The organism is Sulfitobacter sediminivivens, assembly GCF_042611115.2.
Taxonomy (GTDB): Bacteria; Pseudomonadota; Alphaproteobacteria; order Rhodobacterales; family Rhodobacteraceae; genus Sulfitobacter; species Sulfitobacter sediminivivens.
Genome location: NZ_JBHGAR020000003.1, coordinates 225,563 through 281,436 on the forward strand (window position 1 = coordinate 225,563; position 55,874 = coordinate 281,436).

Annotated in this window: 55 protein-coding genes and 1 tRNA gene (2 of these 56 running past the window's edge); 28 read left to right on the top strand and 28 right to left on the bottom strand. The window is 57.4% G+C overall.

The features are described 5' to 3' along the window. The 4 genes in view from trpC to ACEWL3_RS05505 are tightly spaced (at most 9 nt apart) and all read right to left on the bottom strand, a layout consistent with a single transcriptional unit that may run on beyond the window. Nucleotides 1-324 carry the 5' end (the start) of an indole-3-glycerol phosphate synthase TrpC gene (gene trpC, locus ACEWL3_RS05490; RefSeq protein ID WP_386180062.1) on the bottom strand. The gene continues 489 nt to the left of window position 1, outside the view, so 324 of the gene's 813 nt are visible here — the first part of the coding sequence; it begins with the start codon at nucleotides 322-324; its stop codon lies beyond the left edge, outside the window. A gap of 9 nt (nucleotides 325-333) precedes the next feature. Next, complete coding sequence (locus tag ACEWL3_RS05495; protein ID WP_386180065.1) at nucleotides 334-990, bottom strand: uracil-DNA glycosylase; 657 nt, start codon at nucleotides 988-990, stop codon at nucleotides 334-336. After that, nucleotides 987-2,003, bottom strand: coding sequence for an anthranilate phosphoribosyltransferase (trpD, locus tag ACEWL3_RS05500; protein WP_386180068.1), 1,017 nt, complete (start codon nucleotides 2,001-2,003; stop codon nucleotides 987-989). Before trpD ends, ACEWL3_RS05495 begins: the two co-directional genes overlap by 4 nt. Next, entirely contained in the window at nucleotides 2,000-2,581 is a 582-nt protein-coding gene (locus ACEWL3_RS05505) for an anthranilate synthase component II (protein ID WP_386180071.1), read from the bottom strand. Before ACEWL3_RS05505 ends, trpD begins: the two co-directional genes overlap by 4 nt. 177 nt (nucleotides 2,582-2,758) lie before the next feature. Here ACEWL3_RS05505 and ACEWL3_RS05510 point away from each other — a divergent pair, with 177 nt between their 5' ends. Together ACEWL3_RS05510 and ACEWL3_RS05515 are read left to right on the top strand one after the other, a co-directional pair. Continuing rightward, nucleotides 2,759-4,363: a divergent polysaccharide deacetylase family protein gene (locus ACEWL3_RS05510; RefSeq protein WP_386180073.1), complete on the top strand. Its 1,605-nt coding sequence runs from the start codon at nucleotides 2,759-2,761 to the stop codon at nucleotides 4,361-4,363. A gap of 137 nt (nucleotides 4,364-4,500) precedes the next feature. Next, the gene (locus ACEWL3_RS05515) at nucleotides 4,501-5,364 is read left to right on the top strand and encodes an endonuclease/exonuclease/phosphatase family protein (RefSeq protein ID WP_386180074.1); all 864 of its coding nucleotides are present in this window, start codon (nucleotides 4,501-4,503) and stop codon (nucleotides 5,362-5,364) included. Nucleotides 5,365-5,444: 80 nt separating this feature from the next. On the opposite strand, the gene ACEWL3_RS05520 is transcribed toward ACEWL3_RS05515, so the two are convergent. The 8 genes from ACEWL3_RS05520 to fabI form a co-directional block, all read right to left on the bottom strand. Further along, nucleotides 5,445-6,485 (bottom strand): succinylglutamate desuccinylase/aspartoacylase family protein, encoded by a 1,041-nt coding sequence (locus ACEWL3_RS05520; RefSeq protein WP_386180077.1) that lies wholly within the window; start codon nucleotides 6,483-6,485, stop codon nucleotides 5,445-5,447. 2 nt (nucleotides 6,486-6,487) lie between these two features. Beyond that, nucleotides 6,488-7,999 (bottom strand): anthranilate synthase component I, encoded by a 1,512-nt coding sequence (gene trpE, locus ACEWL3_RS05525; RefSeq protein ID WP_386180080.1) that lies wholly within the window; start codon nucleotides 7,997-7,999, stop codon nucleotides 6,488-6,490. A gap of 9 nt (nucleotides 8,000-8,008) precedes the next feature. Next, the gene (locus tag ACEWL3_RS05530; protein ID WP_386180083.1) at nucleotides 8,009-9,850 is read right to left on the bottom strand and encodes a peptidyl-prolyl cis-trans isomerase; all 1,842 of its coding nucleotides are present in this window, start codon (nucleotides 9,848-9,850) and stop codon (nucleotides 8,009-8,011) included. A 31-nt stretch (nucleotides 9,851-9,881) separates the two neighbouring features. After that, on the bottom strand, nucleotides 9,882-11,063 hold the full coding sequence (locus tag ACEWL3_RS05535) for an aminotransferase (protein WP_386180086.1): 1,182 nt from the start codon (nucleotides 11,061-11,063) through the stop codon (nucleotides 9,882-9,884). Nucleotides 11,064-11,145: 82 nt separating this feature from the next. Further along, the gene (gene gpt / locus ACEWL3_RS05540; protein WP_114878957.1) at nucleotides 11,146-11,652 is read right to left on the bottom strand and encodes a xanthine phosphoribosyltransferase; all 507 of its coding nucleotides are present in this window, start codon (nucleotides 11,650-11,652) and stop codon (nucleotides 11,146-11,148) included. Continuing rightward, nucleotides 11,649-12,260: a LysE family translocator gene (locus tag ACEWL3_RS05545; RefSeq protein ID WP_386180089.1), complete on the bottom strand. Its 612-nt coding sequence runs from the start codon at nucleotides 12,258-12,260 to the stop codon at nucleotides 11,649-11,651. The genes gpt and ACEWL3_RS05545 overlap by 4 nt, the downstream gene beginning before the upstream one ends. 40 nt (nucleotides 12,261-12,300) lie before the next feature. Then, nucleotides 12,301-12,912: a LysE family translocator gene (locus tag ACEWL3_RS05550; protein ID WP_386180092.1), complete on the bottom strand. Its 612-nt coding sequence runs from the start codon at nucleotides 12,910-12,912 to the stop codon at nucleotides 12,301-12,303. Further along, nucleotides 12,909-13,715, bottom strand: a complete 807-nt coding sequence (gene fabI, locus ACEWL3_RS05555; protein WP_386180095.1) for an enoyl-ACP reductase FabI — start codon at nucleotides 13,713-13,715, stop codon at nucleotides 12,909-12,911. The genes ACEWL3_RS05550 and fabI overlap by 4 nt, the downstream gene beginning before the upstream one ends. Before the next feature lie 277 nt (nucleotides 13,716-13,992). On the opposite strand from fabI, the gene pdxH reads away from it, so the two are divergent. The 7 genes from pdxH (at nucleotide 13,993) to cls (ending at nucleotide 22,718) form a co-directional block, all read left to right on the top strand. Continuing rightward, nucleotides 13,993-14,628 (top strand): pyridoxamine 5'-phosphate oxidase, encoded by a 636-nt coding sequence (gene pdxH, locus ACEWL3_RS05560; protein WP_386180098.1) that lies wholly within the window; start codon nucleotides 13,993-13,995, stop codon nucleotides 14,626-14,628. A gap of 147 nt (nucleotides 14,629-14,775) precedes the next feature. Beyond that, nucleotides 14,776-15,285 (top strand): cold-shock protein, encoded by a 510-nt coding sequence (locus ACEWL3_RS05565; RefSeq protein WP_205389918.1) that lies wholly within the window; start codon nucleotides 14,776-14,778, stop codon nucleotides 15,283-15,285. Beyond that, nucleotides 15,264-15,758, top strand: coding sequence for a DUF192 domain-containing protein (locus ACEWL3_RS05570; RefSeq protein WP_386180101.1), 495 nt, complete (start codon nucleotides 15,264-15,266; stop codon nucleotides 15,756-15,758). Before ACEWL3_RS05565 ends, ACEWL3_RS05570 begins: the two co-directional genes overlap by 22 nt. A gap of 104 nt (nucleotides 15,759-15,862) precedes the next feature. Further along, nucleotides 15,863-15,939, top strand: a tRNA-Pro gene (locus tag ACEWL3_RS05575). Between the two features lie 644 nt (nucleotides 15,940-16,583). Continuing rightward, the gene (locus tag ACEWL3_RS05580) at nucleotides 16,584-20,237 is read left to right on the top strand and encodes a vitamin B12-dependent ribonucleotide reductase (RefSeq protein WP_386180104.1); all 3,654 of its coding nucleotides are present in this window, start codon (nucleotides 16,584-16,586) and stop codon (nucleotides 20,235-20,237) included. Nucleotides 20,238-20,595: 358 nt separating this feature from the next. After that, nucleotides 20,596-21,291 (top strand): endonuclease/exonuclease/phosphatase family protein, encoded by a 696-nt coding sequence (locus tag ACEWL3_RS05585; RefSeq protein ID WP_386180107.1) that lies wholly within the window; start codon nucleotides 20,596-20,598, stop codon nucleotides 21,289-21,291. Next, entirely contained in the window at nucleotides 21,288-22,718 is a 1,431-nt protein-coding gene (gene cls, locus ACEWL3_RS05590) for a cardiolipin synthase (protein WP_386180110.1), read from the top strand. Before ACEWL3_RS05585 ends, cls begins: the two co-directional genes overlap by 4 nt. A 20-nt stretch (nucleotides 22,719-22,738) precedes the next feature. Here cls and ACEWL3_RS05595 read toward each other — a convergent pair whose 3' ends face one another. Continuing rightward, nucleotides 22,739-23,971, bottom strand: coding sequence for a urate hydroxylase PuuD (locus tag ACEWL3_RS05595; protein ID WP_386180113.1), 1,233 nt, complete (start codon nucleotides 23,969-23,971; stop codon nucleotides 22,739-22,741). 99 nt (nucleotides 23,972-24,070) lie between these two features. Here ACEWL3_RS05595 and ACEWL3_RS05600 point away from each other — a divergent pair, with 99 nt between their 5' ends. After that, nucleotides 24,071-24,991 (top strand): LysR family transcriptional regulator, encoded by a 921-nt coding sequence (locus tag ACEWL3_RS05600; RefSeq protein WP_386180115.1) that lies wholly within the window; start codon nucleotides 24,071-24,073, stop codon nucleotides 24,989-24,991. Here the strand turns inward: ACEWL3_RS05600 and uraH are convergent. Beyond that, nucleotides 24,988-25,341: a hydroxyisourate hydrolase gene (gene uraH / locus ACEWL3_RS05605; RefSeq protein ID WP_386180491.1), complete on the bottom strand. Its 354-nt coding sequence runs from the start codon at nucleotides 25,339-25,341 to the stop codon at nucleotides 24,988-24,990. The genes ACEWL3_RS05600 and uraH overlap by 4 nt on opposite strands. Before the next feature lie 148 nt (nucleotides 25,342-25,489). Between uraH and puuE the strand changes: the two genes are divergently transcribed. Genes puuE through ACEWL3_RS05620 form a run of 3 tightly spaced genes read left to right on the top strand, consistent with a single transcriptional unit; the run spans nucleotide 25,490 to nucleotide 28,876 of the window. Next, nucleotides 25,490-26,902 (top strand): allantoinase PuuE, encoded by a 1,413-nt coding sequence (gene puuE / locus ACEWL3_RS05610; RefSeq protein WP_386180118.1) that lies wholly within the window; start codon nucleotides 25,490-25,492, stop codon nucleotides 26,900-26,902. Continuing rightward, nucleotides 26,899-27,384, top strand: coding sequence for an ureidoglycolate lyase (locus ACEWL3_RS05615; protein WP_386180120.1), 486 nt, complete (start codon nucleotides 26,899-26,901; stop codon nucleotides 27,382-27,384). Before puuE ends, ACEWL3_RS05615 begins: the two co-directional genes overlap by 4 nt. A gap of 55 nt (nucleotides 27,385-27,439) precedes the next feature. Further along, nucleotides 27,440-28,876 (top strand): nucleobase:cation symporter-2 family protein, encoded by a 1,437-nt coding sequence (locus tag ACEWL3_RS05620; RefSeq protein ID WP_386180123.1) that lies wholly within the window; start codon nucleotides 27,440-27,442, stop codon nucleotides 28,874-28,876. Nucleotides 28,877-29,004: 128 nt separating this feature from the next. Here the strand turns inward: ACEWL3_RS05620 and bhcD are convergent, their stop codons facing one another. From bhcD to bhcA, 4 genes are all read right to left on the bottom strand, one after another. Next, nucleotides 29,005-29,970: an iminosuccinate reductase BhcD gene (bhcD, locus tag ACEWL3_RS05625; RefSeq protein ID WP_386180126.1), complete on the bottom strand. Its 966-nt coding sequence runs from the start codon at nucleotides 29,968-29,970 to the stop codon at nucleotides 29,005-29,007. Nucleotides 29,971-30,068: 98 nt separating this feature from the next. After that, nucleotides 30,069-31,232 (bottom strand): 3-hydroxy-D-aspartate aldolase BhcC, encoded by a 1,164-nt coding sequence (gene bhcC / locus ACEWL3_RS05630; protein ID WP_386180129.1) that lies wholly within the window; start codon nucleotides 31,230-31,232, stop codon nucleotides 30,069-30,071. A gap of 13 nt (nucleotides 31,233-31,245) precedes the next feature. Continuing rightward, entirely contained in the window at nucleotides 31,246-32,196 is a 951-nt protein-coding gene (gene bhcB, locus ACEWL3_RS05635; protein ID WP_386180132.1) for a beta-hydroxyaspartate dehydratase BhcB, read from the bottom strand. Between the two features lie 16 nt (nucleotides 32,197-32,212). After that, nucleotides 32,213-33,403, bottom strand: a complete 1,191-nt coding sequence (gene bhcA / locus ACEWL3_RS05640; protein ID WP_386180135.1) for an L-aspartate--glyoxylate aminotransferase BhcA — start codon at nucleotides 33,401-33,403, stop codon at nucleotides 32,213-32,215. A gap of 168 nt (nucleotides 33,404-33,571) precedes the next feature. Here bhcA and bhcR point away from each other — a divergent pair, with 168 nt between their 5' ends. Next, on the top strand, nucleotides 33,572-34,411 hold the full coding sequence (gene bhcR, locus ACEWL3_RS05645; RefSeq protein WP_386180138.1) for an HTH-type transcriptional regulator BhcR: 840 nt from the start codon (nucleotides 33,572-33,574) through the stop codon (nucleotides 34,409-34,411). Here the strand turns inward: bhcR and ACEWL3_RS05650 are convergent. The 3 genes from ACEWL3_RS05650 to ACEWL3_RS05660 form a co-directional block, all read right to left on the bottom strand. Next, complete coding sequence (locus ACEWL3_RS05650) at nucleotides 34,401-35,246, bottom strand: bifunctional allantoicase/(S)-ureidoglycine aminohydrolase (RefSeq protein ID WP_386180141.1); 846 nt, start codon at nucleotides 35,244-35,246, stop codon at nucleotides 34,401-34,403. The two genes, bhcR and ACEWL3_RS05650, sit on opposite strands and share 11 nt — an antisense overlap. Before the next feature lie 142 nt (nucleotides 35,247-35,388). Next, complete coding sequence (locus tag ACEWL3_RS05655; RefSeq protein ID WP_386180144.1) at nucleotides 35,389-35,886, bottom strand: RNA polymerase sigma factor; 498 nt, start codon at nucleotides 35,884-35,886, stop codon at nucleotides 35,389-35,391. A gap of 55 nt (nucleotides 35,887-35,941) precedes the next feature. Next, a complete protein-coding gene (locus ACEWL3_RS05660) occupies nucleotides 35,942-36,112 on the bottom strand; it encodes a hypothetical protein (RefSeq protein WP_435000557.1) in 171 nt (56 codons plus the stop codon). Nucleotides 36,113-36,158: 46 nt separating this feature from the next. Between ACEWL3_RS05660 and ACEWL3_RS05665 the strand changes: the two genes are divergently transcribed. Beyond that, nucleotides 36,159-36,419: an EF-hand domain-containing protein gene (locus tag ACEWL3_RS05665; protein WP_386180147.1), complete on the top strand. Its 261-nt coding sequence runs from the start codon at nucleotides 36,159-36,161 to the stop codon at nucleotides 36,417-36,419. A 112-nt stretch (nucleotides 36,420-36,531) separates the two neighbouring features. Here the strand turns inward: ACEWL3_RS05665 and ACEWL3_RS05670 are convergent, their stop codons facing one another. Then, nucleotides 36,532-38,070: a trimethylamine methyltransferase family protein gene (locus ACEWL3_RS05670; protein ID WP_386180150.1), complete on the bottom strand. Its 1,539-nt coding sequence runs from the start codon at nucleotides 38,068-38,070 to the stop codon at nucleotides 36,532-36,534. Between the two features lie 409 nt (nucleotides 38,071-38,479). On the opposite strand from ACEWL3_RS05670, the gene ACEWL3_RS05675 reads away from it, so the two are divergent. Continuing rightward, the gene (locus ACEWL3_RS05675) at nucleotides 38,480-39,079 is read left to right on the top strand and encodes an outer membrane protein (RefSeq protein ID WP_386180153.1); all 600 of its coding nucleotides are present in this window, start codon (nucleotides 38,480-38,482) and stop codon (nucleotides 39,077-39,079) included. A 474-nt stretch (nucleotides 39,080-39,553) separates the two neighbouring features. Continuing rightward, on the top strand, nucleotides 39,554-40,651 hold the full coding sequence (locus ACEWL3_RS05680; RefSeq protein WP_386180156.1) for a hypothetical protein: 1,098 nt from the start codon (nucleotides 39,554-39,556) through the stop codon (nucleotides 40,649-40,651). Between the two features lie 188 nt (nucleotides 40,652-40,839). Here ACEWL3_RS05680 and ACEWL3_RS05685 read toward each other — a convergent pair whose 3' ends face one another. From ACEWL3_RS05685 to ACEWL3_RS05695, 3 genes are read right to left on the bottom strand one after another with little or no spacing between them, the layout of a single operon-like run. Next, nucleotides 40,840-41,109: a type II toxin-antitoxin system RelE/ParE family toxin gene (locus ACEWL3_RS05685; protein ID WP_386180494.1), complete on the bottom strand. Its 270-nt coding sequence runs from the start codon at nucleotides 41,107-41,109 to the stop codon at nucleotides 40,840-40,842. Between the two features lie 17 nt (nucleotides 41,110-41,126). Then, nucleotides 41,127-41,312 (bottom strand): CopG family ribbon-helix-helix protein, encoded by a 186-nt coding sequence (locus tag ACEWL3_RS05690; RefSeq protein ID WP_386180159.1) that lies wholly within the window; start codon nucleotides 41,310-41,312, stop codon nucleotides 41,127-41,129. Nucleotides 41,313-41,365: 53 nt separating this feature from the next. Further along, nucleotides 41,366-42,544 (bottom strand): pyridoxal phosphate-dependent aminotransferase, encoded by a 1,179-nt coding sequence (locus ACEWL3_RS05695; RefSeq protein ID WP_386180162.1) that lies wholly within the window; start codon nucleotides 42,542-42,544, stop codon nucleotides 41,366-41,368. Between the two features lie 254 nt (nucleotides 42,545-42,798). Between ACEWL3_RS05695 and cysS the strand changes: the two genes are divergently transcribed. From cysS to ACEWL3_RS05715, 4 genes are all read left to right on the top strand, one after another. Continuing rightward, nucleotides 42,799-44,307, top strand: a complete 1,509-nt coding sequence (gene cysS, locus ACEWL3_RS05700) for a cysteine--tRNA ligase (protein WP_386180165.1) — start codon at nucleotides 42,799-42,801, stop codon at nucleotides 44,305-44,307. Between the two features lie 171 nt (nucleotides 44,308-44,478). Then, a complete protein-coding gene (cimA, locus tag ACEWL3_RS05705; protein ID WP_386180168.1) occupies nucleotides 44,479-46,104 on the top strand; it encodes a citramalate synthase in 1,626 nt (541 codons plus the stop codon). Next, nucleotides 46,101-46,808 carry a class I SAM-dependent methyltransferase gene (locus ACEWL3_RS05710; RefSeq protein WP_386180170.1) on the top strand — a complete coding sequence of 236 codons (708 nt, stop codon included), beginning with the start codon at nucleotides 46,101-46,103 and terminating at the stop codon, nucleotides 46,806-46,808. Before cimA ends, ACEWL3_RS05710 begins: the two co-directional genes overlap by 4 nt. After that, nucleotides 46,805-47,581: a squalene/phytoene synthase family protein gene (locus tag ACEWL3_RS05715; protein ID WP_386180173.1), complete on the top strand. Its 777-nt coding sequence runs from the start codon at nucleotides 46,805-46,807 to the stop codon at nucleotides 47,579-47,581. The genes ACEWL3_RS05710 and ACEWL3_RS05715 overlap by 4 nt, the downstream gene beginning before the upstream one ends. A gap of 21 nt (nucleotides 47,582-47,602) precedes the next feature. Here ACEWL3_RS05715 and ACEWL3_RS05720 read toward each other — a convergent pair whose 3' ends face one another. Next, nucleotides 47,603-48,817, bottom strand: coding sequence for an MFS transporter (locus ACEWL3_RS05720; protein ID WP_386180176.1), 1,215 nt, complete (start codon nucleotides 48,815-48,817; stop codon nucleotides 47,603-47,605). Nucleotides 48,818-48,924: 107 nt separating this feature from the next. Between ACEWL3_RS05720 and ACEWL3_RS05725 the strand changes: the two genes are divergently transcribed. The 4 genes from ACEWL3_RS05725 to ACEWL3_RS05740 all read left to right on the top strand — a co-directional run bounded on the left by ACEWL3_RS05725 (nucleotide 48,925) and on the right by ACEWL3_RS05740 (nucleotide 51,842). Beyond that, complete coding sequence (locus ACEWL3_RS05725) at nucleotides 48,925-49,650, top strand: precorrin-6A/cobalt-precorrin-6A reductase (RefSeq protein ID WP_435000558.1); 726 nt, start codon at nucleotides 48,925-48,927, stop codon at nucleotides 49,648-49,650. Continuing rightward, complete coding sequence (locus ACEWL3_RS05730) at nucleotides 49,647-50,282, top strand: DNA-3-methyladenine glycosylase family protein (protein WP_386180181.1); 636 nt, start codon at nucleotides 49,647-49,649, stop codon at nucleotides 50,280-50,282. The genes ACEWL3_RS05725 and ACEWL3_RS05730 overlap by 4 nt, the downstream gene beginning before the upstream one ends. Beyond that, nucleotides 50,279-50,944 (top strand): alpha/beta hydrolase, encoded by a 666-nt coding sequence (locus tag ACEWL3_RS05735; RefSeq protein WP_386180184.1) that lies wholly within the window; start codon nucleotides 50,279-50,281, stop codon nucleotides 50,942-50,944. Before ACEWL3_RS05730 ends, ACEWL3_RS05735 begins: the two co-directional genes overlap by 4 nt. Before the next feature lie 313 nt (nucleotides 50,945-51,257). Further along, entirely contained in the window at nucleotides 51,258-51,842 is a 585-nt protein-coding gene (locus tag ACEWL3_RS05740) for an HNH endonuclease (protein ID WP_386180186.1), read from the top strand. 15 nt (nucleotides 51,843-51,857) lie between these two features. Here ACEWL3_RS05740 and xth read toward each other — a convergent pair whose 3' ends face one another. Further along, nucleotides 51,858-52,640: an exodeoxyribonuclease III gene (gene xth, locus ACEWL3_RS05745; protein WP_386180188.1), complete on the bottom strand. Its 783-nt coding sequence runs from the start codon at nucleotides 52,638-52,640 to the stop codon at nucleotides 51,858-51,860. Between the two features lie 389 nt (nucleotides 52,641-53,029). Between xth and ACEWL3_RS05750 the strand changes: the two genes are divergently transcribed. Next, nucleotides 53,030-53,212 carry a hypothetical protein gene (locus ACEWL3_RS05750; protein WP_435000560.1) on the top strand — a complete coding sequence of 61 codons (183 nt, stop codon included), beginning with the start codon at nucleotides 53,030-53,032 and terminating at the stop codon, nucleotides 53,210-53,212. 90 nt (nucleotides 53,213-53,302) lie between these two features. After that, nucleotides 53,303-54,364, top strand: a complete 1,062-nt coding sequence (locus ACEWL3_RS05755) for a DUF6902 family protein (protein ID WP_386180193.1) — start codon at nucleotides 53,303-53,305, stop codon at nucleotides 54,362-54,364. An 80-nt stretch (nucleotides 54,365-54,444) separates the two neighbouring features. On the opposite strand, the gene ACEWL3_RS05760 is transcribed toward ACEWL3_RS05755, so the two are convergent. Beyond that, nucleotides 54,445-54,768 carry a HesB/IscA family protein gene (locus ACEWL3_RS05760; RefSeq protein ID WP_386180196.1) on the bottom strand — a complete coding sequence of 108 codons (324 nt, stop codon included), beginning with the start codon at nucleotides 54,766-54,768 and terminating at the stop codon, nucleotides 54,445-54,447. Nucleotides 54,769-54,851: 83 nt separating this feature from the next. Here ACEWL3_RS05760 and ACEWL3_RS05765 point away from each other — a divergent pair, with 83 nt between their 5' ends. After that, nucleotides 54,852-55,874 carry the 5' portion of a deoxyguanosinetriphosphate triphosphohydrolase gene (locus ACEWL3_RS05765; RefSeq protein ID WP_386180199.1) on the top strand. 123 nt of this gene lie beyond the right edge of the window, so the window shows 1,023 of its 1,146 coding nt (coding positions 1-1,023); it begins with the start codon at nucleotides 54,852-54,854; the stop codon falls past the right edge of the window.

The window sequence follows — 55,874 nt, forward strand, 5'->3', positions numbered from 1 at the left end:
GGCAAGATAGTTTTTGGATCCTTGGAAACTGGGGGCGTCCGTCAGAACGGACAGACAGGTTGCGCCGCCCTCAGCATAGGCCGCGGCGAGGGTCGCAGGGTCAAAGTCGGCACGAATCAATCCTTTGGACGGGCTGGCCTTCTTGATCTCGGCAATCAGGCCATATCCTTCGCGGGATGCATCATGCAGGGCGTCGGCAAAGGGGCGCACCGGTGGGGCCGCATTTGCCTCTGCTATCACTGCCTCAAGCGGCTTGGCAGCCTTGTCGGCGGCGACTTCTTCCAGCTTATAGGCTTTGATCTTATCCAGAATGGTGTCGGTCATAACGCTCTCTTATGGGTTGCCCCAGTTTATGCAGGGACTGCCCTGCGCCTGCAACCATGCATTGGTGCGGCTGAATGGCTTTGAGCCGAAAAACCCACCGTATGCAGACAGTGGAGAGGGGTGTTTGGTCTCAATTTTGAGATTCTGGTGGGCGTCGACATCTTGCGCGACCTTTTGCGCTGGAGTTCCCCAAAGCAGATAAGCGCGTGGGCGATCGGCCAATCGGGCCAATACTTGCGACGTCAGTTCCTGCCAACCCAGCTTGGCGTGGCCTTTCGCTTTGCCCTGCGGCACCGTCAGGATTGTGTTCAGCAAGAGCACGCCTTGATCCGCCAAATCACCAAGGTCGGTGCGGGTGCGGGTCAGGGCCAGATCGCTCTGCATCTCTTTGAAAATGTTTCCTAAACTATCCAGCCGTCCGCCAAAGTCACGGGTGATGGAAAAGGCTAAACCATCTGCCTTGCCGGGCGTGTGATACGGGTCTTGGCCCAGAATAACGACCTTTACATCATCAGGTTGGGTCATTTCCAACGCTGCAAATACCTGATCTTGCGGCGGGAAAATAACCCGCTTATCCGCCGTTAACGCCGATTCAATACGGGGCAGGTTTTCGGTAAAAAAGGGCAGGTCGGCCCAGTCTCCAAGCCGCCTGAGGTCGAATTTCATTTGCTGTGGCTGACCGCTGCGACGCGGGTGATCTTGTCGCGCGCGGCACCGGAATCGATGCTGTGGCGCGCCATCTCAACCCCGGCTTTCAGGTCGGGTGCGGCATCGGCGACCACCAAAGCAGCCGCCGAGTTCAGCAACACAGCGTCGCGGTAGGCAGAGGGCGCACCGTCCAGCAGCGCATTGAAATCACGTGCATTCTCTTCGGGTGTGCCGCCCAAGATTGCCTCAAATGGATGCACAGGCAGGCCAGCATCTTCGGGGTGTATTTCAAAGTCGGACACAGTGCCGTCGTCCAATCCGCTGACCCAGCTTACGCCGGTGATCGTCAACTCATCGGTGCCATCGGAGCCGTGGACCAGCCACGCCTTTTCGGATCCCAGAGCGCCCAGCGTTTCGGCCATCGGGCGGATCAGATCGCGGCGATAGGCCCCGGTCAGTTGCCGTTTGACGCCCGCCGGGTTGGTCAATGGCCCCAGAATGTTAAAGATAGTACGCGTGCCCAATTCGGACCGCGTCGGCATCACATGGGCAATCGCAGGGTGGTGCATCGGGGCCATCATAAATCCGATGCCGGCCTCGGCCAATTCGCGCTCGACGATTTTTGGGCCAACCATGACGTTCAGGCCCATCTGCGTCAGCGCATCTGCGGCACCAGATTTGGAGGACAGGTTGCGGTTGCCGTGTTTGGCCACCACGACGCCCGCACCCGCCACAACAAATGCCGTCGCGGTTGAGATGTTCAAAGTGCCCTTACCGTCGCCGCCCGTGCCTACAATATCCATCGCGCCGTCGGGTGCGACGACTTTGTGGCATTTGGCACGCATGACGCTGGCGGCAGCAGCGTATTCATCCACCGTTTCACCACGCGTGCGCAGCGCCATGAGAAAGCCACCGATCTGGCTTGGGGTGGCTTCGCCCTCGAACAGAATCTCGAATGCCTCAGCGGCCTGTTGCCGGGTCAGCGGGCCATTTGCAGCCGCATCAATCAGGGGTTTCAATGCATCACTCATGCAGGGACTTTCATCTCGTTGAGGAAGTTTTGCAGCAGCGCAAACCCGTGCTCAGACCGGATTGATTCCGGGTGAAACTGAACGCCGTGCAGTGGTAGTTCGCGGTGTTGCAGGCCCATGATCGTGCCATCCTGCAGGGTCGCGTTGACCCTTAGGCACGCAGGCAAACTCTCGCGTTCCACCACCAGCGAATGATACCGCGTTGCCGCGAACGGGCTGGGCAGCCCTGCAAAAACACCTGTGCTATCGTGGTGCATCTGGCCCAATTTGCCATGTACGATGTCGCCTGCGCGCACGACCTTCCCGCCAAACGCCTGTCCAAGGCTCTGATGTCCCAGACATACCCCCAACAACGGCAGTCGCGCCTTGGCCGCTGCGAGGGTCAGTTCAAGGCAAATCCCCGCCTGATCAGGATCGCAGGGGCCTGGGGACAGTAATATTCCCGCAGGCTTCATCGCCATCGCATCGGCAACACTCAGCGTATCATTGCGGTGCACCGCGACATCGGTGCCCAACGCCCCTAAATAGTGCACGAGGTTGTAGGTAAAACTGTCGTAGTTATCTATGAGCAGCAACAATGGGAAAATCTTTGTCTTTGGGCCAGGCATTAGGACTAGAGAAACGCCGGCAAGGCAGCGTATATGTCGTGCCACACATGTTCAGGCTTGCGCGCGTACGTCAAGAGTGCAACCGAAAAGCCGGCAAAGGGCAGAAGGCCGCGTCACGCGCGGAAGAGACAGCAGGAGAATGCACAAATGGCACGCGGATTCTTGAGCGGCGTTCTTTGGGGCGGAATTGTGAGTGTTGGGGTAGGTGGGGTGGCATCCGTGCTGGCCCCCCTGCCAATGCCACCTGAGGTCAGCGATGCGTCACCGGCTGTGGCCATTGCACCGACACAGATTGCTGAACCCGTCAGCGGTGAACAGAGCAGCAATGCCGACCGGGCGCCAGTGACGGGTCAGGTCGGCGTGCAAACTTCGGCACCGGAACCAGATACTCTTGCCGGGATCAATGCTGATACCGTGACCCCCGCTGCGATCCCCCAAACAGGTGTCGCAGAAGATCTTCAAACGCCTGCTGTTGGGTCAGACTTGGGTGGCGCTGTGCCTCAAGGCGATGACCCTGTGCTGCCGAACCCGCAGGCCCTTGCCCCGATGGCACCGACAGCAGCGGATGTTCTGTCCATCAGCACGGAGCCTGCACAGCCGCCCGCGCCGCTGGCCGAGACCATAGAGGGGGCCTTTGATGCTCCTGCGCAACCATCCAACGATGATGCGATTGATCCTGCGCCAGTGCTGCCCGTGGCAGAAGAGGACATCAGCGATCCTGCTCCGGCAGAGGAAACCGCACAGGTTGCAACAGCCGTGGTTCCAGAACGGGATGCACCCGTTGATCCTGCGGTGGCGGAACCTGCGGTCACTGCCGTGGACCCGCCGCCCATCGTGATCTTGCCAATTCCCCAAGAGCCAGAAGCGCCACAAACCGAAGCGGCCAACGAGGCAGAGGGCGAAGCCGCCTCTGCGCGCCCGGCCATTGGAAAACCTGCAGTTTCGCTGACAGAGCGCAGTGGCGGCGTTATCGTCAATCGCCTGACCAATAATGATGCGGCAGCCGAAGGTACTGTGCCAGTTGACGCACCAACGGAGGGTGTTGTAGGGCAGGTGGGCGAAAATGCGCTGCCGATTGACGCATTCGCGCAGGCGTTTGATAACCCTGACAACAAACCCCTGATGGGTATCGTTCTGATTGACGATGGCAGTTCGCTTACGTCTGGAAGCGCCGGTATTGCTGCGCTGCGCAGTTTTCCCTATCCGCTGAGCTTTGCGGTGGACAGTAGTCTGGACGATGCGGCTGAACGTATGGCGCTCTACCGAAACGAAGGGTTTGAGGTTCTGGCGATGGTTGATCTGCCCGAAGGGGCGGCACCGGTGGATGCGGAAACCACCTTTGGTGTGACATTGTCCAAACTGCCGGAAGTTGTCGGGGTGCTCGAAGGCACCAAGGGTGGCTTGCAGGGATCACGTGGTGTGGCCGATCAGGTGACCGAGATTCTGGCGCAAACAGGTCATGGATTGATCACCCAGGACAAGGGACTGAATACCATGCCCAAGCTTGCCCGCAAAAAAGGCGTGCCAGCCGATCCGGTTTTTCGTGATTTTGACAGCAAGGACCAAACCGCGCAGGTGATCCGCCGGTTTCTGGATCAGGCCGCCTTTAGAGCAAATCAGGAGGGTGCCGTGATCATGCTGGGCCGTCTGCGCCCGGATACGATTTCGGCGCTGCTGCTTTGGGGCTTGCAGGACCGTGCGGGCAAGGTGTCATTGGCCCCGATATCGGCGGTGTTGCAGCGGTCGGAATGAGGGAGCGACTCCGGTATGGCAACCGTCTGGTCTGAGCGCACAGGGAGCAACCTGATTGGTGCCATATTTTCGACTACCGGTTGTGCTCTAACTGAGATACTTGGATGGTCGGCAGGATTTCATTGGAAATAGGTTTCATGGTGCGCAAAGCTTTCCTTGGCTTGATATCAATAGCGGCTTTGCTCGTTATTGTTGGCTACCTTGGCCAATTTCACCGTGGCGCGGATACCGTCGCCATCGGAAGGCCGGTATTTGGGATGATCTGCATTCTGGGCATTTTTGTCGCCCGTTCGCTCACGCTCAGATTTGCTTTCGGGACCATCGCGCTGCTGGCAATTTCAACGGTTGCAGTTTCTTTTCTGCCGCAGAAGTCAGGCGGAGATATCCGGGTTTATTCCAAGAACCTTTGGTTCGGTAACAAGGAATATTCTGCAGTGGTCGCGGACATTGAGGCTGCAAATGTCGACGTTGTCATGCTTCAGGAGGTCTCGGTTCACAACAACCCGTCACTTCAACAGTTGAAAGCGAAATTTCCACACCAGCATGTCTGCAGATTTTCGCGGTGGAGCGGCATTGCTCTGGCGTCTCGGCTTCCGTTTGACGGTGATCCTATATGCTCCGATTCGCGTGCAGTGCTGGCCGCACCAATTCTCCTAAAGGGCCAACGGGTCTGGGTTGCCTCTGCGCATATTCCCTGGCCTTGGCCGCATGACAGTTCTGAGAATGAAAAGGATGCGATATCACTGCTGTCAGAACTTGATGGCCCGGTTATCTTGGCGGGTGACTTTAACATTGTGCCATGGTCGGGCAGGGTTGGCAGGATTGCGGCATTGACGGGTACGCAATTGGCAGGTCCGGCGCGTGCGACGCTGCATCTGAGAAATATCCCGTTGCCGATCGATATGGTGCTTGCACCGGGTGGAGGGTCGTTGGAAATGCGTCCGCTGCTGGGATCAGATCATGCGGGCCTCGTTGCTGATCTGGTGCTTTGGCCGAAGTGATGGTTTTTCGCGGGGGGCTGGCGGCGCAACTGGTGGCATCGGGTGTCAACTTGATACCGACACGCAGGGCCTGACACCCTTCAGATAATCTCGTCTTCATCAAAAAGCGGATCGGTTTCCAGCTGTGTGGCCAGATCATCCACCGTGGCTTCGACCGCGCGCGGGCTGAGGCGGGCGAGGTGAAAAATTGCGTCGCCTTCGTTGACCACCGGCAATATCGCGCGGCCGATCAGGATGCCTGCAGCCGGGGCAAGCAGATTGGTTTCGACCTCGCCAAAGGGGTCTGAGACTGTTGCAAGTATGTCGCCTTCTTCAACCGTTTCGCCCTCGGCCCGGAACGTGCGCAGCAGACCCCCCGCCGGGGCGCGCAGCCAGCTTGAAGACGTGCAGACATGCGGTGCAACCTTGGCGCGGGCAATGCCTTTGGCAGGCAGCATGTCCTGACCGCGCATCACCCGCAGGATGCCTGCAAGTCCCGCGCGCACGGCCATTTCGTCAAAGCGCAGGCCTTCGCCAGCCTCATAGAGCAGAATTGGCGTGCCATTCTTGGCAGCCACCGCGCGCAATGATCCATCGCGCAACGGCGATGTCAGCACCACTGGCGCACCAAAATCAATTGCCATCTTCGCGGTGACCCTGTCAGAGGGCGAGACGCGCACTTGCGGCAGATTGGTGCGGTGGATCGCGGCGGAATGCAGGTCAATGCCAAAGTCGCAGCGCAGCACAACATCGTTAAGAAAGATATGCGCAAGCCGGGACCCAAGCGAGCCTGAGGGAGAGCCCGGAAAACAGCGGTTCAGGTCGCGGCGGTCAGGCAGATACCGCGAGCGGCTGAGAAAGCCAAAGGAGTTCACAACCGGAACGACAATCAATGTGCCCCGCAGCGATGTCAATTGCGGCGCGCGTAGCAGGCGGCGCACGATTTCAACACCGATCACTTCGTCCCCATGAACCGCAGCGCTGACAAACAATGTGGGGCCGGGCCGTTTGCCGTGGTGCACCTCAAGCGACAGACCGATGGGCGTGTGATCGGGCAGGATAGAGACAGGCAGTGTGATGGATTTGCGGGTGCCGCGTTCAACCCGGTGACCTGCGATCTCAAAGGGTTGCGGGGCGGGCACGATCAGTTGCGCCCCGACCCGTCAAAGCGCGCGGCATCGGCGGCGGCGCGGCGGATGGCGTTGGATTTATGCACGGTTTCCATATATTCAGCCTCTGCATCGCTGTCATAGACAACGCCGCCGCCCGCCTGAATGTACAATGTTTCGCCCTTGATCACTGCGGTGCGTAGCGCGATGCACATGTCCATATCACCACCGGCGCTGAAATATCCGACACCGCCGCCATAAATACCGCGCTTTTCGGGTTCCAGTTCGTCGATAATCTCCATCGCGCGGACCTTGGGTGCCCCTGATACCGTGCCCGCAGGCATGCCCGCAAAGAAGGCATCAAGCGCGTCGCAGCCTTCTTTCAGTTCGCCCACCACATTTGAAACGATGTGCATCACGTGGCTGTAGCGTTCAACGATGAATTCTTCGGTGGGCCGCACAGTGCCGATTTTGGCAACCCTGCCTACGTCGTTGCGGCCCAGATCAAGCAGCATCAGGTGCTCGGCCAGTTCTTTTTGGTCGGCCATCAGATCGGCCTCAAGGGCGCGGTCTTCTTCCGGGGTTGCCCCGCGCGGGCGGGTGCCGGCGATGGGGCGAATGGTGACCTCATTGCCAAAAACACGCACCAGAATTTCGGGCGAGGCCCCGACCACGTGGAAGCCGCCGAAGTTGAAATAGAACATGAACGGCGACGGGTTGGTGCGCCGCAGGCTGCGGTAAAGCGCAAAGGGTGGTTGGGTGAACCCCTGCGCCCAGCGTTGGCTTGGCACGACCTGAAAAATGTCCCCCGCAACGATATAGTCCCGGGCCTTTTCAACGGCAGCTTTGTAGGCATCCTTGGTGAAATTGCTGACCGGTTCCGGGGCATCCGCCGCGTCACCCAAATCGCGGCTGGTGTCGGGCAAGCTTCGCTCCAGATCACGCACCGCATCCATCACCCGCTCCGCCGCCTGGGCATAGGCCGCACGCGCCGACTGGCCATCCCTGACCCATGCGGGCGATACCAGCGTGACCTCGCCCTTGACGCCATCAAGAACTGCGATCACCGACGGGCGCAGCATCTGCGCATCCGGCAGGCCCAAGGGATCGGGGTTCACGTCTGGAAGATGTTCAACAAGCCGGATCATGTCATAGCCGAGATAGCCAAAAAGCCCCGCAGCCGCCTGAGGCAGGTCATCGGGCAGGTCGATCCGCGATTCAGAAATCACCGCGCGCAGGGTGTCGAGCGGATTGCCCGGCACATCCTCAAACGCATCCGCATCATAGCGCGCGGCACGGTTAATGGCTGATGCTTTGCCACGGCAGCGCCAGATCAAATCAGGTTTCATCCCGATGATCGAATAGCGCCCGCGCACTTCGCCCCCCGTCACGGATTCAAGCACAAAAGCGTTTTCAGCAGCACCGGTGAGTTTCAGCATCAGCGACACCGGCGTGTCGATGTCAGCGGCAAGGCGGGTATAGACAATCTGGTTTTGCCCGGATGAATAGGCGGCCTCAAATGTGCTGAAATCTGGGGTCAGGGCCATTGATTTTGCCTAGGGAAAGTTGACATGCACAGCCTGAACGGCGCGTTGGTCGATTTGCGGACCGGCACGGCGCACCACGTCATCGGAATAAATGGCAAAAATATCCTGAGCCAGCGTCTGGTTCAGTTGTTGTGAAACCTGTTCCAGAAGGGCGGCGTTGGCGGCGCTGTCGCCGGCGGCTGTGATGCTGTCCAACCGAACGATTACGACGCTGCCATCGCCGGGCAGCACCGTCACATCGCCCACGTTCATTGCAAAAACTTCGCTCATGAAATTCTCTGGCGTGCCCTCGATAAAGCCATTGCGGGTCTGGTCCTGTTCGATCACGGCATCAAGGCCTGCCGCTTCGAACGACGCATCGCTGCCAAGGGACGTCAGCAGGGCCGTGGCTTGCGCATTCAGCTGTTGAACGGTCTGTTCTGCCTGCCATGCGGTGCGCACAGCGCCTTTGGCGTCTTCAAAAGGTTCGGGGCGTTCTGGCAATTCTTCGTCAAGACGCATGGCATAGATACCGCCATCATCGAGTTGGTTGATTTTTGGGAAATCCCCGGCGGACAGCGCCGCCGCTTCCTGCCGAAAATCACCATATCCGGCAATGCCATCGCTGCTGTCCTGGGTCCAGGCAATCGTGCCGAGGGTCATTTTGGTCTCTTCGGCAAGTTGTTCCAATGTGGCCCCGCCGGCAAGCTGATCATCTAGATCCTGCGCACGGGCCTCGACTGCGCGCACTGCACGGGCGGTGGCCAGTTCACCTTGCAGGTCGGCCCTGGCCTCTTCAAATGTGACGTTTTGTGCCGGCAGTACCCCGTTCACGCGGAAAAGCGCGGGTCCAAGATCACTGGCCAGTGGCCCGACAATATCCCCGACTTCGGCGGCAAATACCGCGTCGCCCGCAGCATTCAGATCGGACTGAGCCACATCACCCAAATCAACATCAGACAGTTCCAGCCCGCGTTCCTGCACCAAAGCGTTGAAGGTCGTACCGTCCACTTCCAATGACGCGGCGGCCTGATCTGCGGCTTCCTGATCGGCAAAGGCCAGACGTTCAACCAATCGACGCTCGGGCTGGATATATTCATCTGCGCGGTCATCATAGGCCTGCTGCAATTCTTCCTGCGGCACTTCGATGTCGTCGATCATCGCATCGGGGGACAGCCACGCATAGGTGATCATCTTGGTCGCAGGCAGCATGAACTGATCGTTGTTTTCGTCATAAAACGCACGCAGATCAGCGTCGGTGGGGGTGCCAATGGGGGCGGTCAGATCCTCGGCAGAAAGGGAGGTCCATGTAAAGCTGCGCTTTTCGTTGACATAATTGACCAGCGTTCTTGCATAAGCCTCAGGCATCTTTATGCCGCCGATCACCGCACGCTGAAGCAAGGTGCGGGAGGCTTCCTCGCGCAGGCTGGTTTCAAACGCGGCTTCGCTCTGGCCAGCCTGTTGCAGTGCAAAGCGGTAGCCCTCGCGGTCGAATTCGCCATCAATGCCCTGAAAGGCGGCGATTTGGATGATTTCCTGTCGCAGGGATTCGTCACCGATGGACAGGCCAAGTGTCGCCGCCTCGTGGTCCAACGCGCGGTTGCGCACCAAACGTTGCAAGACGGCGCGATCAAGTCCGATCTGCTGGGCCTGTGCAAACGGCAGTTGCTGACCTGTTTGCGCTTCAATGGCGCGGATTTCCTGAGACAGGTCGCGGGCATATTTGTCAATTGGAATGATTTTGTCGCCTACGGTGCCGATGCTGCGGACATTACCAGACAGATTGACCGCCCCAAAGCCGCCCAGGCCAAGGATCAGCAGACCCATAAGGATCCAAACAGCGGTTTTTGAAATGCTAGAGCCTTTGGCCATGTCAGACGTCCCTTTTCGCGTTTGCGCTTGTCTATGCGTTGCGCGGCAGGGCTGCAAGGCGGTCAAACAGAATGGCAATGCCCGTGGCATCGAGATTGGCAAAAGCAATGCGCAACTGGCGCTCTCCGCTTGGATCATCCGTGGGGCAAAACATGGTGCCGGGCAGGCACAAGATGCCCGCGTCGCGCACCAGTTGGGGGGCCAAATCGGCAGAGCTGATACCAAAGGGGTGCTGCATATAGGCGAAATAGCCGCCCAGACCCAAAAGCTGCCACCCTTGCGCTGTCAACTTTGGCATCTGGGTGGCAATCGCCGCACGGCGCGCCAGAATTTCGTCACGTTCTCCAGCCAGCCATTGTGCAAGGTTCTGCATCCCCCAAAGGGCGGCATGCTGACCGATCTGACCCGGACAGATGGCGACGGTGTCGAGGAATTTTTCGACCTCTGCCAGACGCTTTGGACTGGCGATCATCGCGCCGACGCGGTGGCCGGTCAGGCGGTATGCTTTGGAGAAGGAATAAAGATGGATCAGGGTGTCGTCCCAGTCGGGGTCCTGGAACAGGGCGTGGGGTGGGCCGCTGCGGCTGTCAAAATCGCGGTATGTTTCATCTACGATCAGAGCGATGCCATGTTCGCGGGCCAGATCAAAGAAGGCTTGCACCAGATCGGCTGGGTATTCCACACCGCCGGGATTGTTCGGTGTGACCAGCGATATTGCGCGGGTGCGCGGTGTGATCAGGGCTGCGGCCTGTTCGGGGTCGGGCAAAAGATCGGCACCTGTCGGCAGCGGCACGGCGGCGACACCTGACATATCAAGCCACATCTTATGATTGAAATACCAAGGGGTTGGCAGGATTACTTCATCCTCTTCCGCGCAGAGTATGGCAATGGCAGCGGCGAAAGCCTGATTGCAGCCCGAGGTGATACAGACCTGTGCGGGGTCCACGGTACCTGCGTAATGATTTGCGGTTTTGGCGGCAAGTTCGGCGCGCAGTTCGGGCAGGCCAAGGACGGGGCCATAAAGATGCGCTTCATCGTTCTGAAGCGCCACATCGGCCATGGCCTGACGCAACGCGGGCGGTGGCGGATCGACGGGGGCGGCCTGGCTAACATTGATCAGGGGCCGGTCCGCAGGGAATGTCACACCCTGCAACCAGCGGCGGGCCTCCATCACGGGGGGCGCGAATGTGGTGGCGGTGCGGGGCAAGTTCATTGCGGGAGTGTCCTCTAGATGGGGTGGGAGTGAGGCGGCAGTTGCTGAGGGTTCTCAGGAAGTGAAGGGGCTTACGCCCGGTTCAGTCCTTGCCCCGGTAGGGTTCAACATATTGCAGGGCCATGTCCCACGGGAAGAATATCCATGTGTCCTGGCTGACTTCGGTGATGAAGGTGTCGACCTGAGGGCGGCCCTTGGGTTTGGCATAGACGGTGGCGAAATGCGCTTTGGGGTATTGGGCGCGGACCACTTCGAGGGTTTTGCCGCTGTCCACCAGATCGTCAATGATCAATATGCCTGTGCCGTCACCCATCAGTTCTGCATCCGGGGATTTGAGCACCTTGGCCTCTGATTGGTCCTGGTGGTCATAGGATTTGATCGAGATGGTATCGACAGTGCGGATATCCAGTTCGCGCGCCGCAATCATCGCCGGGGCCATGCCGCCGCGGGTAATCGCAACGACGGCCCGCCATGCGCCATTGTCGGGTCCCTGACCGTCAAGCCGCCAGGCCAACGCGCGGCTGTCACGGTGAATCTGGTCCCAGGAAATGTGAAAGCCCTTTTCATGCGGTAATTGCGTGTCGTTCATGTCGGATACCTTTGCAGCAGAAGTTTGAGGCCAAGCCCGCCTAGAAGCAGGGCAGCGATGCGGTCAAGATGCGGTTTCGCGCGCAGATAACGTGCGCGCGCGGCAGATGCGCTCAGGACAAAAGCGCAGCCGGTATAGAACAAGATTTCCAAGGTGAGGTGGTTCAGCCAGATCATCCCAATCTCAGGACCTGAGAGGTTGGGGGGAAACACTACGACAAGGACCGCCGCAGCAAAAAGAACAGATTTGGGATTGCCGAGGTTTACAAGGAAACCGTCCATGAAGGCGCGGCCATGCGGTTTGGTTCCGGCTGTCATCGGCTGTTTCGCCCCGCGCCATGTCGCGACCGCCAGATAGATGAGATAGGCCGCACCACCGATCTTCAGCATGGCAAAGGTCCATGGAAAATAGGCAAAGACAGCGTCCATACCCAAAAGGGCGCAGAGCGTCCAAAGGCTCGCCATCAGGCCAAGACCAAATCCGGTGGCGATACCCGCACGCCTGCCATTGGACACGGTACTGCGTACCGCCATCAAAAATGCAGCACCGGGGCTGAGGATTGATACAATCAGCACGGCGTTGAAAGCGATCATATGCTCCAGGGTCATGACAAGGACCTTGTTTTAAACGAACAAGCGAACACTGCAGTCATCCCAGTCCGATCCGTATGCCGAACCCACCGAGCAAAACTGCAAAGACGCGCTCAGTGTTCATTTTGACCCTGGCATAAAGGCGACGAGGTGCAGGGCGGGAAAAGACCAGTGCGACAACGGCGTACCATGCACATTCAACCGCAAATACCAGAACGAGGATCGACACCGCATCCACCAGACTTGGGCTGGACGGGACGAGGCCGGAAAAGATGGCAGCGAAAAACGCCAGCGCCTTTGGGTTGGCAAGATCCGTCCACAGACCCAATAAGAACGATTGCAGCGCACCGCGCGGCATTTCGGCGTTTTGTTCCGGCAGGCGATCAGGTGCATGTCGCCACAGAGTGACGGCGATACAGATCAGAAACAGCGCCCCGGCGATGCGCAACCCGGTTTGCAGCCATGGCATCAGTTCGAACAAGATCGACAGACCTGCAAGGGCCGCCGCCGCCCAAAGGACAACAGCAAACGCCAATCCCACAGTCAGCCACAGCGCCGGGCGCATCCCTTCTCCGGCAGCGGTGCGCACCGTCAGCACAAACGCGGGCCCGGGGCTCATCGCGAGAAGCAGTTGCACCAAGGCAAGAGAGGCGAGCGCGGCTGCGGTCACTCTTTGGCCATGTCAGGCGCGTCCACCGCCTTCATCCCAACCACGTGGTATCCGGCGTCCACATGCAGGTTTTCGCCGGTTGTGCCGCTGCCCAGATCGCTCAGCAGATACAGTGCTGCCTTGCCGACGTCCTCGATTGTCACATTGCGGCGCAGGGGAGAGTTGTATTCGTTCCATTTCATTATATAGCGGAAATCGCCAATGCCAGATGCGGCCAGTGTTTTGATCGGTCCTGCCGAGATTGCATTGACGCGAATGCCGTCTTTGCCCAGATCTTCGGCCAGGTATTTGACCGACGCCTCAAGGGCGGCTTTGGCCACGCCCATCACGTTATAATGCGGCATCACTTTTTCAGCCCCATAATAGGTCAGGGTGACCGCAGCGGCACCCGGCGACATCATCTTTTCGGCACGGGCCATCACCGCGGTAAATGAATAGACCGAGATGTCCATCGACATTGCAAAATTGGCGCGACTTGTATCAACATAGCGACCGCGCAACTCGTTTTTATCTGAAAAACCAATGGCATGGACGACAAAGTCAATCTCGCCCCATGTCTCTTTCAGGTTGTCAAAAAGCGCATCGATCGAAGCCTCATCGCCAACGTCACACGGCAGCACGATATTGCTGCCAAGTTGTGCTGCCAAAGGATCAACCCGCTTTTTCAACGCGTCGCCCTGATAGGAAAAGGCAAGTTCAGCACCGGCATCAGCCAGTGATTTGGCCACGCCCCATGCGATTGATTTATCGTTTGCGAGGCCCATGATCAGCCCTCGTTTTCCTTGCATCAGATCATTTGCCATATCGCTGCCCTGTTATTACCCGGTTCTTTGTTGCGGGTTTAAGCCATTAGGTGCGCCCCAGCAAGGCCAACGGAAGTCGGTGCGGGCCGGTCAATAACGCTTGGGTTTATGTGCATGAATGCAAGCAGTCGAATTTGATATTTTCTCAATCTGACACAATCATTGTCTTGTTGCCTTTCTTTTTAAGGTGTTAGGACCTATGCTAACGTTAACGATTTGACAGCCAAAAAACGGCTCAAAAAGCGGTATATTTCTAGGTAAGAACTGAAAGCGAAGGATGACGGGCGACTTGGAAACCACGGTATTGCAAGAGAACCGGACGGGGGTTTTTGCGGGAGATGATCCTTTCGTGATTGCACGCCGCTGGCTTGAAGAAGCGCAAGGCAAAGAACCCAATGATCCCAATGCGATAGCGCTGTCGACGGTTGACGCTGGCGGATTGCCCAATGCCCGGATGGTCCTGCTTAAGGAAATCGAAGCTGCTGCATTTGTTTTCTATACCAACTACGAAAGTATAAAAGCGCGGGAATTGGACAGTGCCGGGAAAGCCGCGTTTGTGATGCACTGGAAATCCCTGCGCCGCCAGATCCGGGTGCGCGGGCTGATCAGCCGCGAAAACGGGCCGCAGGCGGATGAGTATTATGCGTCCCGGTCGCTAAAGAGCCGTTTGGGTGCTTGGGCGTCAAGGCAATCGCAACCGCTCAGCAGTCGAACCGCTTTGATGGCCGAGGTCGCCAAGGCGACAGCGAAACATGGGCTCAATCCCAGTCGGCCACCTTTCTGGGGTGGCTATCGCTTAACACCGGTCGAGATTGAGTTTTGGGCGGATGGTGAGTTTCGCCTGCATGACCGTTTTAGATGGCAACGGGCATCCCCGAAAGATGCTTGGATGATCGAGCGGCTTAGCCCCTGATCAAGGTTACAGTGTAGATAGTATTAGTGAGTTGAAGTTTGTTGGGCGTCAGAAAAAAATGGAGCGACCGCAGTGTGGTCGTTTTGATATCAAGGGACTGTTGTGACGGATAAAGAAGAAATAAACCAAGAGGCGGTCGCGCAAGACATGTCCGGGTTTCAGCTCTCAGGTGTGGTCAAATGGTTTGACCCGAACAAAGGCTTCGGCTTTGTTATCGCTGACACCGGCGGGCCGGACATTTTACTGCACGTCAATGTGTTGCGCAATTTTGGTCAAAGCTCAATCGCTGATGGGACCAGGGTTGATCTGTTTGCGCAGGAGACTGAAAGGGGGGTGCAGGCAACCAGTGTCGTTGCTGTTCATCCTCCGGAAGGATCCCATTCGATTGTGTTGGCCGATATTGTTGAGCTTGATGCCGATGCGGTCGCTGCCGCCCCGCTTGAACCTGCGCGGGTGAAATGGTTCGACAAGGCCAAGGGCTTTGGTTTTGCAAATGTATTTGGCAAGCCTGACGATGTATTTGTCCATATCGAGGTGCTGCGCCAATCGGGTCTTTCTGATCTGCAACCGGGTGAAGCGCTGGCGATGCGGGTGATTCAAGGCAAGCGCGGCCATATGGCGGCTGAGGTGCAGGCATGGGAATCCGTACAAACGTAAATGGGCTGCGGCGCTCAGTAGTTGCCCTGATCCTGGCGGTCAGTGCTGTTGCGGCTCAGGCAGAACAATCCTGCAGCGAGGATACAGTCACGTTGCGGGGGGCCTGGGGCAGCGCGCGGTTCACCGTTGAGGTCGCCGACGAGCCCCAAGAGCAGCAGCAAGGCCTTATGCACCGGGAGACGATGGCCCTCGGCAACGGCATGCTGTTTGTCTATGACAGTCCCCAGACACTCAGTTTCTGGATGCGCAATACGCTGATCCCGTTGGATATGGTGTTCATTGATGCGCGCGGTGTCGTGCAGCACATTCACCATATGGCAAAACCACTGGATGAAACGCCGATCTTGGGCGGTCAGGACCTGCTTTCCGCGCTGGAGATCAATGGCGGGTTGGCGAAACGGTTGGGGATCACGGTGGGCAGCCAGGTCCGCCATCCTGCGTTCGCGGATCATTTGCCGGTCTGGCCCTGTTAGCGGTGTTGCGGATCGTACATGAGGAGCCTTTGTTCCGGCACGATCAATTTTGTCGCAAACTAGGGCTTTTCATTCAAAGCAAGTGTAGCTAAAGAAGCCCGTGTCGGAGCGTGGCGCAGCCTGGTAGCGCACCTGTTTTGGGTACAGGGGGTCGGAGGTTCGAATCCTCTCGCTCCGACCACTTTCACAAAATCTAGATATAGAGCCAGCCAGATGTGTCGACGCAAATTGCTACCACATTTGGGGTGCCGTGTGCGTGATTCTCGCAACAATCTGGGGCCGGATGTTACGATTTCGTGACACGGCTCAAAGTTTTTTTCTGTCACTGAATCCGGCAGGAAATTATCTGAATGTTAATCTTCTTCTTGTGGGTAAATTCATGCAAAAGATGAAAACCACTATCTAAACCTGCCGGATGGTTTGATTAATCGCGATACGTGCACCGTGATCTTTGGTGGACAAAATTGGGGATATTAACCCTTTGAATCAGGCACGCTGCGTCGGCCCAAAAAATCTAATCTGGGTCAACAGTAACTTTCGCAAAAAATGGTAATAAAATCGTTGACCAAATAGGTCCCAATACGTCAGGTTGTGCAAGCCGACGATGACGCCACAAGATGTAGTGGTTAACGCTCAAAAGGCGCATCGGGGCACGAGGGACAGGTAAACGACTATTATAGCGTTGTGTTACTGCATCGCCGCCGGGATATGGTCCGGTTGGCCGTTGGAACCTTGTGTCTGCGTCACGGCGACACAATAGGGCGGGGGCCTCTGCAATGACAGATGCGCCTCTTGGATGGTAACGCTGAACATGAGGCAGCTAAGATGAAAATTGAACGGAAATTCACGAAAGTCGGGCAGGACGCGTATAGCGATTTGGATTTTGTCACCACGGTGTCAGAAATCCGTAATCCGGATGGGTCAGTTGTATTCAAGCTCGACGATGTGGAGGTTCCTTCAAGCTGGAGCCAGGTTGCCAGCGACGTGATTGCGCAGAAATATTTCCGCAAGGCCGGCGTGCCGAGCGCGATGAAGAAGGTCAAAGAAAAGGGTGTGCCAGAGTTCCTGTGGCGCTCTGTTCCGGCAGAGGGTGCGACAATGGGCGGCGAGACGTCCTCAAAGCAGGTGTTTGACCGTCTGGCGGGGGCATGGGCCTATTGGGGTTGGAAGGGTGGCTATTTCACCACCGAAGAAGACGCGCAGGCCTATTATGACGAAATGCGCCACATGCTGGCCAGCCAGCGTGCGGCACCCAATTCTCCGCAGTGGTTCAACACTGGTTTGCACTGGGCCTATGGCATCGATGGCCCGGCGCAGGGTCATTATTACGTTGATTACAAAACCGGCAAGCTGACACGCTCCAAATCCTCTTATGAGCACCCCCAGCCACACGCCTGTTTTATCCAGTCGGTTAAGGATGATCTGGTTGGTGATGGCGGCATCATGGATCTGTGGGTCCGCGAAGCACGGCTGTTTAAATATGGCTCTGGCACCGGCACCAACTTTTCCAGCCTGCGCGCAGCGGGCGAAAGCCTGTCGGGGGGCGGCAAATCATCCGGACTGATGGGATTCCTGAAAATTGGTGACCGCGCGGCGGGCGCAATCAAATCGGGCGGCACCACACGGCGCGCGGCCAAGATGGTGATCGTGGATGCCGATCACCCTGATATTCAGGACTTCATCAACTGGAAAGTCATTGAAGAGCAGAAAGTGGCGTCCATCGTTGCAGGCTCCAAAATGCACGAAGAAAAGCTGAACCTGATCTTTGCAGCGATCAAGGGCTGGGACGGGGCAGAGGCCGATGCCTATGATCCTGCGCACAATACTCAGCTGAAATCGGCGATCCGTGAGGCCAAAAAGGTGGCGATCCCCGAGACCTACGTGAAGCGCGTGCTGGACTATGCCAAGCAGGGTCACACCTCGATTGAATTCCCGACCTATGACACTGATTGGGATTCGGAAGCCTATTCATCCGTATCCGGCCAGAACTCCAACAACTCGATCCGCGTTACCAATGCTTTCCTGAAAGCCGTTGAGAAAGACGCCGACTGGGAATTGATCGACCGTGTGAACGGTAAGGTCGCAAAAACAATACGCGCCCGTGAATTGTGGGAACAGGTAGGCCATGCCGCATGGGCCTGTGCCGATCCGGGCATCCAGTATCATGACACCGTCAACGACTGGCACACCTGCCCGGAAGACGGTGCAATCCGTGGTTCAAACCCTTGTTCTGAATATATGTTTCTGGATGATACGGCCTGCAACCTTGCGTCGATGAACCTGCTGACCTTCTTGGAGAACGGTGAATTTCAGGTTGAGGACTACATGCACGCATCGCGTCTGTGGACCGTGACATTGGAAATCTCGGTGATGATGGCGCAGTTCCCGTCCAAGGAAATCGCGCAGCGCTCTTATGACTTCCGTACCTTGGGTCTGGGCTATGCCAACATCGGCGGCTTGCTGATGAACATGGGGTATTCCTATGACAGCGACGAGGGCCGCGCGCTCTGCGGATCGCTGACCGCGATCATGACCGGCGTATCATATGCCACAAGTGCCGAGATTGCTGGTGAGTTGGGTCCATTCCCCGGCTACGCCAAAAACGCCGAGCACATGCAACGGGTCATTCGCAACCACCGCAATGCGGCCTACGGCGAAAGCAAAGGCTACGAGAAACTGTCGATCAAGCCCGTGCCGCTGGACCATCACAATTGTCCGCAGCCCGGTCTTGTTGATGTGGCGATGTCGTGCTGGGATGAAGCCTTGAAAATGGGCGAAAAGTACGGCTTCAGAAACGCTCAGGTGTCTGTCATCGCGCCCACCGGCACCATCGGTCTGGTGATGGATTGTGACACCACCGGGATCGAGCCTGACTTTGCTCTGGTCAAATTCAAGAAACTGGCCGGTGGCGGCTATTTCAAGATTATCAACCAGTCGGTACCAGCAGCGCTGGCCAAGCAGGGCTACGGCTCAGCTCAGGTTGAGGAAATCATCAGCTATGCCGTGGGTCACGGCAGCATCGGCAACGCACCGGGCATCAACCACACTTCGTTGATGGGCCATGGGTTTGGCGCGGTCGAACTGGCCAAGGTAGACGCGGCACTGGCACAGGCCTTTGACATTCGCTTCGTGTTCAACCAATGGACGCTGGGCGAAGAGTTTTGCACGCAAGTCCTTGGTATTCCGGCGGAAAAGCTGAACGATCCGACGTTTGACCTGCTCCGGTCACTGGGCTTCAGCCGCCGTGAAATCGACGCAGCCAACGATCACGTCTGCGGGACAATGACGCTGGAAGGTGCGCCGCATCTGAAAGAAGAGCACTATAGCATCTTTGATTGCGCCAACCCCTGCGGCAAAAGGGGCAAGCGGTTCCTGGGTGTAAACAGCCACATAACCATGATGGCTGCGGCACAATCGTTTATCTCTGGTGCCATCTCAAAGACCATCAACATGGCAAACGATGCCACCATTGAAGATTGCCAGAAGGCCTATGAACTCAGCTGGTCGCTGGGCATCAAGGCCAACGCACTTTACCGCGATGGTTCCAAACTGTCACAACCGCTGGCGGCGTCGCTGGTTGAGGATGATGATGAGGCGGCAGAGATCCTCGAAAGCGGCTCTCAGCAGGAAAAAGCCACCGTGCTGGCCGAAAAGATCGTTGAAAAGATCATCATCAAAGAGCTGATCAAATCGCACCGCGAAAAGATGCCTCAGCGCCGCAAGGGATATACCCAAAAGGCCAATGTGGGCGGTCACAAAGTCTATCTGCGCACCGGCGAATACGAAGACGGCAAGCTGGGCGAGATTTTCATCGACATGCACAAGGAGGGTGCGGGTTTCCGGGCGATGATGAACAACTTTGCCATCGCGGTGTCGGTTGGTCTGCAATACGGCGTGCCGCTCGAAGAATTTGTCGACGCGTTCACCTTTACCAAGTTTGAGCCAGCCGGTCTGGTGCAGGGCAACGAAACGATCCGGTCAGCGACCTCGATCCTTGACTATATCTTCCGTGAACTCGCCGTCAGCTATCTGGACCGCACGGACCTTGCGCATGTGCAACCTTCGGGCCAGACATTTGATGATCTCGGCAAGGGCGAAGCCGAAGAGACGGTCGGCAACGTTGCCGAACTGTCCGACACGGCGGCAAACAAGTCATTGGAAGTGCTGAGACAAATCAGCTCAACCGGATATCTGCGCAACCGTTTGCCACAGGAACTTGTGGTGCTTCAGGGCGGGCAGGCCGATGCCGTTGCTGCGTTCCAGTCGCTGGTGCCAGAGGGCGCATCGGGCAACCTCGCGGTTGCGATGACGTCGTCCACGTCGGTGTCTTCGGGTACCGTGGCCCTTGATGCACGCACCAAGGCCAAGATGCAGGGCTATGAGGGCGAGGCATGCGGCGAATGTGGCAACTATACGCTGGTGCGCAACGGCACCTGCATGAAGTGCAACACCTGCGGAGGGACAAGCGGGTGTAGCTGATACAAATAGACGGAATGCCTTCATCGTTCTCAAAAGAATGACTGCCGGCATTTCATCGCACCGCGGCGCGGTGCGACTTACACGGGGCGGGTGCGCTCGCCCCTTGACGACGTTCAGGCCGCAGGCAAAACAAATACCGAGCGGTTAACATATTGAGCTTGAACGGCGAAACTTTGAGGAGGGCTTAGGCTCTCCTCTTTTTATTTTTGGGAGTGAGACATCTTGCTCCCTTCCAAAACATGGCTCCGACTGGCAAAATCAGGGTCCACATCAGCACTGCCATTCTTCTTTTGGAACAGATGATGCGGGACGCGCGGTGGTATGATACCAAGAACGCGCAAACAGAACGGGCACCTTGATGCGCATCGCAAGTTACAACATCCGAAAGGCAATCGGCCTCGACTGGCGCCGCGATGCAGACCGGATCGTGCGGGTGTTACATGAAATCGACGCGGATGTTGTCGTGCTGCAAGAGGCTGACAAACGCATTGGCCAGCGGGCGGGCGTCTTGCCTTTGGCACAGATGGAAGAAGAACTGGGCTATGTCTTTGCTGATGTATCGATACGCCCGGAAAGCCACGGCTGGCACGGCAATGCGATATTGTACCGCAAGAAAACCATGATGTTGGACCGGGCAGAGCGGGTCAAGCTGCCAACGCTTGAGCCGCGCGGCGCGATATCAGCGCGGTTTGCGGTGCCGGGGATCGAGATTGTCGGTGTGCACCTCGCTCTCAGCCGGGGCATACGCATCAGACAGATCAGAGCCATCGAAAGCTATCTTGAACACTCAGATCATCCGACGCTTGTTGCCGGGGATTTCAACATCTGGAAACGGGATACAGATATCACCGAGACGTTGCGCGGCGGGTTTGAGATGATCACGCCGGGCAACAGTTATCATGCGTCCCGTCCGGTGACAGCGCTGGACCGTTTCGTGTTGAAAGGGGCGGCGCGCCATATGTCGAGCCATGTGCACAGCTCTGATCTGGCCGCGCGTGCATCTGATCACCTGCCCATCGTCATCGACCTTGATCTGGAAAAGGACAGCGCGTGAGTCTGCTTCTTGTCCTGCACATTCTTGTGGTGGGGATGTTCACGACGCGCATCCTGTTGCGCGATGATCTGTCACCGCCTGCGCGGTTGGCTTGGTTTATTGTGCTGCTGGGTCTGCCGATCTTTGGCTCTGTGGTCTATTTCCTGTTCGGAGAGGTCGATCTGCGTGGCAAGGCCAGACGCACGCGTGCCGCGATATTTGACACCATCAAATACGATGCTGCTGCGGACATGGGGGAGGCGGAAAAACTGACGGCCCTGATTGAGCGCCCTTATCAGGCGGCGTTCAAATATGCGGCGTCGGTGAATGGTTTCCATCCGATGGCCGGTAACACCGCTGAACTGATGGCAGACAGCGCGAGAACCCACGCACGCATGATTGCGGATATTGACGCCGCAACGGACCATGTCCATGTGCTTTACTATATCTGGTTGGGCGACAGAACGGGCACCGCTTTGGCAGAGGCGTTGATCCGGGCGGTCCGTCGCGGGGTCACCTGCCGGGCGATGGCGGACGGGCTGGGGTCGCGCGTGTTGATCCGCTCGGCCCTGTGGCGGCGCATGCGGGACGCGGGCGTGCAGATGGCTGTCGCCCTGCCGCTAAACCGTCCGATCCGGACCTTACTGAACAGCCGCATTGATTTGCGCAATCACCGGAAAATAACTGTGATCGACGGTCAGATCACCTATTGTGGCAGTCGAAATTCGGCGGATCCCGAGTTTAAGATCAAGGCGAATTACGCGCCTTGGATCGACATCATGTTGCGGTTCCGCGGGCCCGTTGTTGCGCAAAACCAGCTGCTTTTCGCAACCGACTGGATGGATGCAACGGGCGAAAGGCTCGCGCGGTGCGCGGTATCTTCCAAACCGGCAAAAGACGGCTTTCCTGCACAGGCCCTGGGCTTTGGCCCGACCGAACGGAAAGGGGCCACGCCGCATCTCTTTTCCACGGCCATCGGGTGCGCACGCGCCACAGTCACATTGTCGACACCCTATTTCGTGCCTGACGCCACGGTATTGGAGTCGTTGCGCGCCGCAGCCTTTCGCGGCGTCGTGGTGACGCTGATATTCCCAAAGTTGAACGACAACTGGATCGTCGCGGCCGCTTCGCGCAGCTATTATCGCGCCTTGCTTGAGGCAGGCTGTATCATCCACGAATTCACCGGCGGGCTGCTGCATGCAAAGACCCTGACGATTGACGACAAGATCAGCCTGATCGGGTCATCTAACCTTGATCTGCGCAGTTTCGATTTGAATTATGAGAATAATATTCTTTTGCAAGACACTGAAATCACGAGCCAAATTCAGGGGCGGCAAGCAGAATATATTGCTGATTCTGAACTTGTCTCTTTGGATACCGTGATCAACTGGCCTTATCGAAAACGCATTTGGCACAATGTGATCGCCACGATCGGGCCGATCCTCTAGAACACAAAGGTTTTGTAAGATCAGTCTGCACGTGCGGCACTGACCCAGGCCACGATGGTCGCGCGGGCCTCATCATCCATCTGCACGGCATTTGGGGGCGGCATCGCGTGGCTCACGCCCGCGTGCAGATAGATTTGATCGGCATAGCGCGCAACGTCGTTTTGCGTTTCAAGCACGACGCCTTTTGGAGGCCACCGCAGGCCCTCCCAGACAGGTTCGCGGGCGTGACACATCGAACAATTGCCCAGCACGGTGTCATAGGCATCCTCAAACCCCGCCGCAGACGCAAAGTGCTGTTCATAAGGCGTTGGCGCGCGTGCCTCGGCTTCTTCCAGCGTCTCAGTGCCCGACAGCGTGGACAGCCACGCGATAAGTACGAACAACAGGACCGTCACCGCCCATGTCCAATGCGGGCCTGACCCGGTGGCGTGCATGGTATTGAAATAATGGCGAATGGTCACGCCGGTCAGAAAAATCAGGCTGGCGATGATCCAGCTGTATTCCGTGCCAAAGGCCAGTGGATAGTGGTTGGACAGCATCAAGAACACGACAGGCAGAGTCAGGTAATTGTTGTGGGTCGACCGCAGCTTGGCAATCTTGCCGTATTTGGCATCAGGCGTGCGACCGGCCTTGAGATCATTCACTACGATGCGCTGATTTGGCATGATCTGGAAAAACACGTTTGCGGTCATGATGGTCGCGGTGAATGCACCCAGATGCAACAGCGCGGCGCGGCCTGTGAAAATCTGATCATATCCCCAGGCCATGATCACCAAAATCACGAACAGCAGCAGCATCAGCAAGGTTGAATGTTCGCCCAGCTTGGATTTGCACATGAAGTCATAGGCAATCCAGCCAATGGTCAGCGACCCGCCCGAGATCACGATGCCCTGCCACAATGAAAGATTTGCCTTGGTAGGATCGAGCAGAAACAGCTCACCACCGACCCAGTAAACGATCATCAAAAGGGCAGCACCCGAAACCCAGGTGATGTAGCTTTGCCATTTGTGCCAGATCAGGTGTTCGGGCATGTTTTCAGGGGCGACCAGATACTTCTGGATGTGATAAAAACCCCCGCCATGCACCTGCCATTCCTCACCGTGGCACCCGACAGGCATGTTCGCGGCTTTGCGCAGGCCCAGATCCAGAGCGATAAAGTAGAACGATGCACCTATCCAGGCCATCGCTGTGATCACATGCAGCCACCGCACCGCAAATGCGATCCAGTCCCAAATAATTGCCAGATCGTACATGAGGCTCTCCCTAGATTCGAATTCAACGCCATACTAGGCGAGGAGACATTCTTCAGGTATTGTACCAAAATACCAAGCAGCATCAAAAAAAACAAAACAATGTCCTATCTCGATAACATCCGCACCTTTGTTCGCGTCTATGAATTGGGCAGCATGTCCGCCGCTGGCAGGGACTTGCGCATTTCGCCTGCGGTGACGTCGTCACGTATTTCGCAACTTGAAGAACACCTCAGTGTGCGTCTGTTTCAACGCACAACCCGCAGCCTGACACCGACAGAACAGGGCAAGGCATTCTATGGCGGTGCCAGCGAGATTTTGGAGGCGGTAGAGAGCGCCGAGGCGCAGGTGGTCAACATCACCGACAATCCCAAAGGCTCGCTTTATGTGGCGGCACCGCTGGGCGTCGGACGCAGGTTGATCGCCCCTTTGGTGCGGGGATTTCTCGACAAATATCCAGAAGTGAAAATCCGGCTCAGGCTGACGGACCGCAAGGTAGACCTGACCACCGAAGGTCTTGATCTGTCATTCTTTCTTGGGCAACCCGAGGACAGCAATCTGCGCATGCGCAAGATTGCGGATGTGGAACGTATCCTCTGTGCCAGCCCGGCCTATATCAAGGCGCATGGCAACCCAAGTTCCGGGCAGGAATTGATGGTGCAGAACCACGAATGTCTGAACCTTCGGTTTCCCGGTGCCACCGAATTTCAATGGCGCCTGAACACAGCCGAAGGACCAAAACGTTTTCAGATTGCCGGGCGCTATGAATGTGATGATGGTGATGTGCTGACCGATTGGGCATTGGCAGGAAATGGCATCGTGATGAAACCGATCTTTGAGGTGGCCGATCACATAAAGGCAGGGCGTTTGGTGCCGGTCGCCACCCAAAACCCGCCCGAACCCATTCAGATGGCTTGCCTTTTCACACACCGCAGGCGGCAGGATCCCAAGACCCGGCTGTTTATGGAATATGTGATCTCCCGGATCACCGAGGTCGTGCGCGACAGCACAATTCCCGCTTAACTGCCGCGATAGGTGGCGTAGCTGAACGGCGACAGCAGCAAAGGCACATGGTAATGCGTTGCTTCTGACATGCCAAAACGCAGGGGGATCACATCCAGAAACCGCGGGGATTCTGGGGGTATGCCGCAGGCATCCAGATAGTCACCTGCATGAAAGACCAGTTCATAGGTCCCGGTTTCGAACAGGCCTGCCGGCAAAATCTGTTCGTCGGTGCGCCCGTCCTCATTGGTCGTGAGTGTCTTGAGGTGAATCCGCGTTTCGCTGTCGATCCTGAAAAGGTCAATCTTGAGGCCCTGAGCTGGACAGCCGCGTGCGGTGTCGAGCACATGTGTGGTCAGATATCCGGTCATGGGTGTCTCTCCTGCTTTGTTGGTCTTTTTATAGTCTGTTGGACGCGCCATCAGCAAAGCCCTGCTGGCAGAAGACTCCTTCGTGTTTTATTTGAAAAACAAGAATATTGTTTTGAAATACAAGCATGCCATCCGGGAGGGCTTTTCTGTGAACCGATATCCACGTGACATGACAGGTTATGGCGCGACCCCGCCGAAAGCCAATTGGCCGAACGGGGCCAAGATCGCAGTTCAAATTGTCCTTAATTATGAAGAGGGTGGCGAGAATAACATCCTGCATGGTGATGCGGCGTCAGAGGCATTTCTTTCCGAAATTACAGGTGCTTCTGCCTGGCCCGGCCAGCGTCATTGGAACATGGAATCAATATACGAATACGGATCGCGGGCTGGCTTTTGGCGTTTGCACCGGATGATGAGTGACCTGCCGTTGACGGTTTATGGCGTAACAACCGCCTTGGCCCGCGCGCCTGAACAGGTTGCTGCGATGAAGGCATCAGGGTGGGAGATTGCCAGCCATGGCCTGAAATGGGTCGAACACAAGGACATGGCAGAGCAGGAAGAGCGTGCTCAGATTGCAGAGGCGATCCGTTTGCACACTGAACTCACAGGGGCTGCCCCGCGCGGATGGTACACCGGGCGTTGTTCAAACAACACTGTGCGGCTGGTCGCTGAAACCGGGCAATTTGCCTATATTGCAGATAGTTACGCCGATGATCTGCCCTATTGGATGAACTTCGATGGACGTGATCAACTGATCGTGCCCTATACGTTGGACTGCAATGACATGCGGTTTGCGATTCAAGCAGGTTTCACCAATGGGGATCAGTTTGAAAGCTACCTGAAAGACAGTTTTGATATCCTGCATGCAGAAGGGTGTGCCGGTCAGCCCAAAATGTTGTCGATTGGCCTTCATTGTCGGCTGATGGGCCGCCCGGGCCGTTCTGCGGCATTGCGACGGGTGCTGGACCATTTCAAATCACATGAAGATGTCTGGTTTGCCACGCGACTTGAGATTGCTGAACATTGGGCCAAGGAAAACCCAGCCATGCCGAAAATGCGCCCATCCCAGATGGACCGCGACACCTTTGTTGCGGAATTTGGCGGCATCTTTGAACACAGCCCATGGGTCGCCGAAGGGGCATTTGCGCATGAATTGGGTCCGACCCATGATACGGCACAAGGTGTGCATCAGATGCTGGCACGGGTGTTTCGCAGTGCGGATGCCGAAAAGCGCCTTGGCGTGCTGACCGCGCACCCCGATCTGGCGGGCAAACTGGCTGAGGCCAAGCGCCTGACCGCGGAGTCGACAGCCGAACAGGCATCGGTTGGGTTGAACGCACTCACCGATGACGAACGCCAGACCTTTACGGCGCTCAACGACGCCTATACCACGAAATTTGGTTTTCCCTTCATCATTGCGGTGCGCGACAACACCAAAGCGTCGATCATGGACGCCTTCAAGCGGCGCATCGAAAACGACCGTGACACCGAATTTTCTGAAGCGTGCAGGCAGGTTGAACGGATAGCGGAACTGCGGCTACAGGAAAAGTTTTGCGCATGAACAACCGGATCAAGATCGCCCCCCTGACGGCGCAGGCCTTTGCGCCCTACGGCGATGTGTTGGAGGTATCAGGGACGCCGGATAAAATCATCAATCAGGGGAAATGCGGGCGGTTTCATGACCTGGCCAATTTGGATTTTGCTGATGGCAAGGCAGGGATCAGCATCTTTCAGGGCGAAAAAGAAACGCTGCCCCTGACGCTGGAAATGGTGGAGCGCCACCCAGAGGGCAGTCAGGCGTTTGTACCGATGTCTGCTGATCCGTTTTTGGTGGTTGTTGCGGCGGATAAGGCTGGCACACCAATTGACCCACGCGCGTTTTTGACCGCACCCGGTCAGGCGATCAATTTCCATCGCGGCACCTGGCACGGCGTTTTGACACCGCTGTCCGAGCCGGGCGTTTTTGCCGTCATCGACCGTATCGGCAATGGCGCGAACCTTGAGGAACACTGGTTCACGCAACCCTACATCATCGAACAATGACCAGACTGGTGGCCTAAACGCCAGCTAACGCAATAACCAAAAGGGACTTATGATCATGACAGATGCCTCCATCGGGACCCCGGAACAGCTCCGCGACCCAAATTATACCCCGGCGCTGCACCGCGCGGTGCCCTTGGGAATACAACATGTGCTGGCCATGTTTGTCTCAAACGTGACCCCTGCGATCATCATCGCGGGTGCCGCTGGCTTTGGCTTTGGCTCTGACGCGGGGGCGCAGGGTTTTCCGGACATGACCTATCTCATCCAGATGTCGATGCTCTTTGCCGGTGTTGCGACGTTGTTCCAGACCATTGGTTTTGGCCCCGTTGGCGCGCGGCTGCCGATTGTGCAGGGCACCAGTTTTGCGTTCATCCCTATCATGATCCCGCTGGTGGCAGGCAAAGGTGTCGAGGCATTGCCAGCCCTCTTTGGGGGTGTGGTCATTGGCGGTCTGTTCCACACGTTTATTGCGACGTTTATTGGCAAGATCCGATTTGCCTTGCCGCCACTGGTCACGGGCCTTGTGGTCACGATGATCGGTTTGGCGCTGGTCAAGGTCGGCATCCAATATGCCGCAGGTGGTGTGCCTGCCATTGACCAGCCTGAATATGGATCGTTGCTGAACTGGTCAGCCGCATTGGTTGTGATCTTTGTGACGCTGGCGCTCAAATTCTATGCCAAAGGCATGTTGGCGGTGTCCGCTGTCGTGATTGGTATTTTCGTTGGTTATTTCTATGCCATGGCGATGGGCATGGTCACGCTGGAGGGCATTGCCACCAGCTGGGGCCGCGCGGCACCTGTCGCCTTCCCGGTTCCGTTCAAATACGGGTTCGAGATGAGCTTTGCGGCGATTGTCGGATTTTGTCTGATGGCCTTTGTTTCCGCCGTTGAGACGGTTGGCGATGTGTCCGGTATCACCAAAGGGGGTGCCGGGCGTGAGGCAACGGAAGAAGAGATCACAGGTGCGACCTATGCTGACGGTATTGGCACGGCGGTTGCAGGTGTATTCGGCGGTTTCCCCAACACCTCGTTCAGCCAGAATGTCGGTCTGATTGCGATGACCGGTGTGATGTCCCGGCACGTTGTCACCATCGGTGCGATCTTTTTGATCCTCTGCGGGATGATCCCCAAAGTGGGTGCTGTGATCCGCACCATCCCAATTGAGGTTCTGGGGGGCGGTGTGATCGTGATGTTCGGCATGGTGGTGGCGGCGGGCATTTCGATGCTGTCCGACGTGAATTGGAACCGCCGCAACATGGTGATCTTTGCGATTGCCCTGTCGGTGGGCCTTGGCCTGCAACTGGACCCCAAGGCGGTTCAGTATTTGCCAGACACGCTGCGCATTCTGATGACGTCGGGCCTTCTGCCTGCTGCGTTGATTGCGATCGTTTTGAACCTGATCCTGCCAGAGGAGCTTTCTGGGGAAGCAACAGAAGAAGTCTCGGGCGGCATGGCCGGTCACGGGGCGGGATCTCTGCCAAAGGACAACTGACCCTCGGGTGCGTGCACCCTTGAAACAGCAAAGGGCGCTCCAGTTGGGAGCGCCCTTTTTTGTCGCTAAATCAGTGACCTCAGTCTGAGACCTTTCAAATGCCCTCGATCATCTCAAAGGCCAACTTCTTAGAAATCGACCTCAATGGCGACGCCCTGTTGCACCGCAAGTTCCACCACCTTGGCAGCGACGGCCAGATCCTGCAGACCAACGCCCGTCCCATCAAACAAGGTGATCTCATCCTCCGATGTCCGGCCCTTGTGGGTTCCGTTGATCACCGCGCCGATCTGATGCACATCACTTTGCTTGATCAGGCCCTCGGCAATGGCGTGCTGCGCCTCGCCAATGCTGATGGATTGCGCCACTTCGTCGGTAAAGACCGTTGCGCGGGCCAGCAGGGCGGCCTCGACCTCTTGCTTGCCTTTGGTGTCGGTGCCCATGCAGGCGATGTGGGTGCCGGGCGAGACATGATCCGCCATCAGCGAAGGCGCAAAGGCTGAGGTGATCGAGATGATGACGTCAGCCTCGCCCATGCCGTCCAGTTCAACCGCCTCAAACGGCAGGCCCGCCTCGGTCGCGACCTTTTCAAGGTTGGGCAGCATATCGGGGTGATAGTTCCAGCCGATGACTTTTTCAAAGCGGCCCTGTTCCAATGCGGCGCGCAATTGGAAGGTGGCCTGATGGCCTGCACCGATCATGCCCATGACCCTTGCGTCCTTGCGCGCCAGATGTTTGATCGACACCGAAGACGCCGCCGCCGTGCGCAGCGCTGTCAACAGGTTGCCGCCCACCATTGCCTTGACCATGCCGGTGTCGGGATCGAACAAAAATACCGTGGACTGGTGGTTGATGTGGCCGTGTTTTTCCAGATTGTGGGGCCAATAGCCGCCCGCCTTGACCCCCAGTGCCATGCCCGCCTTGTCAAAGCCGCCTTTGAACCCATAAAGCGCGTCCTCGTGGCCAATGGCCTCGCGGATGACGGGGAAATTATAGGCGTCTTTTGATGCCATAGCGGCAAAGACACCACTCACCGCATCAAATGCCGCGTCTCGGGTCATCAGGGCAGCAATTTCGCGTTCGGGAACGATTATCATGGGGTTCTCCTAATAAAATGCGTGCGCCTGCGTGTGGTGCCGGGAACGGCAGGCACGCAGGCGTCTTTTCTTCAACGTCGCTGTTGAAGGTGTTGTAATCAATACGCTTTGCCGCGCGCGGACACGGGCCAGACTGTTTCAACCTTGCCGCCGCGGACACCGACATACCAATCATGGACGTTGCAGGTCGGGTCACAGTGGCCGGGCACAAGGCGCAGCTTGTCGTTGACCTTGAGAACACCTTTGGGGTCGCGGATCACGCCATGCTCGTCTGAGCATTTAAAATATTCGACATCCGTGCGGCCATAGACCACCGGCAGGCCACTATCGACGGATTGTGCCTTGAGGCCCGCATCAACGACAGCAAGATCGGCCTTGGCGTGGGACATGACGGAGGTCAGAATGAACAATGCGTTTTCCCATTCGCCCTGGTCAATGCGGTTCCCGTCCTTGTCGAGGATACGGCCATAATCGGCATCCATGAACGCATAAGAACCACACTGCAACTCATTGAAAACACCAGAAGTCCCTTCAAAATAGTAGGACCCGGTGCCACCGCCGCCAACGATATCGCACTCCAAGCCCTGCTCCTTGAGGCCCGCAATTGCGTCAGCGACCTGCGCCACGGCGGTGTCGATCTTGGCCTTGCGATCTTCGTAAGAATCCAGGTGCTGCATGGCACCCTGATAGGCTTGCAAGCCGGCAAACTTAAGCCCATCTGCGGCATCGATCAGCTTGGCGATGTGAATAACGTCCTGCGTTGTTGTAACACCGCATCGGCCCGCGCCGCAGTCAATCTCGACGACACATTCGATCTGGGTTCCGTGCCTGACCGCTGCCGCAGAAAGGTCCGCAACATTTTCGGGGTCGTCCACACAACAGATCGTGCGCGCGCCAAGCAAAGGCAGCCGGGCGAGACGGTCAATCTTTGCGGGTTGGGTCACTTGATTGGACACCATCACGTCTTTGATGCCGCCACGGGCGAACACTTCTGCCTCGGACACTTTCTGGCAGCACACACCAACTGAACCGCCCAGCTTTTCCTGAAGTTTGGCCACATCGACGGATTTATGCATTTTGCCGTGCACCCGGTGCCGCACACCCATTTCTTTGGCAAAGTTGCCCATCTTGACGATGTTACGCTCTAGCGCGTCCAGATCGAGCACGAGGCAGGGTGTTTCGATGTCTGCCTCGTCCATACCCGGCACGGCCGGAACGTCGTAACCGACTTCGAGGTTTTCAAAATTTACATGCGTGTTCATGAGGTTGTTCCCTTCACTTAAGCCAAGGCAGCGTGTCGAGATCGACATTGCCACCCGTGATGATGACGCCGACCCGCTTGCCAGCAAACCGGTCTTTGTTCTTGATGATGGTGGCCAGCGGCACGGCACAGCTGGCTTCGATCACGATCTTCATGCGCTGCCACGTCAGCTTCATCGCGTCGATAATTTCATCCTCTGATGCGGTCAGGATATCGGTCACGTGGTTAGACACAAAATGCCAGGTCAGTTCCTTGAGCGGCACTTTCAGCCCGTCTGCAATTGTGTTGGGCGCATCGTCGGCAATGATGTGTCCGGCCTTGAAGCTGCGATAGGCATCGTCGGCCTGTTCAGGCTCGGCCGCGATGACCTGCGTTTCGGGCGCGATGGTGCTAAGCGTGAGGCAGGTACCAGAGATCATGCCGCCGCCGCCGATGGGGGCCAAGACCATATCCAGACCATCGGTCTGCTCCATCAATTCTCGCGAACAGGTGCCCTGACCAGCGATGACCCTCGGATCATTATAGGGATGGACAAAATTGCCCCCGGTCGCAGCCTGAACCTCGGCAAAGACGGCTTCGCGCGACGTTGTTGAGGGTTCGCATTCTGTGATGATGCCGCCATACCCTTTGACCGCGTCCTTTTTCGCCTGAGGGGCCGTGTGGGGCATCACGACGTTACATGGAATACCCCGGCGACCCGCCGCATAGCTGAGCGACAAGGCGTGATTGCCAGATGAATGCGTGCAGACACCATTTCTGGCATCCGCGTCAGACAGACCAAAGACCGCGTTTGAGGCACCGCGCACCTTGAATGCACCTGCTTTCTGGAAGTTTTCGCATTTAAAGAACAACTGCGCACCGATCAGTTCGTTCAGATACGAAGATGTCAGAACCGGCGTCCGGTGGATGTAGGGTTTGATCCGCTCGTGCGCCGTGATCATGTCATCGAATGTGGGGATATACATGGCATCTATGTCCTTATCAGGCAGCGGTTTGATGGGCAGTGGCAGGATTGGCGCGGTAATATTGCTGTGACGCGGCAACGCCTGAGCCGAGCGTGATATCAAGGCCCAGATCGGCCATGCACATCTCTGCGGTTGCGATCCCGCTCAGCATCATCACGTCTGTCAGGCTGCCAAGGTGGCCTATCCGGAACACTTTTCCGGCGACCTCGCCCAGACCGACCCCAAACGCCACACCGTACACATCGGCGGCATGTGTGACGATATCTGTCGCGTTGAACCCGTCCGGCGTGCGGATCGCCGATACCGTGTCAGAATGAAGGTCATTGGATGCAGCACAGAGTTCCAGCCCCCACGCCGACACGGCTTGCCGCACGCCTGTTGCGATCCGGTGGTGCCGGGCAAAGACATTCTCAAGCCCTTCGTCAAGCAGCATATCAAGCGACATTTTAAGGCCATTCATCAAGCCCACCGGCGGCGTATAGGGAAAGGCGTTGGCGTTATAGCCGTTCTGCATGTCTTTGATGTCAAAGAAGGTGCGCGGCAAATCTGCTGTCTTGGACGCGGCGACAGCCTTGTCTGAAAACCCGACGATGGCCAGACCCGCAGGCAACATGAAGCCCTTTTGGCTACCGGTCACAGCCACGTCCACGCCCCAGTCATCAAACCGAAAATCCATCGACGCGATGGAGCTTACGCCGTCCACAAAGAGCAGGGCAGGGTGACCTGCCGCGTCTAGCGCTTTGCGCACGGCACCGATGTCGGATTTCACCCCGGTGGCGGTTTCATTGTGGGTGGCCAGAACAACTTTGATCTGGTGATTCTTGTCCGCTTTGAGGATTTCGGCGTAGCGGTCGGCAGGCAGGCCTTGACCCCATGGGGTTTCAACAACCTGAACGTCCAGCCCATGCCGCTGGCACATATCAATCCAGCGGTGCGAGAACATGCCGTTGCGCGCGGCCAGAACCTTGTCCCCTTTGCTCAGCGTGTTGGTCAGCGCCGTTTCCCAACCGCCGGTGCCGGTGGAGGGAAAGATAAAGATGTTTGCACTTTCAGATTTCAGAACCTGACGCACACCATCAAGACAAGGATGCAGGATCTTACCGAAAATCGGAGAACGGTGGTCGATCGTCGGCATGTCGCAGGCTTTGCGCAGGGCCTCAGGCATGTTGGTCGGACCGGGGATGAAAACGGGGTTCTGGAAGCTCATAGTCGTCTCCTTGTGTTCGTTGCCTTGATCCTAAAGGTTGAGCCATCCAAAGGATATTTTTTTGAAAACATTTTTCATTTTTACAAATGCAGAAAAAATGCTGCATTGTCATGGGCTTGTATTTTTCATATCGTGAATGCGTCTTTCATAACCGTTGGAATGAAAATTATGGGCTCCTCAGAATCTCCTGATCAACCGGTACGTAAGGCGCGGGGCAGGCCCCGTGACTGGCATGACAAAACCGCGCAGAACACCATCAAATCGCTGGACCGCGCGATGGAGGTTTTTGAGTTTCTGAGCGAGGCGCAGGGCAGGGCGCTGTCCACATTGGCAGCGGACATGGGCCAGTCCCCAGCGACGGTGTACCGCATTTTGGTCACGCTTGAAGGCAGAGGATTGGTCGAATTTGATCCGGTGGATCAGGTTTGGCACGTCGGTGCGCGCGCTTTTATCATCGGTGCGCGGTTTCTCAAACGGACCAGTCTAGTGGAAAGGGCGCGGCCCTTTCTGCGGCAGTTGATGGAGGACACAGGCGAGACTGCGAACCTTGGCATCGAGCAGAATGGTCATGTGCTTTTCGTCAGTCAGGTTGAGACCCATGCAAGCATCCGCGCGTTTTTCCCGCCCGGCACACTGTCCCGATTGCATGCATCGGGGATTGGTAAGGCGCTGATGGCGCAAATGGGGCCGACCCAGCTTGATCGGTTCCTGAACGACGCGCCCCTCGAACGCTTTACCGAATTTACCCTGACGGACCCTGACGCGCTAAAGGCTGATCTGGCGGCCACTCGGGCGCGGGGCTATGCCATCGACGGTGAGGAACGCAATCTTGGTATGCGCTGCATTGCGGCCCCTGTGTTTGATATGAACGGCGAAGCGGTTGGCGGCATTTCTGTTTCCGGCCCCACGGCACGGGTCGGCTCAGAGCGGATTGCGGATTTCAGTGCCGACGTGGTTGCCGGGGCAAAAGAGCTCACGGTGGCAATAGGCGGCAGCGCTACTTCCTAGCACTGCCAGCGCCGGCTGGTCGCAATGTCATGTGGCGGTTCACATCTTTGTAAAGCAGATACCGGAACCGCCCCGGCCCACCCGCATAGCAGGCCTGCGGACAAAAGGCGCGCAGCCACATGTAATCGCCCGCCTCAACCTCGACCCAATCGGTGTTCAGACGATAGGCGGCCTTGCCTTCAAGCACATAAAGCCCGTGTTCCATAACGTGGGTTTCCAGAAACGGGATCACCGCGCCGGGTTCAAACGTCACCACCGTCACATGCATGTCGTGGCGCAGATCGGTGGGGTCCACGAAACGGGTCGTGGCCCATTTGCCTTCGGTGCCCGGCATGACGGTGGGGGCGATATCTTGTTCGTTGGCGATGATCACCGTTGGATGATCAAGGCCCTCAACGGCTTCATAGGCTTTTCTGATCCAATGAAACCGCAGCATGTTGTCACTGCCATTGCGCAGGGTCCATCCCGAGTTCGGGGGCAAATAGGCATAGCCGCCGGGCGTCAGTGTGTGGGTCTTGCCATCAACGGCAAGCGTGGCGGTGCCTTCAACGACAAACAGCACGCCTTGCGCAGCGGGATCTGTTTCAGCGCGATCTGACCCCCCGCCGGGGGCAACTTCCATGATGTATTGCGAGAACGTTTCGGCAAAGCCGCTGAGCGGCCGTGCAATCACCCACAGGCGCGTGTTTTCCCAAAATGGCAGATAGCTGGTGACAATATCGCGCATCGTCCCCTTGGGGATCACTGCATAGGCATCGGTAAAAACCGCGCGGTCGGTCAGCAGTTGATCCTGGCCGGGCAGACCACCTGTTGGGGCATAATAGCTGGCAGCCATGGATCATCCTCACCTGAGTTGCGGTTCGACGACTATGGCGGTGCAATCGGCAGATGGCCATCGGGTTGGGATTTGCAGATGTATTCGGCTTTTTTTGAAAATGGCGGCAGTTCTTGTCACAAAGCCGAAAAGCGGATGCCAATCAAAGCAGTTCGACGACCGACGCCGTTCCTTCCAATCCCATATCCGCCCGCAGCTTTGCGCGCGCGCGCGCAAGGCGCGACATGACCGTGCCGACCGGAACGCCGTGCAGGGCCGCCAATACCTGCGGGCTGCTTTCCCCGGCCAGCACCAGCGCCATCAGGTGCGCCTGGTCAGCCGGCAACCGCATGATCGCAGCGCGCAATTCGGCACAGGCCAGTCGGGCAGGGGCTGCGGGTGCGGTCTGGGCCATGTCGTCGGCCAGCTCTTCGGTTTCCTGACGGCTGCGCCAGCGGCTGCGCGCCAGGTTGTGCAGGGTGATCATCGCATATCTGTCTGGTGCCGTGATGTTGCCATCGCGGTGCAGCGCCTGCCACAGCCGCAATGCTGTCTCTTGGGTCAGGTCCTCTGCTTCATCATGGGTGCGACACAGCTTGCGGGCGCGGGCGCGCAGGCGGGGCAGCATGTCTGAGATCGGGTCAGCTGTTGGCGATGTCATAAGGTGCCTCATTCTTGGGGGCCTCAATTGGTTTTCCCCACACAATGCCCGATTTTCACCATACAACCAGTGAGGGAATTTTCGCCGATGCGCTTAACAGGGGCTTTTTGGGCGGGCGTTTGCCCAAGCCGATCACCGCAATCGGCAGGGAGCCGCGTGTGCGCACGCCGGCGGCGTCGGACAGGGACGCAAACCCCTGCTGAACCGTCTGACAGGGTGAAGGCACGAAAACATGCTTTCAAACATCAACAACCCTGAAAGGGAGTATCAAGATGAACAGACTCAACAAATTGGCCGCAATTGCCGTATCAGCCTTCTGCCTGCCCGCCTATGCGATGGGCGCAGGCGGTGCCGAACTCGATGCAAATGGCGATGGTCTGCTGAGTGTCACAGAAGTGCAGGCCGTCTATCCTGACGTCACCGCAGAGCAGTTTTCAGCGATGGATCTGAACGCGGATGGCGCATTGGATGATGCCGAGGTGCAGGCTGCAACTGAGGCGGGCGTGATGCCTGTGGCCCCTTCTGAGGGTTAACGGGATAGGCCTGTGAAGGGCGCGGCAGAAAATAGTCCTTCATAGGTTGAGAGAGGTCCGGCAGCCCCAGATTGCCGGGCCTCTTTTATTTCAGACGTCAAACGGCCAGAATTCAGGCGCTCAGATGAATGTTGAATCTGGCCCTGATTGCAGCATCTGTTGCCGGATCAAGCCGCGCTGAGGCGCGTTCTGCCAGTATCATTTCTTTGCGCGCTTTGGCCTTTTCGATCAGATCGGGCTTGCCCATTTCGGCCCATTCCTTTGGCGACATGCGGTTGCCAAGGGCAGGATAAACATGATCCGCCTCCATCCGGCTCAATGTTTGCTCTGTCCCCAGATAATGTCCCGGCCCACCAATGCAGACCTGGCGGATTTCTTCGAGCGCCAGCGTGTCATCCGTCACCTCAATCCCGCGCACACAGCGCAGTGCCTGACCGATCAGGTCATCCCCAAGGATCAGGCTTTCGTGACAAAAGCCCAGCAGGGACGCATGCATGCCAGCCGCCTCATAGACCATGTTAAGACCTGACAGCCCCGCCATGACGTTGGAACACATCTGTTCCCATCCGGCCTGCATGTCGGGCAGTTTGCTGTCGGCGATGCCAGCGGCGGCACCACCGGGCAGGTCATAGAATTTATGCATCTGCGCACATCCCGCAGTCAGCAGGGCCTGTTCGCCAGATCCTCCCGTCATTGCCCCGCTGCGCAAATCCAGACCAAAGGGCCATGTGCCAAAAATCGCAGGTGCGCCGGGTTTGACGGCATTCACGTATACCAGCCCTGCCAGACATTCCGCTGTGGCCTGCACAATCGCGCCTGCCACGGTTGAGGGGGCTGTCGCCCCGGCCATGCCAGCAGACAACAGCAACACAGGCATGCCGCCTTCGATACAGGCCTCCATCACCTGACAGGATTCGGTGGCGAACTTCATCGGTGGGACGACAAAACAGTTGGAGTTGCTGACAAAGGGGCGCGCGCGCCATTTGTCTTCGCCACCAGCGATCATGTGCAATAATTCGAGCCCGTGTTTGACATACGCAGGATCGGTAAAAGACGCGCCGACATGCTTTTTGGTGCCAGAGCAGCAGGCGTAGATCGAATTCAGGTCCATCTCAAGGTTGTCCGGGATGTCTCGGCAGACCATCGGCCTTTGCAAAAAATGGATGTTTTCCAACTGGTCAGCGATGCGCGCCGCGTCATGCAGGTCTTGCACCCCACATTCGCGGTAATTGCGCCCCTCAGCGTCCACCAGATGAACAGCAGCGCCCGCGGTGCCATAATGTACGCGGTTTCCCGACAGTTCCAGGTCATGCGCAGGGTCACGGCCATGCAGGGTCAAAGACCGGTTGGCACGGGCAATCGTTTCCTCAACCAACGCGCGCGGAAACCGGATGCGGCCATCGTCACCCTGTATGGCCCCGGCCGCCGTCAGATATGCTACGCCAGTGGGCGGCGCATCGGCCAATCCGATCTGTTCCAGAGCATCGAGTGCCGCGGTGTGAATGCGCTGCATGCCCTCTTCGGTCAGGGGTTTGTAGGTGCCACCGTTCATGCCCGCACGAATGGGGCGAAGATGATCGGCAAGCGGGGCTGCGCGGGCAGCGCGCCGTGCAGCGCGGCCACCGGTGCGGGCGGGAGATTGATCTGTCATGTATGGTACGTCCGAAAAGTGTCAGAGAAAGGTGCGGTTTCGGCACCCAAAAGGCGCCCCCCGTGCGGCACGACCGCGGTCGGCACCGATGGTGCGCGACACGCGAATGAAAATACACAAATCAGCTCTCACTGCCGTCCTCCCTTGGGGTGATGCTGCTCAACTGACAGACTGTTTTCTGTTCTATTCGCGACGGGTGTTCTGTTTGCGACCTGCATTTGAGTTCCGTGCCAGTGATCACAATTTGTATCAACAGGCACAACTTTGCCGATAAAATGCGACCTAACTGCAAACATCCGCGCATCACGAAGCTGTTAACTATCATCTGGGAAACTTGTACCTATTTAGTGCGTTAACCGGATGATCCCGCATTACGTGTGGGCATTCGGATTAACAAAAGGAGCAACACATGACACGCACTTCAAAACTGTTTGTACTGGTCTTGGGCACAACGGCATTGGGCAGTGCCGCTTTCGCGGGCAGCCCGGTTGAGGCACCGGCTGATGCGCAGGTTTATGCCCCCGCACCCGTACCTGTGAACACAGGTGGCGATTGGACAGGATTTTACACCGGTCTGCAATTTGGCCATGCAGACGCCGACAGTGCGACAGGCGCACTTGACGGTGACGACACATCTTACGGCTTCCATGCTGGCTACGACTATGACTTTGGTCAGTTCGTACTGGGTGGGGAACTCGATTACGACAAAACCGACATCAGCTTGGGCGGCGGTGCTGCATCCATTGATTCCGTTGCGCGCGCCAAAATTCGCGGTGGTTATGATCTTGGCCGCACATTGGTCTATGCAACAGCCGGGGCTGCGCGCGCCGATACATCTGTGGGTGATGAAACTGGTCCGTTTTTTGGTCTGGGTGTCGCCTATCAGGTCACAGACCGCTATCTGATTGGTGCTGAGGTGCTTGAGCATCGTTTTGACGATGTCGGCGGTGTTGCGGGCAACGATATTGATGCCACCACGTTCAGCATCCGAGGCTCTTTGCGGTTCTGATCGTCGCTCTTTTAGAATCAGATAACGAATGCCGGGGTGGGAAGCCGCCCCGGCATTTACTTTCGCGAATGGTCTCAAGTGAACACTTCGCGACCCCCGGATGAGCCCCCGTTCGAGCGAAGGTTCACGCACTAGAAGCGATGCTTGATCGGAAACGAGAAGCACTCTCAAAAATGCGGTCGTACAGAGACGCTTGAAAGCAGCAGGCTACCGCGCTTTTAAGCGCGCCGGAATAGAAATGCCGCAGTTGATGGCCTTGGTAGGAGAGGGCGGGAAGGTCGGCTGTGCGGACTTTTCAGACCTTCGCTGCAAGTGCGCCAAAGTCCGGTTCGCTGAACCGTTTGGCAAACGGTGGTTTTTGCGGGATATGCTAGTGCTCCGAACCCGAGAGCTGCAAATGGTGCTTCGGCCATGACAAAGTCTAATTCCGCAATTAGCATACTTAAAATTCATTTATGAGAGAAAGAGCGCACTATGACAAACACACGCTGGGAAAACAGCACTACCCTATTGTGTGTCTTGGCGGTATTTTTTGCGTGGCCGACCTTCGGTTTATCGATCCTTGCCTTGTTCGGATGGATTGCATGGACAGGCTACAGCAAAGCTCAAAAAGCCAAAAACCGGCAAGCATTGTCCGTGGAGCTGGAACCGGTCTTCGACAAAGATGGGACGGGAGATGGATACCACAGCTTAATGCTTAGTCTGGGTTTGCCCAAGAAGAACGAAAGCGTAGGGCTTACGGAACATCAACTATTGATGCTGAAGGAGTGCGGGCGTCTTGTCATGCTGTATTTTGCGCACAATCCTCGAGAAGCTAAAGCTTTCATGGAAGCGCGCAAGAAGTTTGATCCCGACGAGTTCGTGTCGCCCGGAGAACTCTTGCAGTGGGAAGATAGTGAGCACCGATCTTTCATTTGGGGTTACCATTCAAGGGATCTTCGGCTCGTGTGCTTTCACGCAGTCAAGGCGTTGATGACAAATAACGATCTGCCTTGCTTTGAACCCTTTGACCTTGAAGAGATATCTATTCAGATAAAGGACATGTCGCTGGAACAGAAAGCAGCAGCGAAAAGGAAAGCCAGTATAAGAGAGGAACCGTCAGAGCCGATATCGCAGAAGACATCTTTGAGGCCGCCCATGGAAACAGTACACCCGTCGTCGGGCCGGCCAGAGGGCATGCGGATCAACAGCCCGTTCAACAAAGCATCTGCAAACCAATATTCGAAGCCAGTTCCGGGGCGGAATGATCATAAGAATTTAGCGCAATGCAATTCTACCAATCCTGACATCCCTGAGAAAAGTACATCCATCGAGGATTACATTGTCGCTCAAGATGCTGAAAACGGCACAAACTTGAGTGCTTGGCTGAACCTTGGTGGCGGGGACACTCCAGAAATATCTGAGCCTAGAGATGAATCTCAAACTATCATTGACGAAATAAACGCCAAAGCATTTGCGAGATCGCAAGGTCGTATGGAGGCAGTAAGAAATGGCGCTCCAACGCGCACCGATTCCGAGCGCGAGTATGCCTGCGAACTGGCCCGGATAAAAAAGCTGGCCCGTAAGTTATAGAAGTCTGGCGCACGTTAAACAAACCCTCCTTTTTGGAAGAGTTGGCACAGTGCCAGTTTTCCGCAGCCACAAACCCCATTCAAAACCTAAGTAGTTTCTTGATCGCCAGCGATAGCTGACGTTCAAACCTGGCGCAGCATTAGTCACTTCGGGCTCTCACCGGACCTCCGAAGCCGCACCAAACCTGCCTATGAAGGCTGATAACTGGCCTCTTTATGGTGGCTCACTGCGGCAACCAAAGCCACGTTTTGCTGCAACCGATAGAGCGCGATATTGCCGCTGGCACTAAAGCTGATCGACCATTCCTGAAATCCTGGGTCCATGTCATCCGCGGGACGGTCGGCATCGGGATGGTCTGCAATGATTTGCATCCCGTCACGGATTGCACCGGCTGCACGTAAGGCTGCATCAGGGTTTTTCTCAGCAAGTAAACGATGGAGGCGCTGCACATCTGCCAGCGCCTCGGGCGATTAGATCAGTTCTGGCACTCAGGCGGCTCCTTATCGTCACCAGCGGCGAGCTGGGCCAGCCAAGCGTCTGCCTCGGCATGTGTCACGTGAAGCCCGGTCTCCTGATAGGCGTCCCAGGCGCGGATGCCATCCTGGCGGAACGCTTCGCGTTTTTCCTCGCGCTCGACATATTGGGCAATCGCCTCGCCCATGATCCATGGGGGGATCTGTCCCGCGCTTCAGCGAGACCTTTCATATCAGGGTGTCAAGCCGCTTTCGCAAGACCTTCGGCAAAAGCACATAAGGTGCGCAGTGCCGTTTCAAATGCCCCGTCTTCGATGGTCATCGCGACCCGGACATGCCCCGCCGCTGACTGACCAAAGCTTTCGCCGGGCATGACCGCAATGTGATGGGCGTCGAGCAGGGCGTTCGCGAACGCTTCACCGGTCATGCCCGTGCTGCGTACATCCAGCATCAGATACATCGCCCCTTGTGCGGGAACCAGCGCAACGGCGTTCTGAGCGGCCAGCACTTTTTTTGCGAGGGCGCGGCGGCGGCGGAAGGGAGCGGCAACTTCGGTCTCCACTGCCTCACCTTGGGTGAGCGCAAAGGCTGCTGCGTCCTGAATAAACCCCGGCACGCCGTAGGTCGTGTGGGTCGCGAGGTTGATCAGATGGTCGACGATATCCTCAGGTCCAATGATCCAGCCGCACCGCGATCCAGTCATCGCATGAGATTTCGACATTGATCCCACCACCAGTGTCCGCTCCGTCATCCCCGGCAGGGCGCGGGGGCTGATGTGCGCGCCTTCCCAAACTTGCGTGTCATAGACTTCGTCCGAGATCAGCCACAGATCATTGTCGATGCACACCTGCGCGATGCCCTCAAGCGTGGCACGTGAATAGACCACGCCGGTGGGGTTGTTGGGGGAATTGATCAGCAGTGACTTTGCGCCCTCTGCATGGGCCGCGATATGGCTGGCGCGGGGCTGAAAGGCGTCCTCGGCCCGGGTCTGGATGCACAAAGGTTTGGCGCTGACCCCGCGCAGCGTGCCGGGGTAGGTCGCATAAAACGGGTCCAGGTAAAGCGCGGTATCACCGGGATCACAGACAGCCGCATGTGCCGCGAAAAGAGCGGATTGGCCACCCGGCGTGATCATCACATTGGCGCGGGTGGTCGGCACGCCGGTGCGCGATTGCACACGCGCGGCCACGACATCGCGCAGATGTGTGGTGCCGGGCACCGCGGCATATCCTGTGTGCCCCGCCATCGCGGCGCGGTGCATGTCTTGCAAGATCGGGGCCGCGGTGCGGATATCATGCTCGCCAATCGTCAGCTCAGTCACGGGCGTGCCGTCCCCAATCATCTTGCGCGCGCGGTTGAACACGTCCCAGCCGTCCGATCCACCGCCCAACAGGGTGGTAATGCGTTGTGATGCTTTCATCGCGGCCTCCTGAGTTTGCGTTGGGGCGCAGGGGCGCAGAGCATTTACGATTCGTCAATCTCATCCATGACCACACAGATATCAAACGCCCTTGACCCGGCAGTCCTCACCGGGCTAGTCAGGGGCATGAACACCACGATGTGCATTATCTGCTGTATTATTACCTGCTGAGTTTTCTCGCGGGCGTGTTCATGTCGTTTTCATCCAGATAGATATGTGGCATCCCCGCGTTACCCCTGCGCGAGGACGAACCGATGACAACCCCCAAGACGGCCATCAAGCTGCACAATACCAAGACACGGCGCAAAGAGGTCTTTGTGCCGATTGATGCGGATAACGTGCGCATGTATGTCTGCGGGCCCACCGTCTATGACCGCGCCCATCTGGGCAACGCGCGTCCGGTGATTGTGTTTGACGTGCTCTTTCGGTTGCTGCGCCATGTGTATGGACCCGATCATGTGACCTATGTGCGCAATTTCACGGATGTCGATGACAAGATCAACGCCCGCGCGGCTGAAAGTGGGCGCGCGATCGGTGAGATCACCGCCGAGACAACGCAATGGTTTCTGGATGACATGGCCGCCGTTGGCGCGTTGGAGCCAAATGCGATGCCGCGTGCGACGCAGTATATCCCCCAAATGGTTGCGATGATTGAAGATTTGATCGCGAAGGGCCGCGCCTATGCCGCTGAAGGGCATGTGTTGTTCGCTGTCGAAAGCTATGCTGAGTATGGCGCACTGTCGGGCCGCTCCATTGATGACATGATCGCAGGTGCCCGTGTTGAGATTGCACCCTACAAGCGCAACCCGATGGATTTCGTCTTGTGGAAACCATCAGATGAAAAAACGCCCGGCTGGGACAGCCCGTGGGGCCGGGGCCGCCCCGGGTGGCACATCGAATGCTCTGCCATGGCGCATGATCTTTTGGGCGCAAATTTCGACATTCACGGCGGCGGCAATGATTTGCTGTTCCCACATCATGAGAACGAGATTGCGCAGAGCAAATGCGCAGGCCACGAATTTGCGAATGTCTGGATGCACAACGAGATGTTGCAGGTCGAGGGCAAGAAGATGTCCAAGTCGTTGGGCAACTTCTTTACCGTCCGGGATCTGTTGGATCAGGGCGTGCCGGGCGAGGTGATCCGGTTTGTGATGCTGTCTACGCATTATCGAAAGCCGATGGATTGGACGGAGAAGAAGCGGGAGGAGGCGGAGAAGACGCTGCATAAAATGGCTGCTCTGTTGGCGGATGCTAATTTGAGTGTTGGTTTCGCAAGAGTAGGCGGTCCAAAGGTTCCGCCTCCACAAGAGATTGTTGATGCGCTGTCGCAAGACCTGAACACGTCGCTCGCACTGACCTTGTTGAATGGTTACATCAAGAAACTTGAGATGCACAAACTCGAAGCTTCATTGGTATTTTTAGGGTTTGATCCTTATTTGATTGCGGCGAAGTTTCACAGTTTTGATGCGACCGAGGTGGTCAGAACACGTGAAGAAGCAGGAGAAGCCGTCATAGCGGGTGGTGGTCGTACGATGAGCGCGTATGGCGATATCTCAAACAGTGCTTCAAAGTTGATCAGTGAATTGATTGAGAAATTGATGAGATTGCGAATTCAAGCAATGGCGACCAAGGATTTTTCAGAAGTTGACCGGATCAAAGCAGGCCTCATCGCGGCAGGAGTGGAAGTAAAGATGAGTAAGGATCGGATAGACTTGTCACCGGCACCTAACTTCGACCCATCCAAACTGGAAGCGCTCAAATGATGGTACTCCACGTCGTGGCCACAACACACGTTTGCCCCAGACCCGAGGGTGGGGGGCAAACCGTGATGCTACGCATAACGGTAAAGATTCCTATACTTTACCGCACGCTCACTCATTGTTAATCCGAATTTTTCGCATGCGAAACCAATCGACAAATCCAGAGGTGACCCAATGACCCGCGAACGCCTCTATCTCTACGACACCACCCTGCGCGACGGGCAGCAAACTCAGGGCGTGCAATTCTCGACGGATGAAAAGCGCCAGATCGCAACCGCGCTTGACGCGCTGGGCGTCGATTATATCGAAGGTGGCTGGCCCGGGGCCAACCCAACCGATTCCGCATTCTTTGACGACGCACCGAACACCCGCGCTAAAATGACCGCCTTTGGCATGACCAAACGCAGCGGCATGTCCGCCGAAAATGACGATGTGCTGGCGGCCGTTCTGAATGCCAATACCAAGTCAGTTTGCCTTGTTGGCAAGACCCATGAATTCCACGTCAAAACTGCGCTGGGCGTCCCGCTTGCGGAAAACACCGACAACATCGCCCGCTCCATCGCGCATCTGGTCGCGCAAAGACGCGAGGCGCTCTTTGACGCTGAACATTTCTTTGACGGCTACATGTCCAATCCGGATTACGCACTGGCAACGATCAGGGCCGCCTATGACGCGGGCGCGCGCTGGATCGTGCTGTGTGACACCAACGGTGGCACCTTGCCCGCTAATGTCGGACGCATCACGGCAGAAGTCATCGCAGCGGGTATTCCCGGTGATCATCTGGGCATCCATACCCACAACGACACCGAAAACGCGGTGGCCTGTACGTTGGCTGCTGTGGATGCAGGCGCGCGGCAAATTCAGGGCACGCTCAATGGTTTGGGCGAACGCTGTGGCAATGCCAATCTGACGGCGCTCATCCCCATTTTGTTGCTCAAAGAACCGTATGCCAGCCAGTTCGAGACCGGCATCACGCGGCAAGCCTTGCAGGGGCTGACGCGGATCAGCCGGATGCTGGATGAAATCCTCAACCGGGTACCGTTGAAACAGGCTGGGTTCGTGGGATCAAGTGCGTTTGCCCACAAGGCCGGGTTGCACGCCAGCGCGATCCTCAAAGACCCCACGACCTATGAACACATCGACCCGGCGCTGGTGGGCAATGCGCGGATCATCCCTATGTCAAACCAGGCGGGGCAATCGAACCTGCGCCGCCGTCTGGCGAGTGCCGGACTGGACGTGGAAAAAGGCAATCCAGCCCTCGGCCGTATTCTTGAAGAAGTCAAAGAACGCGAGGCGCAGGGGTATTCATATGACACCGCACAGGCAAGCTTTGAATTGCTGGCGCGGGCCGCTCTGGGTCAGATGCCGGACCTCTTTGAGGTCAAGCGCTACCGCGTGACGGTAGAGCGGCGCAAAAACAAATATGACAGGATGGTCAGCCTCTCTGAGGCGGTTGTGGTGGTCAAAGTGGACGGCGAAAAACGGTTGTCCGTGTCTGAATCGATGGACGAGCACGGGAGTGACCGGGGTCCGGTCAATGCGCTGTCCAAGGCGCTGGCCAAGGATTTGGGGCAATACTCCGCCATGCTCGAAGACATGCACTTGGTTGATTTCAAGGTTCGCATCACCCAAGGCGGCACCGAGGCTGTGACACGCGTCATCATCGACAGCGAAGACGGACAGGGCCACCGCTGGTCCACCGTGGGGGTTTCGGCGAACATCGTCGATGCCTCGTTTGAGGCATTACTGGATGCGATCCGCTGGAAATTGATCCGCGACAGTGCAGCACAGGAGACATGATGGTATTTTTCACCCTGCACCGTGATCTGCCCCGCGAAGGACCGGGGGAAGCGGCAGATGTGGCCTGGGCGGCGGATGTGGTCGGCCTTGCCCAGAACGCCCAGATGGCCGACATCGCCTGTGGTCCGGGTGGCGATATTTCCGCACTGCTGCGCGCGGCACCGGATGGCCATGTGACTGCCTTGGACAAGACCGCGCATTTTGTCGACTCGGCCCGCAAGATCTGGGCGGATGACCCGCGTGCCACGATCCTTCGAGCCGACATGGCGCGGGTGATGAACACCTATGACATGATCTGGTGTGCCGGGGCTGTATATTTCCTGGGTGTGACCGAGGCGCTGAAAACCTGGCGAAAATCGCTGAAACCCGGTGGCGTGGTGGTGTTTTCAGAACCGTGTTGGTTTACCGACACCCCATGCGCGCAATCAATTGAGGCCTGGGCCGAATATCCGGCGATGAGCGACGCCACAGGCATTGCCGCGCGCATTGAGGCGGCGGGGTATGAAGTGGTTGCGACCCGCAAACTGTCGGATCAGGCGTGGGAGGATTATTATGGCCCACTGGATGCCCGCATCGCTGCGTTGCGCACCGATGCTGATGCGGCATTGACCAAAGTGCTGGATGAGGCAGAGGCAGAGGCCGCCGCGTGGCGCGCGCACCGTGATGAATTCGGCTATCTGCTTAGCATCGCCCGGCCAAGATGAACTTTGACGCAGATCTGAACGCTTGCGCGGCACTGGTTGAGCGCGCGGATCCATTGCGGTTTCGCGGCGCGATGGCCGCCCCGGTTGCTGCACGCAGGTTGCTCTTTCCGCTTTATGCGTTCAACATCGAAGTTGCGCGTGCACCTTGTGTCACGCAGGAACCGATGATCGCGGAAATGCGCCTGCAATGGTGGCGCGATGTCTGCGAAGAGATTGCCGAAGGGCGGTCTGTGCGACACCATGAGGTGGCAACACCCCTGTCTGGTGTCATCAGCCGCGATGATGCGCGATTATTGGATGAGCTGGTGGCCGCAAGGCGCTGGGATATATACAAAGATGCCTTTGAAGATGTGCCTCATTTCGAGCGCTACATCAATCAGACTGCAGGCCATTTAACATGGATTGCTGCGCGCAATCTGGGCGATGCGGATGAGGCGATCGTGCGGAGCGCGGCCTTTGCGACCGGCATTGCGGCGTGGCTGCTTGCCATACCAGAGCTTGAGGCAAAGGGGCGCGTGCCGCTGCTGGATGGCACTGCCCAAGGCGTCCGGGACCTCGCCAAGAATGCACTGGCGCGGCTCAAAGCGGCCCGCGCAGGGCGGCGTAAAGTATCGGCCAAGGCGGGTGCGGCTTTGCTGCATGTGGGACAGGCCGAGGGGACGTTGCGTGCCGCCATGAAAGACCCAAGCGCCGTCGGTGCAGGCACGTTGCCCGACCCCGTCCGCGCGGACGGGCTGAGGTTGGCATACCGCGCCTTTACGGGCCGCTGGTGATCTAGTGTCCTGAGCCTAGGCCTAGGCCTGTGCGCTTTTGGGCCGCATCACCAACCAGATCAACGACCCACCTGCCAGCGCCAGAAACGGCACCATGGCCATGTTCACAGCTGTCCAGCCTTCGATCGCCGTGCCCCCCGAGCAGTTCATCAAACCGCCCGAGGCCAGCGAAGCCATGGTCACGCCGCCAAAGACCAAAAGATCATTCAGCCCCTGCATCCGGCCTCGTTCATTTGGCTGATGTGCGCCTGCGAGCATTGCTGTGGCCCCGATAAAGCCAAAGTTCCAACCAAGCCCCAAGAGGATCAGCGCCACATAGAAGTTGCCAAGGGCGACACCTTGCATCGCCACCACACCAGCCACAGCCAAAATGGCGATGCCCAGCCCCATAATCTTTTCCACCCCAAAGCGGGCGATTAGATGCCCGGTGAAAAACGACGGCGCGAACATGGCCAGCACGTGGCCGGTGACGATGTTGGAGGCATCGGCCACGCGGAACCCACAGCCGACCACAGCCAGGGGCGTCGAGGTCATCACCAGGTTCATCAGCGCATAGGAGACCATGGCACAAATCACCGCCACGGCAATGCGCGGTGTGCGCAACAGTTGGCTCAGGCTGCGCCCGCGCGGTGCGTCTACAGCAGCCACTGGGGGTTTGGGGATGTCGAGGAAAAAGAACAGCATCATGCCGATGACATTCAAAGCCATTGCGGCCAGATAGACCGGGAAGAACCGCATGACATCTGCCACACCGCCTTGGGTGAGAAAGGCAACCAGCTGCGGCCCGATGATCGCCGAGATCAGGCCACCAGCCATGACATAGGAAATTGCCTTGGGCCGAAAGGCGTCAGACGCAGTATCGGTGGCCGCAAAACGGAAAAAACCCTGCGATGACATGTAGATACCAGTGAGGTAGCTGCCAAACAGAAAGAGCCAGAAATTGTTGAGTGTCAGCGCATACGCACAAACGACTGCGCCGATCAGCCCGCCTGTGGCCCCGACAAGGAAGCCGGCGCGCCGCCCCCAACGCTGCATCACGCCGCTTAGCCAGGGTGCAGTGGTCATGGACCCAAAGACGATCATCGAAATGGGCAATGTCGCTAAGCAAACGTTGGGTGACAATTGTTGCCCCGCAAGGCCCCCGATCACAAAAATCATGGTGATCTGGCTGCCCAGAAATGCCTGCGCCGCCACCAGTACGGCCACATTGCGCTTGGCGCGGGTGTCGTCAATCATCGCTGTCATCCAACTGTTTGCGCCAAGGGGTATCGCTGCCGTCCGGCAGGGGCAACCCCTTGCGCCTCGCGACGGGTTGGCCTTAGGTCGATGGTATGAAAACAGGCATGACATTGATGATCCTTGCCGGCAGCGCCGAAGCGCGTGCCTTGGGACAAATGGCACGACAAGCCGGGGCAAATGTGAGGGCGCTGGTGTCTGAGCCGCCGCGTGGGACGACCCCAATGCCAATGCCCAGCACATTGCTGCCGTTTGACGATGTGGATGCGGTGATGGCCGAGATGCGCTGTTGTGACGCAGTGCTTGACGCCAGCCACGGTTTTGACGCGAAAATGAGCTGGGTCGGCCATGAAGCGGCCCGGCGGCTAGGACTGCCGTTTCTGTCCTACGTGCGCCCACCATGGGGGATGCCAGACGATCTGCCATGGCATTCCGCCCCGGATGTGGCCACGGCACAGGCCCTGATCGCGCCGGGTGCACGGGTGTTTTCGGCGACCGGGTGGGCCAGCCTGCCAGAATATGCGGCGTTTCCCGGTGCACGCCTGATGCTGCGGCAAACCCATATGCATCCACGCACTCCGCCGTTTGATTTTGTGGAACTGATCTTTGGCGATCCGCCATTCACGGTTGCCAGTGAAACGATGCTGTTTCGCGACCTGCGCGCTGATACGTTGATCTGTCGCAATCTGGGTGGGCAGGCCAGCCGGCCAAAGCTCGATGCAGCGCGGGCGTTGGGTTTGAAAGTGATTCTGATTGACCGACCCGCATTGCCCCGAGACATTGACGTGGTCGATGACATTGATGCGGCTCTTGCATGGGTGCTGTCGCAATGAGCACGTTTGGCCGGATCATCAAAACCTCGGAAGATGTGCGCCAGGGGGCCGAATGGCTGGCATCGGCCGATCCGCATTTTGCTGACCTCATGGCGCAAACGGGCCCACTGCCGCTGCGCCTGAAACCACAAGGGTTCAATGCCCTGCTTGAGATCATCGTCAGCCAACAGGTCAGTGTTGCTTCTGCCGATGCCATCCGTGCGCGCATGGTGGATGCAGGTCTGAACAACGAAGCGGCGGTATGCGCTGCTGGTGATGTGGGCCTGCGTGCTGCGGGTCTGAGCCGCCCAAAGGCACGCTATGCGTTGGCACTGGCGGCTGCTGACATTGATTATGATGGGCTGCATCAGTTTTCCGATGACACCGTGATTGCGCGGCTGACCAAAGTGCCCGGCATCGGGCCATGGACCGCGCAAATATATGTGATGTTTTGCATGGGGCGGGCGGATATGTTCCCGCCCGGTGATTTGGCCCTGCAGGAGGCCGCCAGAGTTCTTTTTGATTTGCCCGCACGGCCAACACCACAGGAACTCTCCGTGATGGCGCAGGCGTGGTCGCCATGGCGGTCGGTTGCGGCGCGGGCGCTCTTTGCCTACTACCGTCACCTAAAGCAAAGGGAAGGTTTGGGATGACACGGGTATTGAACGCAGGACGGCGCGCACCGGTATCGGGCGAAACGCAATCGGTTGTGGTATTTTTACATGGCTATGGGGCCAATGGCGCGGACTTGCTGGGCCTTGCTGACCCACTGGGCGAACACCTGCCTGATACGCTTTTTGTGGCACCTGATGCGCCAGAGGCCTGTGCTGGCGCGCCGATGGGCTATCAATGGTTCCCGATTCCATGGATCGACAATTCATCAGAGGAAGAATCTGAACGCGGCATGATGCAGTCGGTTGAGGACCTCAATGCGTTTCTGGATGCGCTGATGGTGGACGAAGACGTGCTGCCCGAACAAGTGGTGTTGTTTGGCTTTTCCCAAGGCTCGATGATGGCCCTGCATGTGGCCCCGCGCCGCGAAGATGCGGTGGCAGGGGTGGTTGCGTTTTCAGGCAGGCTGTTGTCGCCCGAGGCGCTGGTCGATGAAGTGCGGGTGAAACTGCCAATCTTGCTGGTGCATGGTGATCAGGATGATGTGGTGCCCCCCCAATCGCTTCCGCAAGCTGCCGAAGCGTTGCAGGAGGCCGGGTTTCAGGATGTCTTTGCCCACATCATGAACGGCACCGGCCACGGCATTGCGCCCGACGGGCTGAGCGTGGCGCTGGCGTTTATGCGCGACAAGCTTAGCCTGTAATACACCGGCGGACTGTCAGGTGGTTCTCTGCTGCTTTGCGGGTCAGATGAAGCCGCAATTTGGCGCAGGAACCGAAACACCCTGAACCGTAGTTATAGATGGCATGGTCTGTCGCTATAGACCGCGCCATTGCAACTGCGGTCTCGTGAATTGTCTGACAGCAAAGTCGACGCTTTGGAAATCGTTGATTCACCTGCAAATTCGTCGGTTGGCGTGGTACTCTTAAATCCCGACATCTTGTGCCGAACCTTACACTTGCCTGTTACAAACCACGATATATAGTCATGTCAAACGGGCAGGGGACCCAGACGTGATGGAAGGCGATTTCAGAACCGAATTTACACGGGTCAAGGGGGGGCTGAAACATCGTCCCGCTCTGGTGCTGAATGCGGATTACCGCCCGCTCAGCTATTACCCGCTGTCGCTTTGGCCCTGGCAGGAAGCGATCAAGGCCAAGTGGCTCGACCGGGTGGATATCGTCGCTGAATATGATGATGTGGTGCGCAGCCCCTCAATGGTGATCAAGATACCGTCGGTGGTTGTGCTCAAAGACTATGTGAAACCGCAAAAACGTGTGGCTTTCACCCGATTTAATCTTTTCCTGCGGGATGAGTTTTGCTGCCAATATTGCGGTGCGCGGGGCGATCTGACCTTTGATCATGTGGTGCCGCGTGCTTCCGGTGGTGTCACGTCATGGCAAAACGTTGTGGCAGCATGCAGTCCATGCAATCTGCGTAAGGGGTCCAAGGCGTTGCATCAGACCGGTCTGCATCTGCGCAAACCTCCACGCCAACCGGCCGCAGAGGAATTACGCAATATGGGCCGCAAGTTTCCACCGAACCACCTGCATGAAAGCTGGATGGATTTTCTGTATTGGGATGCGGAGTTGCAGGCATAGCCTGAATCTCAGCCGCTAAAAGTCGAGGTCAACCCAAACCGGCACGTGGTCTGACGGTTTGTCATGCCCGCGCACGTCCTTGTCGATCTGGCAGTCGCGCAACATATCGGCGCACCGTGGCGAGAGCAGGAAATGGTCAATCCGAATGCCGTTGTTGCGATTCCACGCTCCGGCCTGGTAGTCCCAAAAACTGTAGTGGCCCGGTCCCTGGGTGCGGGCGCGAAACGCTTCGGTCAGGCCAAGGTTCAACAGCTTGCGCCATGCGGCCCGCGATTGGGGGCGAAAGAGGGCGTCATCACGCCATGCATCAGGCGTCGCCGCGTCTTCTGCCTGTGGGATGATGTTATAGTCCCCCGCCATCAGAAAAGGCATTTCCTCAGCCAAGAGCGCCTCGGCGCGGGCCTGCAACCGCGCCATCCACGCCAGTTTGTAGTCATACTTTGGCCCCGGTGCCGGATTGCCGTTGGGCAGGTAAAGCCCGCAAAGGCGCAGCGCCTCCTTTTCGCCCACCACTGTCGCCTCGATCCAGCGCGCCTGTTGGTCGGTGTTGTCACCGGGCAAGCCGCATGTGACATCCTCTAACGGGCGTTTGGATAGGATTGCGACGCCGTTGAAAGACTTTTGACCGTGGGTTTCGACGTTGTATCCACGTTCTTCGAAAATTTCCGAGGGGAAATTCTCGTCTACTGATTTGATCTCTTGCAGCAGCACGACATCCGGTTGCGCGTCGTCAAGCCAGTTGGGCAGGGCCTCGATCCGGGCTTTGATACCGTTGATGTTGAAGGTTGCGATTTTCATCTGATTGTCCCTGCGCTGCCGCCCTTTGCTATCGCGCAAAGAACGGCATGGGGCAAGTGCAAGGTGCAACCGCCTGAGGTGATTCTCTAAAATAAAACTCCCGTATAAGGAGAATTTTCGGTAAGGAGGACCTCAAAAAATCCGAAAATCAGACGTGTGGATAACAATTTTTTCGCCTGTGGAGATCACTAGTTTCCCGCATGGGTGGAACCGACTGTCTGGACGGTGCTTGGGGATAAAGGTGTGAGTTCTGCGGTTGGCCCGAAAAATCTCATTGGCAGATCGCTTTAAACGGGTAGTCGTTTAAATCTCTACAACCTAAACCTGAAAACCCAATGAAAGAGGATTTGAAAATGACAGCACTTGCACACATCCAGAGCTTTGTTCCCATGGCTGACGAGACCAGCATCATGAATGGCGCTGGCACCGAAATGTTTACAACAGGGCTTGCCTCAAACACGACCGATATGATGGCGGGTGATGGCGTTGATATGTTCACAACCAGCTGCATCACGTCCGAGAGTTCCGCAGGCGGCGGCGATAAAGTGGAAATGTTCACGACAAGCTGCTGAATTCGGTTCTGAAATGACCAAAGACCCGGCGGGCAATTGCCGGGTCTTTCCAGTCCTGCGGTCCCGATCGGACCAGAGAGGCGCGCGCCCATGTCCAATGTTATCACACTCCACCGCCCCGAGCGCAGTACGCTTGCCACCCGCCAGACCCTGCTGATCCGCGCATTTGCCGATCATCGCCGTCCGACGGATGATGTGTTCTGGCTGAAGGAAAACGCTGAACTTTTGGGCATTCTGTGCGCCACAGGGGCCAAACTTGGGGCTGACGCTTTGGTCTCCTTCGATACGTTTTACGGACAGATCGAAGACCGGCTGCGGTTTTTCCCGCAATATTACCGGTTTCATATTTCCATTTGTCTGGACCTGGAAGAACTCGGGCTGAGTGGTGGCGACAAAGGGGGCGGTCTTTGTGACTGGGCCGCCGATCAGGGGCTCGCCGATGCGGAATTGTCAGATTTGCAACGTGCCGAGGCACGGCGGCTGTTGGCACGGCGTGGGGCCGCAAAGGTGCCGGATGCTGCCTTGGATGCGCGGTTGCATCGATTTATCAACCGGCCGGGTACCTTTTCGATGCCCAACAAAAAAGCCGCCTATGAGCTGACTCATATTGTTTTCTATCTGTCCGGGTATGGCAAACGCGATCCCGAGATTTCGGCACAGGCGTTGCTGAGCCTCGAATTTGCGGGGCTGCTGGCCTATCTCGATCAGAACATCGATCTGCTGGCTGAGGTCTGTGCCGCCTTGCGTTTCGCGGGCCATGTGCCAAGCCCGATTTGGGACGACGCGGTGCTTGCCGCCCACCGGGGCTGCGTGATGGTTGCCGATGCGGGCAGTGATTTGAACGATCCCTACCACGAATATCTGGTGACCGGGTGGGCATCACAGGTGGCCGGCGCGCCGGCCTTTGCGGTTGAAGTGCCAGAAGGGCCGGTTCGGTTTGCGCGCCCATCCGTCCCTGTCGGTGCCCTGCGCACCATGTCAGAACGGATGTTTGAGTTGGGCCAGTCCCGCAGTGGGGATTGGCACCACATGCGCGGCCATGTGGTGCCATATCTTGGGCCTGATGGCCATGAGGTGCTGGAAAACGCAGAGCAGTCCAGCGACAAATTCGATGCGTTTTTCGAAGGATTTGCACGGGCTGGCAGCGTTTGAGCCACCAAAAGATGTGGTGGCTGAGTGACGATGTTGTGCATCGGTATTTTCAAAAGGGTGAAAGCAAAGAGGGCCAGAGTTTACATCGAGAAGGATGTTCCACACCCGCAAGCCGATGTCGCGTTGGGGTTTTCGATGACAAAACGCGCGCCGATAAGCTCTTCTGAGAAATCAATCACCGCATTCGCGAGAAAGGGCAGGGATATTGCGTCGACAACAACCTTTTGCCCGGATCCTTCAAGGATAAGATCATCGTCTTTTGGCTCGTCCAGAGCGATTTCATATTGGAAACCGGAACAGCCGCCGCCCTCGACCGCGACACGCAATGCTTTGCCGTCATCGGCAGCACCGATTTCAGCAAGGCGTTCAAAGGCTCGGCTGGTCACTTTGGGGGGCAGGTTCATTGGCTAAGCTCCGCGGGTCGGTTTCAATCCGTCTGTAAGTACAATATAGAAACCCATAGGACAGGCCACAAGGACCAGCCGCAATGCGCGCATCTTTTGCCTCTGATCCCAAGACCAGCAGGGGACGGCGGGTCTGGGAAGAGGAAAGCACCCATCGATCTTGCTTTCAGCGGGATCGGGACCGGATCATTCATGCCAGCGCCTTTCGGCGGCTCAAACACAAGACGCAGGTTTTTGTGGAGCATGAGGGCGATTATTACCGCACGCGGCTGACCCATTCGATCGAGGTCGCACAGGTGGCGCGCACTATTTCGGGTGCCTTGGGCCTGAACGGAGAGCTGACCGAGGCCGTCGCCTTGGCCCATGATCTGGGTCACACGCCCTTTGGACACACGGGCGAGGATGCCCTGCATGCGCTGATGGCCCCCTACGGCGGGTTTGATCACAATGCACAGGCAATCAAGATTGTGACCTCGCTTGAGCGGCACTATGCGCAATTTGATGGGCTGAACTTGACCTGGGAGACTTTGGAGGGGATTGCCAAGCACAACGGGCCCGTCACAGGCGATCTGCCGCATGCCTTGGCGGACTATGATGCAGTGCATGATCTGGAACTGCACACCCATGCCAGTGCTGAGGCGCAGGTGGCAGCACTTTCTGATGACATTGCCTATAACAATCACGATCTGCACGATGGGTTGCGCGCGCGATTATTCACCGAAGCGGAAATAGCGGAGTTGCCCTTGGTTGGGGATGCCTATGCGCGGGTTGATGCGCTTTATCCCGATACCGACCCTTATCGGCGCCGGCATGAGGCGTTGCGCCGGGTGTTTGGGGTCATGGTCAGCGATGTGATCGAAACATCAAGGCTTTTATTGGCGCAGGCGGGGGCAACAGATGCGGCGGGTATTCGTCACATGGGGCACCCGGTCATCCGCTTTTCCGATCAGATGTGGCGTGACTTGCGCGACATCCGCAGCTTTCTGTTCCAGCGCATGTACCGCGCAGGTCCGGTCATGAAAAAACGCGCCGAGGTCACCCAGGTTGTCGAAGACCTGTTTCCCCTGTTTCTGGAGAATCCGGTGCTGTTGCCACGCCACTGGGCG

Excerpts from the sequence above, each read along its gene's own strand:
- ACEWL3_RS05495 (WP_386180065.1), bottom strand. The coding sequence starts at position 990 with ATGAAATTCGACCTCAGGCGGCTTGGAGACTGGGCCGACCTGCCCTTT.
- trpD (WP_386180068.1), bottom strand. The coding sequence starts at position 2,003 with ATGAGTGATGCATTGAAACCCCTGATTGATGCGGCTGCAAATGGCCCG.
- ACEWL3_RS05510 (WP_386180073.1), top strand. The coding sequence starts at position 2,759 with ATGGCACGCGGATTCTTGAGCGGCGTTCTTTGGGGCGGAATTGTGAGT.
- ACEWL3_RS05515 (WP_386180074.1), top strand. The coding sequence starts at position 4,501 with ATGGTGCGCAAAGCTTTCCTTGGCTTGATATCAATAGCGGCTTTGCTC.
- trpE (WP_386180080.1), bottom strand. The coding sequence starts at position 7,999 with ATGGCCCTGACCCCAGATTTCAGCACATTTGAGGCCGCCTATTCATCC.
- ACEWL3_RS05530 (WP_386180083.1), bottom strand. The coding sequence starts at position 9,850 with ATGGCCAAAGGCTCTAGCATTTCAAAAACCGCTGTTTGGATCCTTATG.
- ACEWL3_RS05535 (WP_386180086.1), bottom strand. The coding sequence starts at position 11,063 with ATGAACTTGCCCCGCACCGCCACCACATTCGCGCCCCCCGTGATGGAG.
- gpt (WP_114878957.1), bottom strand. The coding sequence starts at position 11,652 with ATGAACGACACGCAATTACCGCATGAAAAGGGCTTTCACATTTCCTGG.
- ACEWL3_RS05545 (WP_386180089.1), bottom strand. The coding sequence starts at position 12,260 with ATGACCCTGGAGCATATGATCGCTTTCAACGCCGTGCTGATTGTATCA.
- fabI (WP_386180095.1), bottom strand. The coding sequence starts at position 13,715 with ATGGCAAATGATCTGATGCAAGGAAAACGAGGGCTGATCATGGGCCTC.
- pdxH (WP_386180098.1), top strand. The coding sequence starts at position 13,993 with ATGACGGGCGACTTGGAAACCACGGTATTGCAAGAGAACCGGACGGGG.
- ACEWL3_RS05565 (WP_205389918.1), top strand. The coding sequence starts at position 14,776 with ATGTCCGGGTTTCAGCTCTCAGGTGTGGTCAAATGGTTTGACCCGAAC.
- ACEWL3_RS05570 (WP_386180101.1), top strand. The coding sequence starts at position 15,264 with ATGGGAATCCGTACAAACGTAAATGGGCTGCGGCGCTCAGTAGTTGCC.
- ACEWL3_RS05580 (WP_386180104.1), top strand. The coding sequence starts at position 16,584 with ATGAAAATTGAACGGAAATTCACGAAAGTCGGGCAGGACGCGTATAGC.
- ACEWL3_RS05585 (WP_386180107.1), top strand. The coding sequence starts at position 20,596 with ATGCGCATCGCAAGTTACAACATCCGAAAGGCAATCGGCCTCGACTGG.
- ACEWL3_RS05595 (WP_386180113.1), bottom strand. The coding sequence starts at position 23,971 with ATGTACGATCTGGCAATTATTTGGGACTGGATCGCATTTGCGGTGCGG.
- ACEWL3_RS05600 (WP_386180115.1), top strand. The coding sequence starts at position 24,071 with ATGTCCTATCTCGATAACATCCGCACCTTTGTTCGCGTCTATGAATTG.
- uraH (WP_386180491.1), bottom strand. The coding sequence starts at position 25,341 with ATGACCGGATATCTGACCACACATGTGCTCGACACCGCACGCGGCTGT.
- ACEWL3_RS05615 (WP_386180120.1), top strand. The coding sequence starts at position 26,899 with ATGAACAACCGGATCAAGATCGCCCCCCTGACGGCGCAGGCCTTTGCG.
- ACEWL3_RS05620 (WP_386180123.1), top strand. The coding sequence starts at position 27,440 with ATGACAGATGCCTCCATCGGGACCCCGGAACAGCTCCGCGACCCAAAT.
- bhcD (WP_386180126.1), bottom strand. The coding sequence starts at position 29,970 with ATGATAATCGTTCCCGAACGCGAAATTGCTGCCCTGATGACCCGAGAC.
- bhcC (WP_386180129.1), bottom strand. The coding sequence starts at position 31,232 with ATGAACACGCATGTAAATTTTGAAAACCTCGAAGTCGGTTACGACGTT.
- bhcB (WP_386180132.1), bottom strand. The coding sequence starts at position 32,196 with ATGTATATCCCCACATTCGATGACATGATCACGGCGCACGAGCGGATC.
- bhcA (WP_386180135.1), bottom strand. The coding sequence starts at position 33,403 with ATGAGCTTCCAGAACCCCGTTTTCATCCCCGGTCCGACCAACATGCCT.
- bhcR (WP_386180138.1), top strand. The coding sequence starts at position 33,572 with ATGGGCTCCTCAGAATCTCCTGATCAACCGGTACGTAAGGCGCGGGGC.
- ACEWL3_RS05650 (WP_386180141.1), bottom strand. The coding sequence starts at position 35,246 with ATGGCTGCCAGCTATTATGCCCCAACAGGTGGTCTGCCCGGCCAGGAT.
- ACEWL3_RS05655 (WP_386180144.1), bottom strand. The coding sequence starts at position 35,886 with ATGACATCGCCAACAGCTGACCCGATCTCAGACATGCTGCCCCGCCTG.
- ACEWL3_RS05665 (WP_386180147.1), top strand. The coding sequence starts at position 36,159 with ATGAACAGACTCAACAAATTGGCCGCAATTGCCGTATCAGCCTTCTGC.
- ACEWL3_RS05670 (WP_386180150.1), bottom strand. The coding sequence starts at position 38,070 with ATGACAGATCAATCTCCCGCCCGCACCGGTGGCCGCGCTGCACGGCGC.
- ACEWL3_RS05675 (WP_386180153.1), top strand. The coding sequence starts at position 38,480 with ATGACACGCACTTCAAAACTGTTTGTACTGGTCTTGGGCACAACGGCA.
- ACEWL3_RS05680 (WP_386180156.1), top strand. The coding sequence starts at position 39,554 with ATGACAAACACACGCTGGGAAAACAGCACTACCCTATTGTGTGTCTTG.
- ACEWL3_RS05690 (WP_386180159.1), bottom strand. The coding sequence starts at position 41,312 with ATGGGCGAGGCGATTGCCCAATATGTCGAGCGCGAGGAAAAACGCGAA.
- ACEWL3_RS05695 (WP_386180162.1), bottom strand. The coding sequence starts at position 42,544 with ATGAAAGCATCACAACGCATTACCACCCTGTTGGGCGGTGGATCGGAC.
- cysS (WP_386180165.1), top strand. The coding sequence starts at position 42,799 with ATGACAACCCCCAAGACGGCCATCAAGCTGCACAATACCAAGACACGG.
- cimA (WP_386180168.1), top strand. The coding sequence starts at position 44,479 with ATGACCCGCGAACGCCTCTATCTCTACGACACCACCCTGCGCGACGGG.
- ACEWL3_RS05710 (WP_386180170.1), top strand. The coding sequence starts at position 46,101 with ATGATGGTATTTTTCACCCTGCACCGTGATCTGCCCCGCGAAGGACCG.
- ACEWL3_RS05715 (WP_386180173.1), top strand. The coding sequence starts at position 46,805 with ATGAACTTTGACGCAGATCTGAACGCTTGCGCGGCACTGGTTGAGCGC.
- ACEWL3_RS05720 (WP_386180176.1), bottom strand. The coding sequence starts at position 48,817 with ATGATTGACGACACCCGCGCCAAGCGCAATGTGGCCGTACTGGTGGCG.
- ACEWL3_RS05725 (WP_435000558.1), top strand. The coding sequence starts at position 48,925 with ATGACATTGATGATCCTTGCCGGCAGCGCCGAAGCGCGTGCCTTGGGA.
- ACEWL3_RS05730 (WP_386180181.1), top strand. The coding sequence starts at position 49,647 with ATGAGCACGTTTGGCCGGATCATCAAAACCTCGGAAGATGTGCGCCAG.
- ACEWL3_RS05735 (WP_386180184.1), top strand. The coding sequence starts at position 50,279 with ATGACACGGGTATTGAACGCAGGACGGCGCGCACCGGTATCGGGCGAA.
- ACEWL3_RS05740 (WP_386180186.1), top strand. The coding sequence starts at position 51,258 with ATGGAAGGCGATTTCAGAACCGAATTTACACGGGTCAAGGGGGGGCTG.
- xth (WP_386180188.1), bottom strand. The coding sequence starts at position 52,640 with ATGAAAATCGCAACCTTCAACATCAACGGTATCAAAGCCCGGATCGAG.
- ACEWL3_RS05750 (WP_435000560.1), top strand. The coding sequence starts at position 53,030 with ATGGCTGACGAGACCAGCATCATGAATGGCGCTGGCACCGAAATGTTT.
- ACEWL3_RS05755 (WP_386180193.1), top strand. The coding sequence starts at position 53,303 with ATGTCCAATGTTATCACACTCCACCGCCCCGAGCGCAGTACGCTTGCC.
- ACEWL3_RS05760 (WP_386180196.1), bottom strand. The coding sequence starts at position 54,768 with ATGAACCTGCCCCCCAAAGTGACCAGCCGAGCCTTTGAACGCCTTGCT.